54 protein-coding genes (1 of these 54 cut by a window edge) are annotated in these 56,875 nt (G+C 63.7%); 33 read left to right on the forward strand and 21 right to left on the reverse strand.

The genetic code is table 11. From position 1 onward, the window contains the following. A partial coding sequence (locus AC1DK4_RS09235; RefSeq protein WP_477131492.1) for an HlyD family secretion protein occupies positions 1–716 on the reverse strand: 716 nt, incomplete at its 3' end. A 12-nt stretch (positions 717–728) separates the two neighbouring features. Next, the gene (locus AC1DK4_RS09240; RefSeq protein WP_441624391.1) at positions 729–2,354 is read right to left on the reverse strand and encodes an MFS transporter; all 1,626 of its coding nucleotides are present in this window, start codon (positions 2,352–2,354) and stop codon (positions 729–731) included. Positions 2,355–4,287: 1,933 nt separating this feature from the next. Here AC1DK4_RS09240 and AC1DK4_RS09245 point away from each other — a divergent pair. The 4 genes from AC1DK4_RS09245 (at position 4,288) to AC1DK4_RS09260 (ending at position 9,072) form a co-directional block, all read left to right on the forward strand. Then, the gene (locus AC1DK4_RS09245) at positions 4,288–4,983 is read left to right on the forward strand and encodes a GlxA family transcriptional regulator (RefSeq protein WP_441624393.1); all 696 of its coding nucleotides are present in this window, start codon (positions 4,288–4,290) and stop codon (positions 4,981–4,983) included. 302 nt (positions 4,984–5,285) lie between these two features. After that, positions 5,286–7,088, forward strand: a complete 1,803-nt coding sequence (gene ilvB, locus AC1DK4_RS09250) for a biosynthetic-type acetolactate synthase large subunit (RefSeq protein ID WP_477131512.1) — start codon at positions 5,286–5,288, stop codon at positions 7,086–7,088. A gap of 104 nt (positions 7,089–7,192) precedes the next feature. Next, on the forward strand, positions 7,193–7,492 hold the full coding sequence (locus AC1DK4_RS09255) for an ArsR/SmtB family transcription factor (protein ID WP_441613828.1): 300 nt from the start codon (positions 7,193–7,195) through the stop codon (positions 7,490–7,492). A 503-nt stretch (positions 7,493–7,995) separates the two neighbouring features. Further along, complete coding sequence (locus AC1DK4_RS09260; protein WP_441613829.1) at positions 7,996–9,072, forward strand: GlxA family transcriptional regulator; 1,077 nt, start codon at positions 7,996–7,998, stop codon at positions 9,070–9,072. Positions 9,073–9,115: 43 nt separating this feature from the next. On the opposite strand, the gene AC1DK4_RS09265 is transcribed toward AC1DK4_RS09260, so the two are convergent. From AC1DK4_RS09265 to mug, 3 genes are all read right to left on the reverse strand, one after another. Then, positions 9,116–10,111 (reverse strand): SLAC1 anion channel family protein, encoded by a 996-nt coding sequence (locus AC1DK4_RS09265; RefSeq protein WP_441649748.1) that lies wholly within the window; start codon positions 10,109–10,111, stop codon positions 9,116–9,118. Between the two features lie 215 nt (positions 10,112–10,326). Then, positions 10,327–10,905: a hypothetical protein gene (locus AC1DK4_RS09270; RefSeq protein WP_441649749.1), complete on the reverse strand. Its 579-nt coding sequence runs from the start codon at positions 10,903–10,905 to the stop codon at positions 10,327–10,329. A 72-nt stretch (positions 10,906–10,977) separates the two neighbouring features. Continuing rightward, on the reverse strand, positions 10,978–11,520 hold the full coding sequence (mug, locus tag AC1DK4_RS09275; protein WP_441613832.1) for a G/U mismatch-specific DNA glycosylase: 543 nt from the start codon (positions 11,518–11,520) through the stop codon (positions 10,978–10,980). Between the two features lie 743 nt (positions 11,521–12,263). On the opposite strand from mug, the gene AC1DK4_RS09280 reads away from it, so the two are divergent. Continuing rightward, complete coding sequence (locus AC1DK4_RS09280) at positions 12,264–13,913, forward strand: methyl-accepting chemotaxis protein (protein ID WP_441649750.1); 1,650 nt, start codon at positions 12,264–12,266, stop codon at positions 13,911–13,913. 39 nt (positions 13,914–13,952) lie between these two features. Here AC1DK4_RS09280 and AC1DK4_RS09285 read toward each other — a convergent pair whose 3' ends face one another. After that, positions 13,953–15,404, reverse strand: a complete 1,452-nt coding sequence (locus AC1DK4_RS09285; RefSeq protein ID WP_441649751.1) for a heavy metal sensor histidine kinase — start codon at positions 15,402–15,404, stop codon at positions 13,953–13,955. Beyond that, the gene (locus AC1DK4_RS09290; protein WP_441613835.1) at positions 15,404–16,078 is read right to left on the reverse strand and encodes a heavy metal response regulator transcription factor; all 675 of its coding nucleotides are present in this window, start codon (positions 16,076–16,078) and stop codon (positions 15,404–15,406) included. The genes AC1DK4_RS09285 and AC1DK4_RS09290 overlap by 1 nt, the downstream gene beginning before the upstream one ends. Before the next feature lie 849 nt (positions 16,079–16,927). Here AC1DK4_RS09290 and AC1DK4_RS09295 point away from each other — a divergent pair. The 3 genes from AC1DK4_RS09295 (at position 16,928) to AC1DK4_RS09305 (ending at position 20,779) form a co-directional block, all read left to right on the forward strand. Next, positions 16,928–17,725, forward strand: a complete 798-nt coding sequence (locus AC1DK4_RS09295) for a transcriptional regulator (protein ID WP_441649752.1) — start codon at positions 16,928–16,930, stop codon at positions 17,723–17,725. A gap of 701 nt (positions 17,726–18,426) precedes the next feature. Then, a complete protein-coding gene (locus AC1DK4_RS09300; protein WP_441649753.1) occupies positions 18,427–19,698 on the forward strand; it encodes an MFS transporter in 1,272 nt (423 codons plus the stop codon). Positions 19,699–20,122: 424 nt separating this feature from the next. Beyond that, positions 20,123–20,779, forward strand: a complete 657-nt coding sequence (locus AC1DK4_RS09305; protein ID WP_441649754.1) for an LLM class oxidoreductase — start codon at positions 20,123–20,125, stop codon at positions 20,777–20,779. Positions 20,780–20,958: 179 nt separating this feature from the next. Here AC1DK4_RS09305 and AC1DK4_RS09310 read toward each other — a convergent pair whose 3' ends face one another. Next, on the reverse strand, positions 20,959–21,420 hold the full coding sequence (locus AC1DK4_RS09310) for a MarR family winged helix-turn-helix transcriptional regulator (protein ID WP_441649755.1): 462 nt from the start codon (positions 21,418–21,420) through the stop codon (positions 20,959–20,961). A 201-nt stretch (positions 21,421–21,621) separates the two neighbouring features. Here AC1DK4_RS09310 and AC1DK4_RS09315 point away from each other — a divergent pair, with 201 nt between their 5' ends. From AC1DK4_RS09315 to AC1DK4_RS09345, 7 genes are all read left to right on the forward strand, one after another. Continuing rightward, on the forward strand, positions 21,622–21,897 hold the full coding sequence (locus AC1DK4_RS09315; RefSeq protein WP_441613841.1) for a BufA1 family periplasmic bufferin-type metallophore: 276 nt from the start codon (positions 21,622–21,624) through the stop codon (positions 21,895–21,897). 20 nt (positions 21,898–21,917) lie between these two features. Beyond that, complete coding sequence (locus tag AC1DK4_RS09320; protein WP_441613842.1) at positions 21,918–22,400, forward strand: DoxX family protein; 483 nt, start codon at positions 21,918–21,920, stop codon at positions 22,398–22,400. A 73-nt stretch (positions 22,401–22,473) separates the two neighbouring features. Beyond that, complete coding sequence (locus tag AC1DK4_RS09325) at positions 22,474–23,235, forward strand: alpha/beta hydrolase (RefSeq protein ID WP_441613843.1); 762 nt, start codon at positions 22,474–22,476, stop codon at positions 23,233–23,235. A gap of 81 nt (positions 23,236–23,316) precedes the next feature. Then, positions 23,317–23,586, forward strand: coding sequence for a BufA2 family periplasmic bufferin-type metallophore (gene bufA2 / locus AC1DK4_RS09330; RefSeq protein ID WP_441613844.1), 270 nt, complete (start codon positions 23,317–23,319; stop codon positions 23,584–23,586). A gap of 74 nt (positions 23,587–23,660) precedes the next feature. Beyond that, positions 23,661–24,512, forward strand: coding sequence for an MNIO family bufferin maturase (gene bufB, locus AC1DK4_RS09335; RefSeq protein WP_477131493.1), 852 nt, complete (start codon positions 23,661–23,663; stop codon positions 24,510–24,512). Further along, positions 24,509–25,261, forward strand: coding sequence for an HvfC/BufC family peptide modification chaperone (locus AC1DK4_RS09340; protein WP_441649757.1), 753 nt, complete (start codon positions 24,509–24,511; stop codon positions 25,259–25,261). The genes bufB and AC1DK4_RS09340 overlap by 4 nt, the downstream gene beginning before the upstream one ends. 51 nt (positions 25,262–25,312) lie before the next feature. Beyond that, positions 25,313–26,338 (forward strand): alpha/beta fold hydrolase, encoded by a 1,026-nt coding sequence (locus tag AC1DK4_RS09345; protein ID WP_441649809.1) that lies wholly within the window; start codon positions 25,313–25,315, stop codon positions 26,336–26,338. A gap of 3 nt (positions 26,339–26,341) precedes the next feature. On the opposite strand, the gene AC1DK4_RS09350 is transcribed toward AC1DK4_RS09345, so the two are convergent. Next, entirely contained in the window at positions 26,342–26,737 is a 396-nt protein-coding gene (locus AC1DK4_RS09350; protein ID WP_441613847.1) for a nuclear transport factor 2 family protein, read from the reverse strand. A 230-nt stretch (positions 26,738–26,967) separates the two neighbouring features. On the opposite strand from AC1DK4_RS09350, the gene AC1DK4_RS09355 reads away from it, so the two are divergent. The 3 genes from AC1DK4_RS09355 to AC1DK4_RS09365 all read left to right on the forward strand — a co-directional run bounded on the left by AC1DK4_RS09355 (position 26,968) and on the right by AC1DK4_RS09365 (position 29,593). Further along, positions 26,968–27,174: a hypothetical protein gene (locus AC1DK4_RS09355; protein ID WP_441649758.1), complete on the forward strand. Its 207-nt coding sequence runs from the start codon at positions 26,968–26,970 to the stop codon at positions 27,172–27,174. Between the two features lie 37 nt (positions 27,175–27,211). Beyond that, positions 27,212–28,099, forward strand: coding sequence for a LysR family transcriptional regulator (locus AC1DK4_RS09360; protein WP_441649810.1), 888 nt, complete (start codon positions 27,212–27,214; stop codon positions 28,097–28,099). 531 nt (positions 28,100–28,630) lie between these two features. Further along, entirely contained in the window at positions 28,631–29,593 is a 963-nt protein-coding gene (locus AC1DK4_RS09365; protein ID WP_441649759.1) for a LysR family transcriptional regulator, read from the forward strand. Between the two features lie 68 nt (positions 29,594–29,661). Here AC1DK4_RS09365 and AC1DK4_RS09370 read toward each other — a convergent pair whose 3' ends face one another. From AC1DK4_RS09370 to AC1DK4_RS09385, 4 genes are all read right to left on the reverse strand, one after another. After that, positions 29,662–29,898, reverse strand: a complete 237-nt coding sequence (locus AC1DK4_RS09370; RefSeq protein WP_441613850.1) for a tautomerase family protein — start codon at positions 29,896–29,898, stop codon at positions 29,662–29,664. A 71-nt stretch (positions 29,899–29,969) separates the two neighbouring features. After that, positions 29,970–30,680, reverse strand: coding sequence for an SDR family NAD(P)-dependent oxidoreductase (locus tag AC1DK4_RS09375; RefSeq protein WP_441613851.1), 711 nt, complete (start codon positions 30,678–30,680; stop codon positions 29,970–29,972). 271 nt (positions 30,681–30,951) lie between these two features. Then, a complete protein-coding gene (locus AC1DK4_RS09380) occupies positions 30,952–31,794 on the reverse strand; it encodes an oxidoreductase (protein WP_441613852.1) in 843 nt (280 codons plus the stop codon). Between the two features lie 176 nt (positions 31,795–31,970). Next, positions 31,971–32,915, reverse strand: coding sequence for a LysR family transcriptional regulator (locus AC1DK4_RS09385; RefSeq protein ID WP_441614067.1), 945 nt, complete (start codon positions 32,913–32,915; stop codon positions 31,971–31,973). Between the two features lie 107 nt (positions 32,916–33,022). On the opposite strand from AC1DK4_RS09385, the gene AC1DK4_RS09390 reads away from it, so the two are divergent. From AC1DK4_RS09390 to AC1DK4_RS09415, 6 genes are all read left to right on the forward strand, one after another. Continuing rightward, positions 33,023–34,534 carry a CoA-acylating methylmalonate-semialdehyde dehydrogenase gene (locus tag AC1DK4_RS09390; protein WP_441649760.1) on the forward strand — a complete coding sequence of 504 codons (1,512 nt, stop codon included), beginning with the start codon at positions 33,023–33,025 and terminating at the stop codon, positions 34,532–34,534. A gap of 294 nt (positions 34,535–34,828) precedes the next feature. Beyond that, the gene (locus AC1DK4_RS09395) at positions 34,829–35,479 is read left to right on the forward strand and encodes a DsbA family protein (protein ID WP_441649761.1); all 651 of its coding nucleotides are present in this window, start codon (positions 34,829–34,831) and stop codon (positions 35,477–35,479) included. Positions 35,480–35,793: 314 nt separating this feature from the next. Continuing rightward, entirely contained in the window at positions 35,794–37,209 is a 1,416-nt protein-coding gene (locus AC1DK4_RS09400; protein ID WP_441649762.1) for an MmgE/PrpD family protein, read from the forward strand. A 25-nt stretch (positions 37,210–37,234) separates the two neighbouring features. Then, complete coding sequence (locus AC1DK4_RS09405; RefSeq protein ID WP_441649763.1) at positions 37,235–37,465, forward strand: tautomerase family protein; 231 nt, start codon at positions 37,235–37,237, stop codon at positions 37,463–37,465. A gap of 20 nt (positions 37,466–37,485) precedes the next feature. Next, a complete protein-coding gene (locus AC1DK4_RS09410; RefSeq protein WP_441613857.1) occupies positions 37,486–37,692 on the forward strand; it encodes a tautomerase family protein in 207 nt (68 codons plus the stop codon). A gap of 426 nt (positions 37,693–38,118) precedes the next feature. Then, positions 38,119–38,619 carry a cupin domain-containing protein gene (locus AC1DK4_RS09415; protein WP_441613858.1) on the forward strand — a complete coding sequence of 167 codons (501 nt, stop codon included), beginning with the start codon at positions 38,119–38,121 and terminating at the stop codon, positions 38,617–38,619. Between the two features lie 80 nt (positions 38,620–38,699). Here AC1DK4_RS09415 and AC1DK4_RS09420 read toward each other — a convergent pair whose 3' ends face one another. Then, the gene (locus AC1DK4_RS09420; RefSeq protein ID WP_441649764.1) at positions 38,700–39,383 is read right to left on the reverse strand and encodes an MOSC domain-containing protein; all 684 of its coding nucleotides are present in this window, start codon (positions 39,381–39,383) and stop codon (positions 38,700–38,702) included. 421 nt (positions 39,384–39,804) lie between these two features. Between AC1DK4_RS09420 and AC1DK4_RS09425 the strand changes: the two genes are divergently transcribed. Next, the gene (locus AC1DK4_RS09425; protein WP_441649765.1) at positions 39,805–40,689 is read left to right on the forward strand and encodes a LysR family transcriptional regulator; all 885 of its coding nucleotides are present in this window, start codon (positions 39,805–39,807) and stop codon (positions 40,687–40,689) included. 99 nt (positions 40,690–40,788) lie between these two features. Here AC1DK4_RS09425 and AC1DK4_RS09430 read toward each other — a convergent pair whose 3' ends face one another. The 4 genes from AC1DK4_RS09430 to AC1DK4_RS09445 all read right to left on the reverse strand — a co-directional run bounded on the left by AC1DK4_RS09430 (position 40,789) and on the right by AC1DK4_RS09445 (position 44,437). After that, positions 40,789–41,772, reverse strand: a complete 984-nt coding sequence (locus AC1DK4_RS09430; protein ID WP_441649766.1) for an NAD(P)H-dependent flavin oxidoreductase — start codon at positions 41,770–41,772, stop codon at positions 40,789–40,791. 2 nt (positions 41,773–41,774) lie between these two features. Next, positions 41,775–42,329: a cytochrome b gene (locus tag AC1DK4_RS09435; protein ID WP_441649767.1), complete on the reverse strand. Its 555-nt coding sequence runs from the start codon at positions 42,327–42,329 to the stop codon at positions 41,775–41,777. 123 nt (positions 42,330–42,452) lie between these two features. Continuing rightward, the gene (locus AC1DK4_RS09440) at positions 42,453–44,126 is read right to left on the reverse strand and encodes a cation acetate symporter (RefSeq protein ID WP_477131494.1); all 1,674 of its coding nucleotides are present in this window, start codon (positions 44,124–44,126) and stop codon (positions 42,453–42,455) included. Continuing rightward, positions 44,123–44,437: a DUF485 domain-containing protein gene (locus AC1DK4_RS09445; RefSeq protein WP_441649769.1), complete on the reverse strand. Its 315-nt coding sequence runs from the start codon at positions 44,435–44,437 to the stop codon at positions 44,123–44,125. The genes AC1DK4_RS09440 and AC1DK4_RS09445 overlap by 4 nt, the downstream gene beginning before the upstream one ends. 501 nt (positions 44,438–44,938) lie before the next feature. Here AC1DK4_RS09445 and AC1DK4_RS09450 point away from each other — a divergent pair. Genes AC1DK4_RS09450 through AC1DK4_RS09465 form a run of 4 tightly spaced genes read left to right on the forward strand, consistent with a single transcriptional unit; the run spans position 44,939 to position 49,215 of the window. Next, the gene (locus tag AC1DK4_RS09450) at positions 44,939–46,144 is read left to right on the forward strand and encodes an efflux RND transporter periplasmic adaptor subunit (protein WP_441649811.1); all 1,206 of its coding nucleotides are present in this window, start codon (positions 44,939–44,941) and stop codon (positions 46,142–46,144) included. A gap of 1 nt (position 46,145) precedes the next feature. Then, the gene (locus AC1DK4_RS09455) at positions 46,146–46,838 is read left to right on the forward strand and encodes an ABC transporter ATP-binding protein (RefSeq protein ID WP_441649770.1); all 693 of its coding nucleotides are present in this window, start codon (positions 46,146–46,148) and stop codon (positions 46,836–46,838) included. Positions 46,839–46,877: 39 nt separating this feature from the next. After that, positions 46,878–48,032, forward strand: a complete 1,155-nt coding sequence (locus tag AC1DK4_RS09460; protein WP_441643201.1) for an ABC transporter permease — start codon at positions 46,878–46,880, stop codon at positions 48,030–48,032. Between the two features lie 16 nt (positions 48,033–48,048). Then, positions 48,049–49,215: an ABC transporter permease gene (locus AC1DK4_RS09465; RefSeq protein WP_441643202.1), complete on the forward strand. Its 1,167-nt coding sequence runs from the start codon at positions 48,049–48,051 to the stop codon at positions 49,213–49,215. A 53-nt stretch (positions 49,216–49,268) separates the two neighbouring features. Here AC1DK4_RS09465 and AC1DK4_RS09470 read toward each other — a convergent pair whose 3' ends face one another. Then, positions 49,269–50,132, reverse strand: coding sequence for a LysR family transcriptional regulator (locus AC1DK4_RS09470; RefSeq protein ID WP_441649771.1), 864 nt, complete (start codon positions 50,130–50,132; stop codon positions 49,269–49,271). 192 nt (positions 50,133–50,324) lie between these two features. On the opposite strand from AC1DK4_RS09470, the gene AC1DK4_RS09475 reads away from it, so the two are divergent. After that, complete coding sequence (locus tag AC1DK4_RS09475; RefSeq protein ID WP_441649772.1) at positions 50,325–51,245, forward strand: DMT family transporter; 921 nt, start codon at positions 50,325–50,327, stop codon at positions 51,243–51,245. 54 nt (positions 51,246–51,299) lie between these two features. On the opposite strand, the gene AC1DK4_RS09480 is transcribed toward AC1DK4_RS09475, so the two are convergent. Together AC1DK4_RS09480 and AC1DK4_RS09485 are read right to left on the reverse strand one after the other, a co-directional pair. Next, entirely contained in the window at positions 51,300–52,340 is a 1,041-nt protein-coding gene (locus AC1DK4_RS09480) for an alpha/beta fold hydrolase (RefSeq protein WP_441613871.1), read from the reverse strand. Between the two features lie 95 nt (positions 52,341–52,435). After that, positions 52,436–53,770: an acetamidase/formamidase family protein gene (locus AC1DK4_RS09485; protein WP_441613872.1), complete on the reverse strand. Its 1,335-nt coding sequence runs from the start codon at positions 53,768–53,770 to the stop codon at positions 52,436–52,438. Between the two features lie 608 nt (positions 53,771–54,378). Between AC1DK4_RS09485 and AC1DK4_RS09490 the strand changes: the two genes are divergently transcribed. The 3 genes from AC1DK4_RS09490 to AC1DK4_RS09500 form a co-directional block, all read left to right on the forward strand. Beyond that, positions 54,379–55,638 carry an MFS transporter gene (locus tag AC1DK4_RS09490; RefSeq protein ID WP_441649773.1) on the forward strand — a complete coding sequence of 420 codons (1,260 nt, stop codon included), beginning with the start codon at positions 54,379–54,381 and terminating at the stop codon, positions 55,636–55,638. A gap of 122 nt (positions 55,639–55,760) precedes the next feature. After that, on the forward strand, positions 55,761–56,609 hold the full coding sequence (locus AC1DK4_RS09495) for a dihydroorotate dehydrogenase electron transfer subunit (RefSeq protein WP_441613874.1): 849 nt from the start codon (positions 55,761–55,763) through the stop codon (positions 56,607–56,609). Next, positions 56,602–56,875 carry the start of a dihydroorotate dehydrogenase gene (locus AC1DK4_RS09500; RefSeq protein WP_441649774.1) on the forward strand. The gene runs 677 nt beyond the window's last position, so the window shows 274 of its 951 coding nt (coding positions 1–274); its start codon is at positions 56,602–56,604; its stop codon lies beyond the right edge, outside the window. Before AC1DK4_RS09495 ends, AC1DK4_RS09500 begins: the two co-directional genes overlap by 8 nt.

Genomic DNA, 56,875 nt, shown 5'->3' on the forward strand with positions numbered 1-56,875 from the left:
GCGCCGGGCGTCACAAATGCGCCGACCCGCGCCGAGCGCCTGCCAACCTTGCCGTCCACCGGTGCATGGATTTCCGTATAGGACAGATTGAGATTCGCCAATTCCTGAGCCGCCTCGGCGCGCATCAACGTGCTGGCCGCCTTGTCGCGCTGAGTGCGCAGCACGTCGAGGTTCTGCTCAGTCGTGCTCAACGCGGCGCGGTCATGGGACTGCCGCGCAAGCTGCTCGGCGAGCGCGCTTGAAGCGTGTTGTTGTTCCTGCGTGGTTCCCGCTCCCGCTTCGGAGAGATTCTGGTAGCGCGAGGCGTTCGCTCGCGCAAAGTCGAGCGACGCCTGGTCGGAGCGAAGCGTGGCGCGCGCCTGCTCGACGAGCGAGGGGTGCCGCGCAATCTCGGCGTCGTAGTTTGCTATGGATGCCTTGGCTGCCGCCACGTCAGCCTGCGCACTCGACAATGCGGCCCGGAAATCGCGGTCATCGATACGTACCATCAATTGCCCGGCCTTGACCCACTGATTGTCGTTGACCAGTACCTCGGAAACCTGGCCAGCGATACGCGGCGCCACGAGCGTGAAGTCGGCCGAGACGTAGGCATCATTTGTGGATTCGGTATCCGAGCCGCCAAGAAACCGAATGCAGGCCCATACAGCGATGGCGACGGCAATGACAAGCGCGGCAATGCTAACAATTTTGAGAGGAGATCGTGTGGCGGATGACATGAAAATCGTCCCTTAGTGAGAAGAGGGCGGCGTAGTGCACCATGGGGGATAGATACGCACGGGTAGTATCGGAACAAGAACAAGAAGGGCGACGGCGACGCCTGCCATCACACGATAGAGATCGGCCGAGGTCAGTACCACGGCCTGCTCGTGGATCCGGTGTGCGAGTTGACCGAGACTATGGGTCGCATCGATGCTATAGCTCGTCACCAGCGCGTTGTTGCCCAACTGGTCCACGAGCATGTTCGAATGAAAACGTTCGCGATCTGTACCCAATCCTTCGATAAGACCCGTCGCCACAGCAGCGAAGAAAGTCTTGACCGAGTTGAACATAGCCGAAGCGAACGGGCCTTCCGCTGGCGGCAAGCCCGTCGTGACGCCCATCAGGATCGCCATGATCACCATCGGTTGCGCAACGATCTGTAGTGACTGAAGCAGGTAGAAGTTCTCGCGAACCCACTCGGAGGTCATGAAGCTCCCCATCAGGCACGTCGCGACCATGAGAGAAAGCCCGACGGCCATGACCCATCTATGGTCAACGCGCCGAAGATTCATGAAGGCGGCAGTCAGAGGAAGCGCAACCAATAGCGGGATCGCGACCAGCAACGACAGGGGTGCCGTTTGCAGTGGCCTGTACGCGTGGATGGTGGCGAGATACTGGCCCGGTATGGCGGCGACACCGATCAGCAGTATCACCGCGCCCGCGAGTGTCGTGAGTCCGTGCGCGAAGTTCCTTCGTGAAAGCAGCTGGAGCTTGAAAAAAGGAAGCGGGTGAAACCACTCGTTGACGAGGAAGGCCACAAGCAAGAACGTCCCGCCAAAAAACATCACGCGAATGAACTCGGAATTCAGCCAGTCAAGACGATCACCTTGCAGGAGACCGATCACGAGCATGGCGACCGCCGGGAGTCCCGTGAGGAATCCGGTCCAGTTGAATGAACGGAGTCGTTCGAGTTTGAGCGGATCCGGCGGAAGCCCCTGCTGGATCGCCAGGCAGCACGCTACGCCAAGCGGCACGATTTGCCAGAAGACCATTTGCCAGCCGACATACTCTGTCCACAATGCCGCGAGCGGTGCGCCGAGCGCCGGCCCGAAGGTCGCAGTGAGTGCATACCCGGCGAGCCCGTACAGCTTGACCTTCGGGGGAAGATAGCGCAGCGCCACAATAATCAGCATGGGCGGGAGGCATCCGCCGGCGATCCCCTGGAGGACACGCAGCACATATAGCGTAAGGAGGTTCGGTGCGAAGGGGCAAAGGATCCCGAACAGCATCGTGGCGAGCACGGCGCCGATCGTGAACCGCTTCAGCGTGAAGGTGATCCCGAACCACGGAGCAAACACCATGGTGGCGACGTTAGCCGCCTCGAACAACGTGGTCAGCCAGGTCCCGTCGTCACGTCCGATCGAGAACGCTCCCCGGATATCGGCCAACGCTACCGCGGTGACCTGTTCGTTGAGGATCGCCAGTAGGGACGCGAGCAGCATCCCGATCAGGCCGACGGCGAGACGAAGCGATAGCGAGGCTTGTGCGGGCGTTGGCTGGACAGGAGGGGCCACCTCTTGCTCGGGAACCGGTGCGGGCGGTTCTACGATCGTCAGCTCTTCCGTTCCAGTTGTTGAAGGGTCGGCGGTGGTCATAAGGGTCCTACTAGCTACTCGTGTTCAAGAGGTCATCACATTTGGAAACCACAGCCAGACGCCACGCGCTCACAAGGTTCCAAGATCCGTTCTGGAATAAATCGAGGCAATGACCCCAGCTTTTTGTTAAGTCATTTCGCTCAACGTGTTTTCGCTTTTTGCCGTCGCGTAACCAGTCAACGAATTCTACGAGGCGGGCCAGACCTCTGATAGCGTAAACAGGCGATGTTCTGGGCCATTCTGTTCGTGAATCTTGCCAACATATCCGTCCGGGGCGCGACGAGGTTGAAATAGGGAACCCGCGCCCCGTTTCGAAGCCGGATAAACGCTGCAATTTGCGAAACAGTCAGTTCATCTCCTGCGCAATTAAGCGCGAATTCAAGCTTGCACGACGACGAACCACGAAGATCGATATCGGGTCGCAACCGGCTCAGGCTTCAGGCTGCACCTCGTCAAGAAATTGCGATGCCTCCCGGCGAACAAACCTTCCGTACTCCTCGGAGCACCCCGGTGTCCGCAGGCGGGTCTTCCGGCAGCTTCGCGCCTCGTTCGGACAGTGCCGCGGCTGCCTGGTGTTTGGCCAGCCAAACGATGTGATGTAAAGAAGCCGCATCCCGGCGCTGCTGGCAAGCTTCGTTGCCGTGTCGTAGTCAAGCGGTGCATTCACTGTAGGGGATAGACGGTGCTTCCCGAAGCCCGGCAGGTCGGGTATCGGGCCAATGTGTTTGCGTATCCCGCCTCGGTAACTGTGGATGCCTGGGTGGCGCATTCGCGCCGCGCTATGCGAGCGTCTGCGTCAATATCATGCCGAAGTGCTCGACGGAAGACTCCAGTCCGTTCTGACGGCATTCGAACCCGAATCAACGCGTGTGAACTTGCCTGACGTGGGGGGCGTGGCCCCTGCGCGCGCCGCCGGGTGCCTATTGTTGTAAGTGGATGCTTCGTATTGCGGAAGGCGCCAGCTTTCCAGGAAAAGCAATTAGCCGGCCAGATAAACGACGCGTCGGGATTCGATAGCTTCTATCCGCAAGGTCGCGCTATCGTCGATGCCGCACGGATACCCGGTTTGATTCCAGGTAGCTTCACCGGGAATCCCGGTGCGGGGATCTCCATAACGGGGATCTCCATAAGATTGAAGCGAATCGGCGCGATTCGCGAACGCACGAGACGTTGCGAAGCGACTGGCTTGTCGGCCCTGCCATAGATCCACGGCCACATCCAGCAGTGTGAAAGCACCGTGGTCGATATTGACGAGCGACGAATGCAGCTTAGCGCAGCAACCGCATGGCAAGGATGTCGTAGCCGGCAAATGACTTTTGCGTCCGTGTAAGAAGACGAAGCGCATACGGCAAAGCCCAAGTGGCGCTCGATGGCCAATGCGATGGACACGGTAGGACGCATGGCGGTTCCGTCGATACGACGTGGCCCAAATCTCACATCGATTGGCCAGCCATGGCGCCATGTGCGTGTTTCCGCTGCCGTGTCGACTCACTAGACTTGCCTTGGGGAATGCGGCTGGGAACCTGACCCAGGCGTGGCAGGAAACCGCAGAAGCCCTGGTTGCGCCTCGGGCTAGCCAGGATGGGGCGATCGCCGCCTCGCCATATGTCGCGGTCGAAGTCTGGGCCGGATCCCAAGCAAGGACGGATTCATCATGTTGATTCGGGAACGCCAGGCCTCTTTCTTGTCCGGGGGAAGCGCCCTTGATGTCGAGGGGCAAGCTGAGTTTTATTTGGCCGACCCTGCGCCGGTCACGGGTGCGTGGCGTGCATGGAGCCTCATCGGGCCGCAGCTGCGCGAGATCGTGCGTTCCGGTGCAGGGCTGCTGCATGCGGGGCCGCCCGCATCCGCCGCGACCGTACCCGGCTACCACGCTGCGTACGTGGCGAGGCGGGGCGCGTTTGCTTCGAACGCATTCGCGGAGTAACGGCGCATGCGTGTCGCGATGATGCTGTATGCCGGATTTCGCTTGTTCGAGGTGGCCGGCCCGATGGATGTGTTTCACGAGGCAAACCGGGTGTGGGGCGGAAAATTCTACGAGCAGCATCTCGTCGGGGCGTCGCCCGGGCCTGTCGTATGCTCAAACGGCATGGCGGTGCGCACGACAGAGTGCCTGTTGGATGTGCACACGCCGTTCGACCTTATCGTGGTACCTGGTTCCCCGCTCGCCGGCCTGGGGCATGAGCATCGGGACTTGGTGGATTGGCTCAGCGATGCCGGGCGCAAGGCGGGAAGGCTCGCATCCGTGTGCAACGGCGCCTTCTTGCTCGCGCGTGCCGGTCTTGCCGACCACCGCTGGTTGACCACGCATTGGCGCGACGCGCAACGCCTCGCAACCGAGCATCCCCTGGTACACGTCATGACCGATCTAAGCTGCCTGAAGGACGGTAACCTGTATTCGTCGGGCGGCGTGGGCGCCGCCATTCATCTGGCCCTGGCCCTGGTCAGGGAGGACCTTGGCGAAATCGTAGCGGGAAGCGTCGACAAAGCGTTGTTGACGCCGTCGGGCTGGAGCGCGAAGCGAGCCCATCCGATGCCGCATTCCCTCCCGCGCGGATGCGACGGCGATGGCCCGGATGGCGACGTCACGGTCAGTCATGGCCCAAATGCGATCCATTTTGGCCCGTGAACGGGCTTCTTGGCTGAGCGCGCGGCTCCGATCGTTGGCAGAATGGTTGCCACGATCCTCACAATTCTTCCAGAAGCACATCAAGAAAGTGCTGGGTGGACTGGGCCAGGACGGAGAACCCGTCGAAGCAATCGTCCATGAGCTGGTGCCGAACATACGCTGTTCTCGAGTTGGATGGGAAATCGCCCTTTGATCTTGGTCGCTGATATTGTCAGCGCCGGTTTCCATGCGAGCCAGCCGTGACCCGAACCCCGCACGTTGTTTCACCCATCTCCCTGAAGCCAGCGCACGCAAGCGAATCGATGTCGGGTGCCGACATCATCCTGCGTGTCCTCAGCGAGCAGGGCGTCGATACCGTATTTGGATATAGCGGCGGCGCCATCTTGCCGACCTACGACGCTGTTTTCCGTTTCAACGAAATGCACGAGGGARACCCCGAGCGTCAGATCAAGCTCGTGGTACCCGCCAATGAACAGGCCGCGGGCTTCATGGCCGCCGGTTACGCGCGCGCCAGCGGAAAAGTCGGCGTATTCATGGTGACCTCCGGCCCGGGCGCGACGAACGCGGTGACGCCGATCGCCGACTGCAACGGGGATTCGGTCCCGGTCGTSCTGATATGCGGGCAGGTGCCGCGTGCCGCGATCGGCACCGATGCCTTCCAGGAAGCGCCCGTCTTCAACATCATGTCGGCGTGCGCCAAGCAGGTCTTCCTGGTGACCGATCCGGCGAAACTGGAATACACACTGCGGACCGCGTTCGAAGTGGCGCGCACCGGTCGTCCGGGCCCGGTTGTGGTGGATGTGCCGAAGGACATCCAGAACTGGACGGGGCCCTATCATGGGCAAGGTACCTTRCMGTTCCGCGGCTACTCCGATCGTCTTCGCATGGTCGCAAAAGGCGCTCGTCTGGACGAGAAAAAGCGCACCGAATTCTTCGATCTCCTGGGGCAGAGCAAGCGGCCGCTGCTGTATGTCGGTGGCGGCGTGATCACGGCCGGCGCAACGGCKGAACTGCGTCGATTCTCCGAGCGCTACGGGATCCCCGTCGTAACGACGCTCATGGGCCTTGGCGCGATACCGGCGAAACACGAGCTGTGTCTTGGCATGCTCGGKATGCACGGTGCCGCCTGTGCGAACTACGCGGTGGAGGATTGCGATTTCCTGATTGCGGTGGGTGCGCGATTCGATGACCGGGTCGCCGGCGGGCGCCCGGATGCCTTTGCTCCCGGTGCGCGGCATGTCGCGCATATCGATATCGACGAGGCGGAGATCAACAAGGTCAAGCGGACSCACTGGAGTCACATCGGCGATGCGAAGAGCGCRCTGCTGTCATTGATGGAACACGCGCCGGCCGCGCGATCGCCCTCGGACTGGCTCAGCCAGGTGATCGAGCTGAAGCGGACCTATGGCATGAATTACGACAGAAACAGCGCCGCGATTCAGCCGCAGTTCGTGATCGAAAAGCTCAGCGARATMACGGCCGGCCAAGCCATCATCAGCACGGGTGTCGGCCAGCACCAGATGTGGGCCGCGCAGTTCTTCGAGTTCGTCGAGCCTCGCAGCCTTCTGACGTCGGGCAGCATGGGAACGATGGGCTTTGGGCTGCCGGCGGCGATCGGTGCCCAGCTGGCGCGCCCGGACGCGCTGGTGATCGATATCGATGGCGATGGCAGCATCCGGATGAATATTGGCGAGCTGGAGACCGCGAGCACGTACGGGGTTCCGGTCAAGGTGCTGCTGCTCAACAATCGCGGCGACGGGATGATCCGGCAGTGGCAGCGTCTCTATTTCGAGGGGCGATTTTGCGTAAGCGACAAGGCGCTGCATCGCAAGGATTTCGTGATGGCGGCACAGGCCGACGGGTTCGAATTTGCGCGTCGCGTGGAAACGATAGGCGAGATCGAAGRCAGCCTCAGGGCGTTCGTGGAGTTTGACGGACCCGCCTTGCTCGAAGTGATGATCGACGAGAACGCCGACGTGTTTCCGATGGTGGGACCGGGCCAGAGCTACGCGAGCATGCTCACGGGACCGTTCATTCCGTCCCGCTCCGGGCAGGAAACGGGMAATCAGGGGGCGGGGCGCCAGGATGCTGCGGATATGTTCTGACGACGCTGCGCTCCGGCGCGGCACAAGCCGATACGGGCGCTGCGTCCSGCARGCTGCGCWCGCGGCGCCATTTCGCTACTKTCTCCCCGTCCTGGCTGAACTCCATGATTGACGCGAACCTGATTCATAAAGCCCTCGCGAACCGCTTCCGGCGTCAGATCCTGGCGTGGCTGAAGACGCCGAACGAGGTCTTCGTACAGGGCTACATCGATCTTGGTCATGGCGTGCCGTCGACTGTGATTCACGCRCGYAGTGGCCTGTCGCAGTCGACCGTATCGGCGCATGTCGCAACGTTGGTCGAGGCCGGCCTTCTTGTTCAGACCCGGGTGGGGCAGTGGATCCTCCTCTCTCGGAATGAAGAAGTGATACGCGCCTTTGCCAGGCAGATCAGCTTGCATCTGTAGGCGCCGGCCTTGTCGATCGGAGGGGCGGACGTACTGCCCTCGCGAGTCACCGGGCCTTGTTCATAGGCGACCGGTAGGAGCGTTTGCCCGTCTTCCTGAGCGAAGCCGTATTGCAATCGCATCTGTTCAGCCTCATCTACCTGTAACTGTGCGTCGGCGGCTGCAGGCTCCGACCGGAATGGCGAGAATGAACGGAGCGGTCATACGACCCCGTTGACTGCCGGGATTCCGGTGTCCAGATCGACGTGGGCCTGCTTGTATGTAAATACGCTTTTCAATGACAATTAATCCGGTCCAGTCACGGCCCCAGGGGGCACGCCGTCGGACGAACATCTGATATTCTGAGCAAACTTGCATAGATTTGAGCGCGTCGGCGGCCATGCATTCCATAGTGCACTTGGCAAAGCCACCGGTTGGTTGACTTTGTTCGAACAACCCTTACAGCAGCGCCCAGGATGGCGTAGCCGTTACGCCGGTATAGAAGTGAACGAACAGATCCATTGATGAAACTCGCTGTTGTCGTGTTTGATGGAGTACAAGCGCTAGACATTGCTGGCCCGATGGATGTATTCGCGGAGGCCAACGCACTATTGCCACCCCATAAGCGGTACGAGATTTCATTGGTGGGCGTGCGCCCCGATAGCGTCACCTGTTCGAACGGCATGGAAATTAGTGTGCCGGTGGACTATCGCAACTATTCCGACGATTGCGATCTCCTGTTGGTGGCAGGGGGGCCGCGTGCTCCGGAGATGCGTCCCGACCCGGATTTCCTGTCGTGGCTTCACGATAAAGCGCTGACCACGCAGCGGTTCGGAGCGGTTTGCAACGGCGTATTTCTGCTTGCGCACGCCGGGCTCCTTGATGGACGGGAAGTCACTACGCATTGGTCCGAGACCAAGCGACTCCAGGAGCATTTTCCGCGTGCCTTCGTGCGGCCAGACAAGATCTTTGTCCGTGACGGCAGCTTGTTCACGTGTGGTGGCGTCACCGCCGGCATCGACCTGTGCCTCGCATTGGTCGCCGAAGACCTGGGTCACGCGCTCGCGGTGAAGGTTGCGAAGCGCCTGATTGTCTATATTCGCCGGGACGGCGGACAATCTCAGTACAGTCCATACCTCGCTGTCGGCCCGGAGGAAGACTCCATCGTCAGCAAGGCGCTGCGGTACGTCAACGACCATATCGCAGATGCCTTCTCGATCGAGGAATTGGCGGACGCGGTAGGCGTGAGCCGGCGCACGTTCAGCCGCACCTTTGCGAAGCACGCCAAGGTTGCCCCTTCTGTCTTTGTCGAGCAGGTACGCGTCGACTTCGCCAGGAAGTTGCTCGAGCAGACGGATGTGCCTCTCAAGACGATTGCGTTCAGGAGTGGATTCCATAGCTCCACGCACATGCGGATGATCTTTTCGCGACGCCTCGACATCACACCCAAGCAGTATCGCCAGCGCTTCCAGGAGAACGAGGGTGGGTCAGGCGATATTGCGGACCAAAGCAGCCACAACAAGCATCCGCTGCCGGGCAAGCTGCGTCGGGACGATATTCGGATCACGTCATCGCGCGAAGTTGCTATCGCTAAACGCTGAATTGCGCGGCCCCGCTTCCTGAACCTCGTCTGCCATAGCCGGATCATCCGCCGGATAGCAAGTCACCGCTGAACACAATCCGCATGGTCCGCACGAAGAGCACGACGATCACCACGGACAAGAACGCGAGCAGAAGAATCGCCAGCACGGTAATCGGCCAGACACGAACCGTGTCCGCGTATTTCAATGCGGCGCTCGTCAATGCCGCAACCGGAAAGCTGACGCCCCACCAGCCCGCGGCAAACGGAATGCTCCGACGGAACACCTTGAAGACCAAGGTAAAGAAAAGGAACAATCCGAAATAGAACAGGACCGCCGCGAACACATCAACTCTTTGCGTGAAATTCGTGTAGGCCAGGAACCCCACTTCGAACGGAGCGATGAGGATCATGAGCGAGGGAATCATGCCGCTCGCCAACTTCTCATGATGAATCAGCCGGGACACAATCATGGTGAAGAACACAAGAGCAAGAATGGTCCCGACGGCCAGGGAGAAGATATTGAACTCGTGCGCCCACGGCATGGACATCGTTCCCCCCGCCACGGCGATATCGAGCGTCGCGACGCCGGGGATCAGCCACGCCGGCAGTGCATGCCCGGAATCGATCTTTCCGCGGAAAAGCCGGCTGACAATAGTGAACGCGAGGGCGATGGTGCCGATGGCGCCAATGGTCCAGACGACTTCCGCCGTTGCCTGACTGGCCTGGCCGATGATCGAAGAGATCAGCAAGACCGCGATAGGCACCGTACCGAAGAAGTTTCCGGCAATTGGATGCCGAAACTCATGCATCACGGCATCCGGATACTTTGCGATCTTCACCGCGTACGAGACTGCCAGAATCAGAAACGCGATCACCGCCAAGAGTCCGATCACACCAGAGATGATCGGGCTGACGCCATACTGATTGGCGGCCAGTCGCCAGGCAAGCGAAAGCCCGGAAATACCCATGACCGAGGCAAAGAGATTCACCGGAAGATGCTTCACCGACATCTCACGTTTCTCAATTGCGTGCTTGGCGGGTGGTTGTAAAGCCTGCATCGATTCTCCTCAGTAAATGGCCGTACCACGGAATCGCAGCGACGTAGCGATTTGGGGAGTATAAGTTCGGATGCAGAGCGGAGTTCCTCCCGCGCAAGGCTGTTTGGGGCCAAATTATTCTAGTTTCTGGCCACCATGAACCACGGAAGTAAGCCAGGCACATCGGCCCGATCGGCGTGGATGCTCAGGCCTTCCGTGACGGGGTGGTACGAATGTCATGCAAATCGAAGCGAGGTCAGTGTCTCGATGTCAGCACGCGTTGCGCCGGCCATGGCTTCGACGAATGTCACGCCTTCGCCGGTGACATCGATGACAACCGAGTCGGAGATGATTCTGTAGGGGACACCATCGTTCTCGCCGTCCATCAGGGAACCGGCCATGTCCTTGATCCCGCGAGCCGATCCAAGCAGGAGTACAACCCGCTTGGCCCCGCTGCCGATCGCCCAGCGGGCAATCGCAACACCATCTCCATGCTTGCCGCTTGCGTCGATGATCGCCATGTCCATGGACGGGCTGGTCATTTCGGCGAATGAATCGGTGGAGTGATATACCTCCCTCTGCCGGGCATCGCCGTGCCGTTGCCGACTGCCAGCGATGAAGCCCGCATCCATGAAATCGTCCGTCGGATACGACATCATGCCTGGCACGCCGTCATGAACATGCAACCAGACTTCGGTATCCGTCGGAACCCGACTTGCTACCGCCGCCGGCAAACCGGGGCCCAGGTAGACAAATTCTCCATCCTTGAGATGCGTTGCTGCGCGCTCAAGCATCTGCTCGGTCGTCCATACCATCTTGCACTACCTCCTGTTCATCTTGAACTGCCGCTGTTTGCCGGACACCGCAAGGAAATCCTCATCGCCGGCCTAACTCTCCGCGGCGAGGCGGAACTCGCCGTAGGCGTCAACCAGGTCGGCGAGACTGAAGCCACGGTTTCGGCCGCTTGGGTTCGGCAATACCCATACCTTCGAACTGCTTATTGGCTGCCGCTGTGGCCCCCAACTGACCACCCGCTGCCCGGTCATGGCCGCATAGGCGGCCTTACCCAGGAATGCGATATAGGCCGGACTGAAGCGTTCGAGCTTCGCTGCCAGCTGCGGCGAACCACCGACATACTCCTCGTGCGAGAGTTCGCTCGCACTGGCTGTTGGGCGGCTCACCGCGGTTGCCAGACCGTATCCATACGAAAGCAACAGATGACAATCCGCGGGCCTGAGCTCGCGGTCGGTGAACCCTGCGAGATGGATCGCCTGCCAGAAGCGGTTCCCGTGGCCGGCAAAGTGAAAGCCGGTCATCGCTGCCTGCAACCCGGGATTCAATCCGCAGAACACGCCCGAAAGCCCCGGCCTCATCATGTCCTGCAGGGGCCCGGAAGGTTCTTGCGCCGGGACCAGGTGGGGATGCGTCATTTCTCTGTCCTTCGCCCTCGCCGCGGGCAACCTGAACATGCAGGAATCCGACTGGCCTTCCCGCCCGCCGCATCGGCGACAGGGCGCGGCGGGTTTTTCAACTATAGAGAAGGCCCGTAGCCCGGGGCGTTGAAGATAGGCCAGAAGCTGGCCATAGTTTGTCGCTTGTCGGCCATTGGGGTTTCTCGCTCACATGGCCTCCCGGCCTGGGACGGCGCCCGGCGACTGGCTCATAGCCGCTGCTGCGCGACATGTCTAGTCCTACTAAGGTTGGGGGAAATTCGTTTCGGCTTGCGTCGATATCCCATACAGACACGGCCGCCCCGATCTTCTGCTGTCTTTTTCCCCGCGGCAACAAGCTTCCGACGGGCGGCTTCCAAACGCGCCGATGGAGAGCATCCGGGGCAGTTTGCAGAAGTGAAGCGGTGCACCACCACCGGTACGCAACGCGCACCCGGCCACTGCTTCCATTCGAAGGTATATCGAGATCCTCTACAAGCGGCGGCGGCAAGCGAAACTCGAATGCCGAACCACGGGGGAAGTCGCCGCTAAATACCGTAGCCAGCAGGTTGCGGCATATATCGGGCATGAATCGGATCGCGCATATATCGGCTGTGTCGGGAAGGAGACGCCCGCCATGCGGATTCCTGCGGGACGTCTGGCCGTGAATTTAACAGCATCGTCTCCCGGCCAAAGGTCGAGAGACGGTCCGAATTGCCGATACCGTATTTCAAGAAGCAACCATGAACGAAAATCGAAAACTCACCCTCAATCAACGGCTCTGGATCCCTTTCGGGCTGATATGGCTGGCGATGATTGGCATCGTTACTTACGAGGCATCAGTCACTCGCGCGGAGCAGTTTGCCGGTCGTCAGCGCGAAATGCAGAGCATTGCTGAAGCCGCGGCCAGCATTCTCGTGGCAATCGAGAAACAGGCCGCGAGCGGTAGCATGTCGATGGAGGAAGCCCGGAAGCAGGCGAAGGAGAGGCTTAGGCCAATCCGCTTCGGTGTGGATGGCTATGTTTCGATTACGGACTTTTCCGGTCGGTCGATCATGCATCCGTTCAAGCCGGAGAACGAGGGCCAGGACATGAGCGGGCTAAAGGACCCGACCGGCAAGGCCATCTACGTCGAGATTGCCAAGGTTGCCCGCGACCAGGGCGGCGGCTTCGTGAGCTATATGTGGGCCAAGCCGGGAGCAAGCGAGCCGGTGCGTAAGCTCAGCTACGTAAAGCCGTTCAATGCATGGAAGTGGACTGTCACTACAGGCGCCTACATAGACGATATCGAGGCGACTTTTCGCGAGGAGCTTCTTCACTCCATCGTGCTGCTGGTCTTCCTGGGGGGCGCCGCGACCTTGCTTGCCGGTTGGCTATTGCGTAGCGTTCACCGTGAGCTGGGCGGAGAGCCGGCCTATGCCGCCTCGATAACGAGCAGCATTGCGGCTGGTGACTTCACCCGCCACGTAGCGCTTCGCGGGAACGACACCTCCAGCTTGCTCTACGCCATGCAACGCATGCAGGGCAAGCTCGCCGGCACGGTGGCGCAGATTCGTGAGTCGGTGGACTCGGTAGCTACTGCGACCGCCGAAATTGCCGCGGGCAATGCCGATTTGTCCTCGCGTACCGAGCAGCAGGCCGCCTCGCTCGAGGAGACGGCCGCGAGCATGGAAGAACTGACCACCACCGTCCAGCACAATGCGCAGAGCGCTCGCCAGGCGAGCGGGCTGGCAAACAATGCGTCAGAGATCGCGAACCAGGGCGGCGAGGCAGTAGGTGCGGTGGTCAGCACCATGGCACAGATTGCCGAGAGCTCGGGTCAGATCGCCGACATTATCGGTGTAATCGAAAGCATCGCCTTCCAGACCAACATTCTCGCGCTCAACGCTGCGGTCGAGGCGGCGAGGGCCGGGGAACAGGGCCGCGGCTTTGCCGTCGTAGCAGAGGAAGTGCGCAGCCTTGCCCGGCGTTCGGCGACCGCCGCCAAGGAAATCCGCACCCTGATCGGCACTTCCGTCGAGCGCGTCCGGAGCGGATCCGAACTTGTCACACGAGCTGGCTCGACCATGACGGAGATCACGCAATCGATCCGTCGCGTCACTGACATCATGGGTGAGATTGCCGCGGCATCGGAGGAGCAGCGCAGCGGCATCGAACAGGTCAATCGGGCGGTGACACAGATGGACCAGGTCACGCAGCAGAATGCGGCGCTGGTGGAGGAGGCTTCCGCGGCGGCACATTCGCTCGAAGAACAGGCGGCCACGTTGCGGCATGCGGTTTCGGCGTTCCGTATTGCGGAGCAAGCGGACGCTGCCACATTCCCGCGGCAGGCTGATTCCGCATATGCAAGCCATGCGTCCAGTGCGCCAACCCTGAATCGATCGATGCGATAAAGCATCGTCGCCACGAAGGCGGATCATGGTTCGATCGCCTCAGGTACGGTGTTGAGCCGATGCGGAATCCGCCGTGCCTGCCGGGAAGAACAGCCTGAATGCCGTTGTCCCCCCGACTTTGGACTCCACCTCGACGCGCCCGTGATGCAAGTCCATGATGGACTTCACGATGGCCAGACCGATGCCTGCCGACTCTCCCGAGTTGGCGCGGGCCGGATCGCCACGGAAGAAGCGGTCGAATAGCCTGGGCAGGTGTTCTGGCGTGATGCCGGCGCCGGGGTTGCGTACTTCAATGCTGCCGCCTGCCGGCCCCGAGCGCGCCGTCATCACCACCGTCTGCCCGGGGGGTGTGTAGCGGATGGCATTGGCCACCAGGTTGCTGACAGCGCGCCGCAGCAGCAGAGGATCTGCCTGCACCGCGCCACTGCCATCCACCGCGATCGCCACGCCGCGCGCCTCGGCCAGTCCTTCGAAGTAATCGGACAGCGCGCCAAGCTCGCGCGCCAGGTCCAGCCGCGCGGGCTTGACGGCCACGCGGGCGTTCTCCGCCCGCGCGAGAAACAGCATGTTCTCGATCATGCGGGCCAGCCGCTCGTACTCTTCGATATTGGACGCCAGCAGGGCCTGGTATTCGTCGGCGCTGCGTTCGCTCGCCAGTGCGACCTGGCTCTGTCCCAGCAGGTTGCCGATGGGCGTGCGGAAGTCATGCGCAAGATCGGCGGAGAACTGGGAAAGCCGCTCGAAGCCGTCGCGCAGCCGGTCCATCATCTGCTGCAGGGCCGTGGCCAGTTCCTCCAGTTCGGGCGGCAACTGGGCCGGGTCTACCGGCAACTCCAGCCGCCGCACCGTGACCGACGAGGCGCCGGCAGCGATGCGCCGCAGCGGCGCCATGCCGGTGCGCAGCGCCAGATAGCCAAGCGCGGCCACCGCCAGCGTGCCGAGCAGACCGGCCAGCAGCAGCTTGGCGCGGTAGGCGTACAGCATCGTGCTGCGTGCAATGGCGGTCTGGTAGAGCGTGAAGGTCAGCGCTGGCTGTGCTGCGGCGGTTCCGGTACCAGCACCCGCATCCGCGCCCGGCCGTACGAGTGCTCTCACGCCGTGCGCGGGATAGCCTTGCTGCGTGGTCCAGCTGCGTATCGACCCGGGGCCGATCGGCGCATCGGGAGCAAGCGGCGCCAAGGCGGGCGGTGCGTCCGTCCCGGTATTGGCGGCCACCAGCACCCTGCCGTCGGCGCCGTGCACGAGCAGTGTGAATTCGTCGTTGCCGGACACCACGCTGCCGACCTCCTTCCACTCGGCAGCGGCCTGGGTGCTTCGCTCCGCCAGTTCATTGCGCACGCGCGCCGCCTTGCGCAGCAACTCCGCGTCGTCGCGCTCGATCACTTGCGTGGCCAGCGCGCGATAGAGGTAGGCGCCAACGCCGCCGAACACGAGCGCGGCGACCAGGCCAAAGGCGAGCGCCAGGCGGGAGGTGAGCGAAAGCCTGCGCATCAGGACTGCCGGCGCTCCAGCACATAGCCCATGCCGCGCACGGTATGGATCAGCTTGGGCTGGAAATCGTCGTCCATCTTGGCGCGCAGGCGGCGCACGGCCACATCCACCACGTTGGTATCGCTGTCGAAGTTCATATCCCAGACATGGGAAGCGATCTGGGTGCGGCTGAGCACCTCGCTGTGCCGGCGTGCGAGGAAATGCAGCAGGGAGAACTCGCGCGGGGTGAGTTCGATGCGCTGTCCGGCACGCGTGACGCGGTGGCGGATCAGGTCGATCTCGAGGTCTTCGATCTCGATGCGGTCAGCCTCGCGCACCGGGCCGCGCCGCAGCAGCGTGCGCACGCGCGCCAGCAACTCGACGAAGGCGAAGGGCTTGGCGAGATAATCGTCGCCGCCGAGCTCCAGGCCGCGCACGCGATCCTCCACCTCGTCGCGCGCCGTCAGGAACAGCACCGGCGTGTCCTTGCGCTCGCGTAGCTGCTTGAGCACTTCCCAGCCGTTCATGCCCGGCAGCATCACGTCCAGGATGACCAGGTCGTAGCTGACTTCCAGGGCCTGGTGCAGGCCGTCGGTGCCGGTCACGGCCAGGTCGACCACGAAGGCAGACTCGGTGAGTCCCTTGCGCAGGTATTCGCCGGTCTTGGGCTCGTCCTCCACCACCAGAAGTCTCATGCTCGTCCTCGTCTAGCCAATGCCGGCAGGCGTGCAAACGGCGCCTGCATGCCCGGATGATAGTCGCTGGCGAGATAGCCCTGAATGACAAATCTGTAATCGATTCGAAAGCATCCTCCGCCCCGGGCGACACCGGATCCAGGCCGTTGAACGGCTCACGGCAGCCGGCGCGCCTTTGGTCCGGGGGAACGGCGGATGTGGATCACCAGGCTCGCGCCGGGCCATGGCAGTCCGCGGATGGGATGAAAACAGATTCCCCCATCAGGGGGGACAAGAACCTGTGAACTTCTGAAATTCGTCTATTTCTCAGAGATTTTTATGTCAGAAATTAAAACTACAATATATGTATTAAAAATGTCTTGGGTTATAGTTTGCGCGAATCGCCGCATGGTTGTGGCTTCCAGGGCTGTCGCGACCGGATATGCGATTCGCATGGCCGCGACCCGGCCGGGCGCAAAAGGCAATAACTCGCAAGGAGGGGTAGGGCGCCGTCATATATGTCGGTCGTATATGTCAGTCTCATGTGTCAGGCGTATATGTCAGGCGTATATGCCGGTCGTATGTAGTTGGTATTAAATCGGTATCAGGAAAGTACATTCACGTCCTTGGCGGTGTCCAGCACCCATAGCGATCAAGGATCAAGCCGTCCGGAGAAGACAGAACTCGCCGAAGGTACGCCGGGCGCGAGGAGTGCCGTGCAGAGCGGGTTCGAGCCCGCCGCGCGGCATGCACTGGCACGCGCTGCATTCGGGAAATGACCATGGCGGTACGCGAGAGCCGGGAGGCATCTGCGCGGCACGTTTTGGCACGGGTAAATGGGGTCCAAAATCTCAACGGTGAGGGGCATGGATGCAGTACCCAGGGGTATTCACGAGCCAAGAGCTGGACAACTATTTTTCATCCTTCGTCGGCATGGAGGGCGGTAACCCGCGCGCGTCCGTCTGGATCTGCGATCGCAGCCCGCATCCATGGTCCGAGCCGCTGGTGCGGCCGCTGCGGCCACGCACCGAGCCTCCCGCATGGGATGCGGCGTTCCGCCTGCGGCACCGGGATGACATGGAGCGCTGGCTGCATCATCAGCGCATCGCGCGCATCATGGCGGCCGCCCGCGCGCAGGCGCTGGGCGAGCGGCTGGGCGACGATGACTGGAAGCACTATTACCGGGACCGCCTGTACGCGCCCGGCGGCAGCGAGTTCAAGCTGAACCTGTTCCCGTTGCCGGCGCAACTCGACGGCCTGACGCCGTGGTCCAAGGTGTTCCGCGGCCAGTCGGAACTGGTGCCCAAGGACCGCTACCTGAACTTGTGCCGGCAGGGCGGGCGCTTCCGCTTCCTGCAGCAGGCATGCGCGCGCTGGCGGCCCAAGCTGGTGGTCTGCCTCGGCTATCGCCATGCCGAGGACTACCTGCACGCCTTCGGGCTGGAGCACGCGGCCGGCCAGGACCTGCCACTGCAGCCGGCGGACCTGGTGAGGATCCTGCGGGTGTTCGACAAGGACGGCACGACGTGGATCAACTGTCCGGCCCTGGCGGGCAGCGCCGGATTGACCTCCGATGTACTGCTCAACGCATTCGGCCGGCTGTTGGGCACGTGGCTCGCGCCCGCCGACTTCGGCGTGCCGGCCGAGGCGGCCCTGGAGTGCGCCTAGCGCCCTGATCGGTACTGGCATCGAGGCGGTCCGCCGACAAGATGCGGACGCGCCATTCCGTCGGGACATGTGCGCGGCAAGGCGGCCGCCTTGCCGCGCATCGTTCCCCGGCACGCCAGCCAGGGGGCACGGCCCGACCGATTCCCTCTTCCATCCCGCCGGCAAGCCGCACAGGCTCCCGCAATAGCGCCCATCCCCGCCCCGGGCCCCCGCCCCTGATTGCCGGGCGCGGAACGCACTCCTGGCGCCAATCCTCCCAACTTGTCCCGACATGTCCTGGCGGCAGGCCTCGCGCCGGAGCGGCGCCACGCCCGGTTCCCCCGTTTGCCGAATCCGGACGATGACGTCCGGCCGTACTCCGCCCAAGTGCCGAGGTCGCGCGGGTGACGCCGGCTGCGCGGCACGGAACGGAATATCACCCGGGCGGCGCGCTCGCCATATATCGTGAAAAACGAATGTAATTTGCTTTGTATTCTCTTTGAGAGATACTATGCTATGACTATTCACTTTCCTCTCAGAGGGCGGCCGTGATGCATCCGGCAGTGCAATGGGTCAGGCAATGTGGGTCGCTTGCAACTTCGTTGCCCGCGTGCGAACTGGCCAAACGGCTCGCGCGTGAAATGAGCGACGCGTCCGCGGCGTAGCGCGTGTTGCAACACCGAAAGTGACTCCAAGTCAATCTTCAGAACGGCGATGACAATATGAATCCCCCGGAAAACCCACCCACATCGGCGGCGAGACCGCTCGCCAGCACCAGCTACTCAGAGCGCAATGCGCCGTACTGGCGGCGCAATCTCGCCATCTGCGTATTCGGCTCCTTCACCACGCTGGTGAGCCTGAGCATGCTGCTGCCTTTCCTTCCGCTATATGTGCAGCAGCTCGGCGTCGTATCGCCTTCTGCCGTCGTGCAGTGGTCGGGAGTGGCCTTCGGCGCGACCTTTTTCGGTACCGCGATCACCGCGCCGCTCTGGGGGCGTCTCGCCGACCGCTACGGGCGCAAGCCGATGCTGGTGCGCGCAGCGATCGGCATGGCGATCGTGATGTCGCTGATCGGGCTCGCCCACAGCGTCTTCGTGCTCGTCTTGCTGCGCCTGGTCGCGGGCCTGATCGGTGGCTTCGCATCGGCCTCGATTGTCATGATCGGCACCCAGGCGCCGCGCGAGCGTGCCGGCTGGGCGCTCGGCATCCTCTCTACGGGTGCGCTTGCGGGCAATCTGATCGGTCCGCTCGTGGGTGGCTTCCTGCCGGACTGGGTTGGCATCCGTGGCACGTTCTTCGTCGGCGGCGCAATGATCGCGGTGACGGCTCTCCTGGTCATCCTGCTGGTGAAAGAAGATTTTCGCCGCGAGTCCGATGTGAAGAAGCCCTCGGCGTCGGCGGGGCTCTCACCGGCGCCGAACCGCTCTGTCACTGTCACTCTGCTGCTGACCGCAATGATGGTGCTTCTCGCCAATATGTCCATCGAGCCGATCATCACGGTGTATATCGGCAGCCTTGGCGTGCCCACCGACCATCTCGCGCGCGTGGCCGGCATTGTCATGGCGTCCTCCGCGTTAGGCAGCATGCTGACCGCCGCGCGGCTTGGTGCGCTTGCCGATCGCATCGGTGGCTGGAACGTCATCATCGGCTGTCTTCTGGCAACGGGACTGGTCATGGTGCCGCAGGCCTTCGTGACGCAATGGTGGCAACTGGCTATCTTGCGCGGCTTGATGGGAATGACGCTGGCCGGCTTGCTTCCTGCGATTGCCAAGTTGGTGCGGCAATCGGTCGACGAACGGGAATCCGGGAAGATGCTGGGCTATCTGCAATCCGCCCAGTTCACCGGGCAGGTAGTGGGGCCATTGATCGGCGGACAGATCGGCGCGCATGTCGGATTGCATGCGGTGTTCTACGTGACCGGCTTGCTATTGGTTGCGTGTGCCGGCATCAACCAATGGGGCCGGTCTTTCAAGCTGCGGGTCTCCAACGCCTGACAATGCACTGCCGGCGCCTGGCGAGCATCGGGCCCCGCGTTGCACTTCGCGGGGCGATTTGCCGATAGACAGGCAGCATCCCGGTTTCGACGCGAAGCTCCGTGCCCGTGCCTGGCAGCAAGCCGACGATCGCCGGTAGGCATATTGTCCGGCGACGACAGGCCGGCACTGCGCCTCGAACCGCGCGCCTCCAGCACCGGCTGGCGCCTTGCGCCGCACCAGTCAATGGTCCGCCACGCAGCACTTCCTGCCACCGGCAGCGGTGGATCCAATGTCCCGGTTACCGCGATGGAACAACTGAATTGCGGTCGGGGCGGATTATCTTTCCGCGGGAAAAGACAAGAATTCCGGTACCGAGGCGCGCAGCCTCGTCGGCGTGACAGGCACTTGCCGCCCATGAGCCGCGCCCAAACCGGAGTCCATCATGCAAGCAGCACAGTTCTCTCAGCAACCGATCGAGCAGCAGGGCGATATCCCTCACTGGGCCGATGAGCTCCCGGCGGGGACGTGGCTGGAAAGGGCCGCTTTCGAAGAGCTTCCCTATACCTTCGAGCGATTCGCGAATCCTGCGCATTCCGGATACCTCGACACGGTGTGGGGCAGCGCGTATCCGGCCCTGGATAGTGGCTATGGCTACCTCGGCGGCGCGGATGTCATTCCCAAGCCGGTAGCGCGCCGGGTCCCGCTGATTGTCACCGGTCACAGCCAGCAAAGCATCGAATGGATCGCCGAGCATGGAGATGGCTGGATTACCTATCCCCGCAGGCTCGATCTGCAGGCCCAGCTGGTGAAGAACTGGCATGACACGGTGGCGGAAATCGATCCGGCGGCATTCAAGCCCTTTTCCCAGCCTTACCACATCGATCTGGATGCGGACCCCGATCTTGCGCCGGTGCCGATCCATGGCGGGCACAAGCTGGGACGAAAGGCGCTGCTGCGCCACCTGGAGTTCCTCGAGTTCGCCGGCGTGAACCATGTCCTGCTCAACCTCAAGTACGGAAGCCGGCCCGCCGCCGACGTGATGGATGAGCTCGCTACGCACATCGTCCCCCGCTTTCCGGCGCACGAGACGTATCGCTGATGCGTGATTCCACCTGGACCTGACCGCAGTTCAGTGACGGGCGTCATCGCAAATACTCGCTTCTGGCGAATGCGACCTGTCCATGGAACGCACGGGAGGATGAGACGCCGTGGTTCGCGACAGGACTCCGGTCGCGAACCATCGGCGGCAGATGGGCGCCAGTGGCTGACGGGCGCTTGCTAGCCCTTGTCCGGCGTGGCGCTGATGAGATTGTCGCGCAGCGTCGTGACCGCCTTCTGGATATTCCGGAATTCGTCGGGCGCGAGGCCGCAAGCCTCCACGAGGTCCATGCTCAAGCCTGTCTCGCGCAAGCGTCGGCCTGAATCGGTCAGGCTCAGCACAACCTGGCGCTCATCGGCGGCATCGCGTTGCCGGCGGATGTAGCCCATGGCTTCGAGCTTCTTCAGGATCGGTGTCAATGTGTTGGATTCCAGGAAGAGCTTCTCGCCAAGCCCGCTGACGGTCTGGTGGTCCTCTTCCCACAAGGCAATGATGACGATGTATTGCGTATAGGTAAGTCCGAGTGCCTGAAGAATGGGCTTGTAGGCTTTGCCGAAGGCGAGATTGGCCGAATAGATGGCGAAGCAGAGGAAGTCTGCCAGCCTGGGATTGCTGCGCGCGGGTTTGGTCTTGGGTTTCATCGGTGGTTTGTTTGTGTCGCTCTGTATCTGACTGTATCTGGACACATTATATATACATCGTATCCGATCTAATCGGGTTGACTAAATCCGGAAGACCTTCAATAATGCATCGGACGCGATTGAAACGGAACCGACTAAAGTGGCCGGCGCCGTCGAAGCGGTAGTCCCATGCCACCAAACGCCTTTGCCAAGGAGATCACCATGAAAAGCACACACGCCGTCCTTGCGGCCACCCTCGCCATTTCACTCAACGCCCTCGCGGGTGTCGCCCATGCCGCGGAGCCGGCCAAGGCCACGGAGAAGTGTTATGGCGTGTCACTCGCCGGCAAGAACGATTGCGCCGCCGGTGCGGGTACCAGCTGCGCGGGAACGTCCAAGGTCGACTACCAGGGCGATGCCTGGACCCTGGTGGACAAGGGTAGCTGCACGCAGATCAAGACGCCCAAGGGTCACGGTTCGCTGAAGGCGACAAAATGATTTCGCGCGCTGGCCAAAGAATGGCATCACCGGTGGGTCAGAGCGCCCCGGCGGCAAGCGGGACAGTGGGCGCCGCGCTGCAGCGTCTGCTTCCGCCAGCCTTGCTGCTGCTGCTTGCACGAGCCGGCATCGCTTCGGTCTTCTTCCTCTCGGGGCGAACCAAGGTGGACGGCTTCCTGGCGATCAAGGCGACGACCTACAGCCTGTTCGCATCGGAATATGCGTTGCCACTGGTGCCGCCCGAGCTGGCCGCGCAGCTGGCAACATGGTCTGAACACCTGTTCCCGATCCTGCTGGTCCTGGGTTTGCTCACGCGAACGGCGGCCGCCGCGCTGCTGGGCATGACGGCGGTCATCGAGATCTTCGTCTACCCCGACGCATGGCCGACGCACCTCAGCTGGGCGGGCTTGCTCCTGCCGCTGATCGCGCAGGGCGGGGGCGCCTGGTCGCTCGACCACGTCTTGCGACGCGCTCGCCCGCTCTCCCGCGCGCGTGCGGCCTAGCGTCACTGCCCGTTCCAATACCCATTGTTCATTCACGTAAAAAAAGGCAGGCCTGGCCTGCTGGAGAACTTCAATGCGATTCATCCCGACACTCGCCATCGCCCTGGCCGCGGCAATCCCGTCGCTCGCCCCGGCGGCGACGCCGCCCGCGCCTCAGGGTGCGAAAAACATCGTCCTCGTCCACGGCGCCTTCGTCGATGGATCGGGCTGGCGCGTGGTCCACGACATCCTGATCCACAAGGGCTACAAGGTCAGTGTGGTGCAGCTTCCCCACACCACGCTCAGTGAAGACGTCGCTGCCACGCGCGATATCGTCGACGAGCAGGAGGGGCCCGTCGTGCTGGTCGGCCACAGCTACGGCGGCTCGGTCATCACGATCGCCGGCGCGCGCTCGAAGGTGAAGGCCCTGGTCTATGTCGCCGCCCTGGAACCGGACGTCGGCGAAAGCGTGGCCCAGCTCGCGGCATCCATGCCGGCAGCGAGCGCCAGTGTCCGCCCGACCCGCGATGGGCACCTGTTCTTCGATCCCGCCAGGTTCGGCACCGATTTCGCCGGCGACCTGACGTCGAACCGGACCGATTTCATGGCCGCCTCGCAAGTGCCGGTGACGACCGCGGCCTTTGCCGCCGGCGCATGGACGGCAGCATGGCACGACAAGCCCAGCTACGGCATCGTGGCCACGGAAGACCGCGCGCTGAACCCGGACCTCCAGCGCTGGATGTACAAGCGCGCCGGCGCGAAGGTGACCGAGATCAAGGCTAGCCATGCTGTCTACATCTCGCAGCCCGAGGCTGTCGCGCAGGTGATCGAGGAAGCTGCGCGCGACGTCAAGTAAGCGAGCGGGCGGCACGCAGCGCCCCTCCGCATTTCCATCCCGACCAAAACCTTTTTCCTACCCCAACCCCGGAGAAACACCATGAACATCACCAAGAAATCCTGTGCCAGCATCGCCACCGCCGCAGCGCTGGTCGCGCTCGCGTCCTTCTCGATCGCCAGCCCGGCGCATGCCGCCGGCAAGGAGGAGCCCGGCCGCTGCTACGGGGTCAATACCTGCAAGGGAACCAGCCTGTGCGCGACGGCCAAGAACGATTGCAAGGGCCTGAACGATTGCAAGGGCAAGGGCGTCCTGGTGAAGCCCAAGTCGGAATGCCTCAAGGCAGGCGGCACGCTGACCGAGCCGAAGTGATCGCCCGGCCGGCCCGGTACGGGATGTGCCCGCCGGGCCGGCCGCGTCTTACCCACGTCATCTGAGTACGCGCCATGCTCGCTCCAAGTCCGACCTTCCCAGGCTATGGCCTCGGCCTGCGCAAGGAACACTACCGTGAATTCCTCGAAACGGATGTCCCGGTCGATTTCGTCGAGGTCATCTCCGAGAACTTCATGGTCGCCGGGGGCCAGCCCCGGCATATCCTGCGCGAGATACGCGCGCGATATCACGTCGCGATGCACGGCGTCTCCATGTCTGTCGGCTCCGCGGACGGGCTTGACCGCGACTATCTCCTGCGCCTGAAGGCACTGGTCGACGAGATCGAGCCGCTCTACGTATCCGATCACCTGAGCTGGTCGCGCATCGGCCGCTTCAATTCGCATGACTTGCTGCYGGTTCCTTACACGGAGGAAGCACTGGACATCGTCTGCGCCAACATCGGCATGGCGCAGGACGTGCTCGGTCGCGCCATGTTGTTCGAGAATCCGTCCAGCTACCTTGCCTTCCAGGGCGCTGCCATGACCGAGTGGGAATTCCTCGCTGCCATGTGCAAGCGGACCGGCTGCGATCTGCTGCTGGACGTCAACAATGTCTTTGTCAGCGCGTCGAATCATGGATTCGATGCCCACGCCTTCCTCGACGGCATTCCCGCCGGGCGCGTGCGCCAGGTTCACCTTGCCGGGCACAGCCAGGGCCGCGACATGCTGATCGATACCCATGACAGCCCCGTGTGCGAGCCGGTATGGCAACTCTACGCCAGGGCAATGTCGCGTCTCGGGCCCGTCGCGACCATGATCGAGCGGGACGACGACATTCCGCCGCTCTCCGAATTGCTGGGCGAACTAGCGTTCGCACGCGCCATCGGCGCCGGCGAGACAAGTGCCATCGCGCGGGAGGCCGCATGAACCTGGCCGAACTGCAGCGCGATTTCCGCGCGTGGCTGGTGACGGCATCGCCCGATGCGGCACGCCGGCTGGAACCCGGCGGCGAGGCGGGTGTGGCCGTCTACCAGAACAACTACCGCGCCCAGCTCGTGGGCTGCCTCGAATCGTCGTTCCCGCTGGTGCATGAATGGATGGGAGAGGATTTGTTCCTGGCCGCTGCCATCGCCCATATCGACCTTCATCCCCCGCACGCCTGGACGCTCGACGCCTATGCCGACGGCTTTGGCCAGACGCTGGCCGCACAGTATCCGGACAACCCCGATCTCCATGAACTCGCATGGATCGAGCATGCCTTGTCCCAGGCCTTTGTCTCACGCGACGCGGCGCCGCTGGCGATGGCGTCCATGGCGGATGTCGACTGGGACACCGCGCATCTGCGTCTTGCGCCGTCCCTCGCGGTCCGCGTCGCCACGACCAACGCGGAGCGGATCTGGACCGCGCTGAGCGAGGGCGAGTCGCCGCCCGAGGGCGAGATGCTGGCGGCGCCAGCAGGGCTGATCGTCTGGCGTCGGCAATTCACTTGCTACCTGCGCCAGGTCGATGCCATAGAGCGCGACGCACTGATCAGCTTGCAGGCCAGCGGCAGCTTTGCCGCGCTCTGCACCCACCTGGTCGAGCGCCTCGGCGACAGCGAAGGCATCGCCAGGGCTGGCGCGCTGCTCGCCGGCTGGCTCGGCAGCGATCTCATCGCCAGCATTGAAGCGGACTGAGTCGTTCGCTCGCCATCCAACCCTGAGGAATCACACATCGTGTCGAAGAATATCTTGTCCCGCCGGCAGTTCTTGCTGTCGGGCGCTGCCGGCGTCGCGGGCGCCACGCTGCTTGCCGGCAAGCCGGCGCTGGCCGCACCCGCCGCCGCGCGGGGCGCTTCCCTGCGCAGCCTGCCCGTTCGCCAGGTGCGCACGGAGTGGCTTGATATCGGCTATCACGAGGCAGGCCCCGCAGGCGGCCGCCCCGTGGTCCTGCTTCATGGCTTCCCGTATGACATCCACAGCTACGTGGAGGTGGCGCCGATGCTGGCGGCGCGCGGCTATCGCGTGATCGTCCCCCATCTGCGGGGCCATGGCACGACGCGCTTCCTGGACCCCGCCACGCCGCGCGCGGGCCAGCAAGCCGCCATCGGCCAGGACGTAATCGCCCTGATGGACGCGCTGCACATTCCGGAAGCGGTGCTCGCGGGTTACGACTGGGGTGGCCGTGCTGCCTGTGTCGCGGCGGCGCTGCGGCCGTCGCGCTGCGTCGGGCTGGTTTCGGTCAACAGCTATCTTATCCAGGATATCGCCAAGGCGGCCGTGCCATTGCCCGCGCAGGTCGAACGGGGGCTCTGGTACCAGTATTACTTCCAGACCGAACGCGGGCGCGCGGGTCTCGAGGCGAACCGTCGCGATATCGCCCGCATCCTGTGGAAGAACAACTCGCCGACATGGCACTTCGACGAAGCCACGTTCCAGCGGGCGGCCCGGGCTTTCGACAATCCGGACTACGTCGAGGTCGTGATCCACTCCTACCGGCACCGGCTCGGTCTTGCTCCTGGCTATCCGCTATACGACGAAGCGGAGAAAAAGCTCGCGGCGACACCGCCGATCTCCGTGCCGGCCATTACGCTGGACGGCACGGCGGATGGCGTCGTGCCGGCGACCGACGGTCAGGCAACGGCGGCCCGCTTCACGGGCCCGCGCATCCACCGCCAGATTCCCGCGGTTGGCCACAATCTGCCGCAAGAGGCGCCCGACGCGTTCGCGGATGCGGTCAGCGAACTCGTGCGGAGTGGCAAATGGCGTACGTGATCATCAACCTTCTTCGTGGTGCGTGTACAGCTTGTTGGCGATCAGCCAGTTGCCGTCGACCTTCAGCAGCGAAAGGAAGTTGTAGTAGTCGAATCCGAACATCCTGACGCGAACCTTGGCGCTGGCCATGGCGCCGAGCACGTCGATGGAGAGGATCGACATGCGGTATGGCTCGCCTTGCGAGGCCGGGCTTGCTCGTCCTGCTACCGCGGCCAGGTAGGCGGCCACGGTCCTGTGGGTGGCCTCGCCATTCACATGGCCGAACACCGCGGCCGCGGGGTGGAAGGTCGAGCCAAGGCATGTCGCATTGCCGTCGTAGATGGCGTCAAGATACACGTACAGCAGTTTCAGGATAGCCTGGTGATCCCCGTCTATCTCTGGAAAATCGTATTTGCTCATGGTAGTTGCTCCGCTGACCGTTTGCGCAACGGAGCACCGTGCCCGGCAAGCTCATGCCGCGGTATCCGGTGCTTCCGTACTGGATCGCAATGTAGGGGCTTTTGGCCACGCGATAAACCACCACGGGGAAACATCAGTTAGTACATGATGTAATGGCTCCGACGGCGTGGCCCCGCGCGAAGACGCAAGCAGTGCCCGGCGTTCCCGCGAGACCGCAAGGAACAGGGAACATGGAACAAGGCGGCACGGTATTGATTCCGCTTGCGCAACGCCGTTTTTCCACGACATCGGTTGACTATCTCACCCCCGGCGATGAAGACTTGATGCGCGTGCATCCTGAATTGGTGCGAGGCGACCGCGGACTATCCTTCGCCATCGATCGCATGCGTCGGCAAGCCCGGATGTGGCCAGGCCTTCCTGGCAGCGGCGATTCATGAGGCGGCGGCCCGCCGTCCGAATTGGAAAGGTATGAAGATGGATGTGACCGATCTCAGGGTATTCGAAGCCGTCGCCCGCCTCGGCAGCATGAACCAGGCGGCCGCCGAGCTGCACACCGTCCAGTCCAACGTGACGGCACGCATCAGGGCGCTGGAGCGGGAGCTTGGCGTGCCGCTGTTCAGCCGGCATGTGCGCGGCGTGAGCCTCACTCCTGCGGGGCAAAGAATGCTCCCGTATGCCGGGCGCATCGCCAGGCTCGTCGCAGATGCGAGGCTGGCCGCGACTGACGAGGGCGCCCCGGGAGGGGACCTGGTGCTCGGGACGCTCGAGACGACGGCGGCGCTGCGCCTTTCCCCCATTCTCACCAGCTTCGCGCGTATGTACCCGCAGGTGCGGATGTCGCTCACGACCGGCACCAGTTGCAGCCTGGCCACCGATGTCGCCGACTGCAAGCTCGACGGCGCCTTTATCGCCGGCCCGCTCGATCATCCCGATCTGCACGGTGAGGCGATCTTCCATGAGGAACTGGTCGTCGTGACGGCGCGCACCGTTTCCTCGCTCGGCGCCCTGGCGGCCATCCCGAGCCTCAAGACCATCGTCTTCCGGCAGGGATGCTCGTACCGCCAGCGGCTCGACGCACTGCTCGCCGAGATGGGGATCCTGGTAGCGACGCCCCTGGAGTTCGGGTCGCTGGATGCCATCATCGCGTGCGTCGGGGCCGGCATTGGCATCACCCTGCTGCCGAGGAGCGTCGTCGCGGGCGCGGCGCGCCAGGCGCTGGTCGCGCTCCACGAGGTCGCCCCGGAGCACAGGGATGTCGAGACCCTGTTCATTCGCCGGCACGACGCCTATGTCTCCAACGCCATGCGGGCCTTCGTCGAGGTGTCCCGGGGCGAGTTCCAGTCCCTGAAGGCGGCGGCATGAAGACAGCCGCGGCTTAGTGCGTGCCGGCCCGGGCAGAGGACCGGCACGCGCGAGGTGCATTCTGGCTTGTGACGAGCAACTCTCCCGGTGCCGTTGCGGAGTTGCGCCAGCTCGCCCRGGGCGTCGCCATGCGCTGCAAGGCGCATCTTGCCGAGGGCGGAGTCCCGTTGTCCGTGTGCCCGAGCCGGATCGCGCCCGACACTGGCAGGTGTGAGCGGGCCGGCGCCGGGGCGGCCGGTCGCAGGGATGGGTATCTGTTTTCCCGATACCCCTATCGCTACAAACCGCGCGTGTGACCCGGAAACACGGCTAAGCTTGTTTCCACGCACGACAGAAACGGTGTCCTTGCGAAGCCAATCCGAAAAAGAAGACGATCCGAGCAAGACGGCCATGCCGTGTGTGCCCTGAGCCTTGCTTCGGGTCCGGTCTTCCGCTCCGGCTCCCATGCCCCCGTTGTTCTGTTGTTCTGTTGTTCCGTTGCTGCCAGGCAGCGCACCAATTTCGTCTGGAGTCACCATGGATCAGCTGTATATGCTGCGCGCATTCGTTGCCGCCGCGCAGCATCAGAGTTTCAGCAAGGCGGCGGAGTCGCTTGGCGTCACGACTGGTACGATTTCAAAGGCGATTGCGAAGCTCGAAGCCAGCATCCAGACCAGGTTGCTCCACAGGACGACCCGGTCGGTGAAGCTGGCCGACGTCGCGCAGCCCTACTACCTCAGCTGCGTGCGGCTGCTGGAGGAATTCGATGAGGCGAACCGGCGCATCAGCCAGGAGCGCGAGGTCGATAGTGGCAGGATCCGGCTGGTGATCCATCCGATGTTTGCCGGCTGCACGCTTGCGCGCCTCCTGTCCGGCTACCGGGCGACCGCGCCTGACGTCAACCTGATGATTTCCGTGCAGGACAGGCCGGTGAACCTGTACGACGGCCATTTCGACATAGCCGTGCTGCCGGCGCGGCTGGTGGATCAACCGGCCGTGATCAGGCGCACACTGTGGAGTACGTCGCGGGTCTTGGTGGCGGCGCCGGCCTACCTGAGCCAGAACGGTGTGCCGCGGCAGGCATCGGACCTGGCGAGTCACTTTCTCCTGGTGGAGCCCGGTTCCAGGCAGAAGAACACGAGTTTTCTCGAATTGCTGGAGGACGGGCGGCGCGTGAGCGTGCTGCCGCGATCCTCCATGGACGGCGACGACGTGTTCCTGCGCTTCGCCGCGCTGGGCGGCACCGGCATCGCCACCTTGCCCGAAGCGATGGTCGCGGAGGACGTCGCCACGGGGCGGCTTGAGCGCGTGCTGCCGGGGTGCTCTGGCCCGGATGCCACCGAGGAGCTCTGTCTCTTCTATGCGCACCGCGAACTGATGCCGCTGCGCCTGCGCACGTTTATCGATTTCTGCACGCAGTTCGTCCATGCTGACCGGCCTTCGGCGCTTGCCGACGAGGGCTCGCCGCGCCGGCCCGTTTCAGGCGCCGACGCTGGCTTGCGTGTCGCTGCCTGAGCGTCGCCTGCCGCCCATGCGGATTCGTGACGCGGTCAGAGGCACGGCGCAGAGCGAAGCGTGGCGCTTTATGAGGATGGCTTTGCGTGCTGGCGACGATAGGCGTCGACCGGCAGCCCTCCCCAGCCCCAGTTTTCGGTTTCGACTTCCTGGATGACGACGAAAGTCGCGTCGAGCGGCTTGTTCAGGACGTCGCGCAGCAGTTCGCTGACGCCTTTGATCAGCAGCGCCTTCTCATCGGCGGTCACGGCTTGCGCGCCCGGCTTCGTTCCTTCACGCGTTACCTGGATCGTAACGATCGGCATTGTGTACTCCCGGTTTCGTGGGCAAGTCAGGGGTAAGGCAGGGCGCCGCCAGGCGGCGCCCGCGTGTCCTATCAGTGACCGGCGCTTTGGCCGCCGTCGACGTGGAGGATCTCGCCCGTCACAAACTTGGCCGACTCCAGGTACAGGATGGCCTGCACGATGTCTGCCGTCTCACCCATGTGTCCGACGGGGTGCAGGCTACCCAGCGCCGCGTGGGTTTCCGGCGCGTGCATGGGCGTCTTGATGATGCCGGGGGATACGGCGTTCACGCGGATGCCGGTCTTTGCATACTCGATGGCGAGCGACTTGGTGGCGGAGTTCAGGCCACCCTTGGTCAGGGATGCCAGCACCGAGGGCACGCCGCTGATGGCGTGGTCCACGAGGCTCGTGGTGATGCTCACGACGTGGCCGCCGCCGACCTTCTCCATCTCGGCGATGGCAAGCTGGGTGATGAAGAAGAAGCCGTTGAGGTTGACGCCGAGTGCCGCTGCGTAGTCCTCGGCGGTATAGCTGGTGAACGGCTTGGCCAGGAAGATGCCCGCATTGTTGACCAGCGAGTCGATGCGGCCGAAGCGGGCCACGCCTTCCGCGATCACGCGCTTGGCGGTCGCCGGGTCRCTGATGTCGCCGGCGACTGCGAGGATGCCCTCGTCGCTCGTCGGCTTGATCGAACGCGCAGTGGCGACCACGAGATAGCCTTGCTCGCGGAATGCCTTGACCACTTCAGCGCCGATACCTTGGGATGCACCGGTGACAACGACGACTTTCTGTTGATTGCTCATGATGATGATCTCGAAAAGGTTAGCTCGGTTGTCCCCGCCGAAATTGGCGGTACCGATAGGTAGTAAATTTAGGCGACCGGGCTGCGGATGCGAAGGCACACGGTGGACAAACAGTCTTGCGCAGCGTGAACAAGTGAAGGGTGCCTCGCCGCGGCCGGGCGCACGCCAAGGAATGCGCATCCGGCTTCACGCGAGGGGAGTGTGTGCACCGCGCCGCCGCCGCCGGTCAAGGCGGGATCCGGGTCGCCGCCATGCTCCGAACGGCTGTCGACTACGAGAAATCCGTGGAATTCGACACGGATTCCCAGGTGTCGATTTCTTCGGCCAGCGCTGCCAGCTTGCCCCGCACGAGGCTGAGTGCATCGGCGCCCAGCAACAGATGAACGGGCGCGTCGTCCCGGCCCACCAGGTCGAGCAGGATGCGCGCGGCCCTTGCGGGATCGCCGGCCTGCTTCCCGCTCTTCTGCCGGCGGGCGCGGCGAATGGGCTCGAATACCGCGTCATAGTCGGCAATGCTCCGGTCGGTCCGTACCATTGAGCGGCCTGCCCAATCCGTCCGGAATGAACCAGGAGCGACCGACGTCACCTTGATGCCAAGGCCGGCGACTTCCCTGGCCAGCGATTCGGAGATGCCTTCGAGCGCGAACTTGCTTCCGCAGTAGTACGGAACGCCGGGAAGCCCGGCAAAGCCCGCCATCGAGGTGATATTGAAGATGTGGCCGGTCCGCCTGGCCCGCATGGACGGCAGGATGGCCTTGATCATTGCCACCGCGCCGAAGACGTTGACCTCGAACTGGCGCACCAGCGCTTCGAGGGACGATTCTTCCAGCGTGCCTTCATGACCGTAGCCAGCGTTGTTCACCAGGACGTCCACCGGCCCGACACGCTCGACAGCGCCCTGGATCGCCGGGCCGATGGCATCGAGATCGGTGAGATCGAGGACAAGCGCATCGGCATGCCCCGGAGCCAGCTTCCTGAACGCCACTCTATCGGCCTCATTCCTGACGGTGCCGATGACAGTGCTGCCGTCGGCGAGCGCGGCCTGYGATATCGCGCGGCCGAAGCCTGAACTCACGCCGGTGACAAGGAATACTCGAGTGGCAGACCTGCTCATGCTTTTCCAGCTTCGCGATCGTTAGACCGGAGCCCGTACAGAACGAGTAAACGGTGGACTGTACCGCTGGCCGCGTTGGCGAGGCGCGAGCGAATCGGAAAATATCCTTTGCGTGGCGGGAAACAATAATGCAGGCGCGAATGGACGAGGCGGGCGCCGCAAGATGCCAATGCAGCTTACTGGACGGGAAACCCGTCAGCGAACGTCTCGCGAAGATACGTGACGAACAGTGCGACCGCGCGCGGCACGTGGGGCGTGTAAGGTCGCACGACATAGAGCTGGTCGGCAAAGGCACCGACCGGACGCCAGTCCGGCAGTATGACCACGAGCTTGCCGGCCCGGATTGCCGCCTGTGCAGTGAAGTCAGGCAGGAGGGCAATGCCCATGTCGTCGAGCGCGGCGTCGCGCAGCGCTTCGCTGTTATTGGCCGAGAACGGTCCGTTCACCGTGACCGTGACCGGCCCGGGGCTCGGCTTGCGCGCCGCCTTTCGCTCGAAAGACCAGATCCCGGCGCCGAGGGCGCGGGGGTAGAACAGGCAGTCGTGCGAGGAGAGGTCCGCCGGCGCCTTCGGCAGGCCCCGCAGCTTGATGTACGCGCGCGTCGCGGCGATCACGGAGCGCGTTTCACACAGCTTCCATGCGACATGCGTTTCAGGCGCTTGCGCACTGTGCCGGATGGCCAGATCGAATCCTTCGGTGGCGATCGAGCTGAGCCGGTCGGACACTTCGAGTTGCACGCGGACTTCGGGATTGGCACGCAGGAAAGCCGACATCCGCGGCACCAGCTGTTGTCGGACGAACGCCACCGGTGCCGTCACGCGGATCAATCCGCGCGCCACGCCCGCCATTTCCCTGACCGTGGCGAAGCTCGTCGCAATGTGCTCGTATTCCCCGCGCGTGTCTTCGACAAGCCGCTGCCCGGCTTCGGTGAAGCGCACGCTGCGTGTGGTGCGCTGAACCAGCGCGACGCCCGCCGCCCGTTCCAGTTCGGCGATGCGCTGGCTCATTGCCGCCTTGCTGACGCCGAGGCGTGCCGCGGCTGCGGTGTAGCTGCCCTGTTCGGCAAGGACCGTCAACCAGTGCAAATGGGTCCAGAGGCTTTCGACCGTTCGGGTATCCATGTTTTTATTGTTCATTAATGAAAACAATCAATTCAATGTTAGCACCTTTGCACACGTGCGGCACCTTCCTAAACTCCGTCCATACCAACCAATGTTGAGGAGTCGAGATGCAAGCGTTTAACGACACGGCCGATGTGACACATTTCATACACGGTGAGCCGGCTCGCGGTTCGGGTGCGCGTACCCAGGCCATCTTCAATCCGGCGACAGGCGAGCGTCCGCGCAAGCTGCTGCTGGGCGAGACTGCCGATGTCGACGCTGCGGTGGCAAGTGCGAAGGCGGCCTTTCCGAAGTGGAGCAATACGCCGCCGATCCGCCGTGCCCGCATCATGCTGCGTTTCCTCGAACTGATGAACAAGCACCGCGATGAACTCGCCGCGATCATCACGGCAGAACATGGCAAGGTTTTCTCCGATGCGCAAGGCGAGGTCGCGCGCGGTATCGATGTCATCGAGTTCGCCTGCGGCATTCCGCAATTGCTCAAGGGCGACTACACCGAGCAGGTCTCGACGGGAATGGACAACTGGACGGTGCGCCAGGCACTGGGTGTCGTGGCAGGCATCACGCCGTTCAACTTCCCGTGCATGGTGCCTTGCTGGATGTTCCCGGTTGCGATCGCCGCCGGCAATGCGTTCATCCTGAAGCCGAGCGAACGCGACCCGTCCGCGTCGTTGTTCATGGCGAGGTTGCTGAAGGAAGCGGGCCTGCCCGATGGCATTTTCAATGTGGTGCAGGGCGACAAGGTGGTCGTCGATGCGCTGCTGGCCCATCCCGACGTGAAGGCGGTCAGCTTCGTCGGCTCGACGCCCATTGCCAACTATATCTACGAGACCGGCGCGAGGCACGGCAAGCGCGTGCAGGCACTCGGCGGCGCGAAGAACCATATGGTCGTCATGCCGGATGCGGACATCGAACAGGCTGTCGACGCGCTGGTCGGGGCTGGATACGGCTCCGCCGGCGAACGTTGCATGGCGATCTCGGTCGCTGTCCTGGTGGGCGATATCGCCGACAAGATCATCCCGCGGCTGGCCGAGCGCGCGCGCAACCTGGTCGTGAAGAACGGCATGGAGGCCGACGCCGAAATGGGCCCGATCGTCACGCGGCAGGCGCTCGAGCGCATCGAGGGATATATTGCCCTGGGCGTCGACGAAGGCGCGACGCTGGTGGTGGACGGTCGCGGTCTCCAGGTCAAGGGACACGAGGATGGCTTCTTCACCGGCGGCACGCTGTTCGACAACGTCACGCCGGAGATGCGCATCTACAAGGAAGAGATCTTCGGGCCGGTCCTCGCGTGCGTGCGCGTCAAGGACTTCACCGAAGCCGTGGACCTGGTCAATGCGCACGAGTTCGGCAACGGCGTCGCATGCTATACGCGGGATGGCCATGTGGCACGTGAATTCGGCCGTCGCATCGAGGTGGGCATGGTCGGCATCAACGTACCCATTCCGGTCCCGATGGCCTGGCATGGCTTCGGCGGCTGGAAGCGCAGCCTGTTCGGCGACACGCACGCATACGGCGAAGAAGGCGTTCGCTTCTATACGAAGCAGAAGTCCATCATGCAGCGCTGGCCGGAAAGCACCGACAAGGGTGCCGAATTCGCGATGCCGACGGCCAAGTAAGCGGTCCCGGCCGCCTGTCTGCAGTCAGGGGCAGCGAGGCGCCGCGCGCGGAGCATGCGCGCACGGCGCCTCTTTTGCGTTGCCTGGGACGCCCCGCCATGGTCGGGTCGCTGCGGAACATCGGGCCGGCCTCGCTCTGGTTACGCAGCGTAACAACTGAATTGCGGCTGGCGCTGTTGGTGCCGGTGTGGTTCGGTCCTATATTCAGTTCCGGTGCCGCAGCCCCGGGGCGTTGCGGCCGATGGGCCGCGAAGTGCCCATCCCCGTTCAAACGCGATCCACTGGAAACAGACCATGAAACTGATATTTGTTGGCGACCCGATGTGCTCCTGGTGCTACGGCTTTGGCAAGGAGATGACCACCATCGTCGAAAGCATGCCCGACCTTGACGTGCATATTGTCCTGGGCGCCATGGGGGCCGGATCGACGCAGGTGCTCGATGACGCCGGCAAGCAGTTCCGCCTGTCGCACTGGGCACGCGTGGAACAGATGAGCGGCGCCGAGTTCAACCGCGAGGCGCTGCTCGCGCGCAAGGACTTCGTCTACGACACCGAGCCGGTCTGCCGCGCCGTGGCCACCGCTCGCCTGGTCGAACCTTCGGTGGACCTGCTGACGGTCTTCCAGGCATTTCAGCGTGCGTTCTATGTCGACGGGCTCGACACCACGGACGGCAATGTCCTGGCAGAGATCGGCGCACGCGCACTGACGGCCGCCGGCTACCCGACGAGCGCCGATGCCTTCCATAGCGCCTGGGCGTCGGAGGAGGCAGTGCAGGCGGCGCGGGCGGATTTCGCGCTGACACGCAGGTGGGGGGTCTCGGGATTCCCGACGCTGCTCGTTGAAGCCGACGGAAAGTTGCGCCAGCTCAGCTCGGGCTACCTCCCCGCGGCCAAAGTCCAGCAAGCGCTGCTGAGCCTCGCGAACGGCGGGAGCCGCTTGCACTGATCGGGGTGCGGCCGGCTTGTCGTCAGGAAACGCCGCACCGGCTCCCTGCCGCACTGGCATGGACGCCAGCATTGATCCGCGGAGCGGGCATTGTGGAAATCGCGGCGCTTTCCTGGCGCCTGAGGGCGGTGGCTATCTGCTTCGATGATTGCCGCTATCAAAACAATTCGTTTCGGGCGCCGCAATCGATCACCTAATATCAGTTGCAATGCAACTGCGCGAAGCGAGATGAAATATCGGGAGCGCAAGACGTTGCGGAAGTAGCGGATGGAAATTCGCATGAATTGAAATCATCCAACAGGCAACTGTCAAGAATGACCGCACCGACCACCGTCCAGCGCATTGCGACGTTCGCTTCGAACGCGCGAGCAAGTCATCTCACCCCGCAGGCCCGCCAGCTGTTCAAGCGGAACATCCTTGACAGCCTCGGCTGTGCGATTGCGGCACTGCCTGGCACGCCGTTCACGGCCTTGCGAGAGCAGTTCGAGGAATACCGCGGCCCGGCGGCGGGGTCCTGCTCGCTGATCGGCGGCGGAACCACGTCGCCCGACCAGGCAGCGCTATACAACTCGGGCCTGGTTCGTTACGTCGATCTGCTGGACAGCTATATGTCTCCCGGCGGGCTCTGTCATCCAAGCGATAATTTCGGCGCGGTGCTCGCGGCGGCCGAGCATGCGCGCGCAAGTGGCGAGGCGTTCATGCTCGCGCTGGCGGTAGCGTATGAAATCCAGTGCCGCATCACGGCGATCGTCCCCGTGATGGCGAAGGGCTTCAACCATGCCATTCAGCTCGCGGTTTCGGCGGCGGCCGCGTCCGGCAGGTTGTTCGGCCTCGACGCGGACCAGCTCGCCCATGCGATAGCGATCGCCACGGTAGACAACATCTCGCTGACCTGCGTTCACTCCGAACCGGTCTCGCAATGGAAGGGATTTTCGCCGGGCATCACCGGGATGCGCGCGGTGTACGCGGCGTCGCTTGCGAAGCGCGGCTTCACCGGCCCGCTGCGGTTGTTCGAAGGGCCGAACGGACTGGTCCGCATGTTCGACCAGCCAATCGATGTCGAATGGGAGGATCAGCGGCTGGAGATCATTTTCCAGACGGTGATGAAGAAGTACTGCTCGCTGATTCACGGGCAACCGGTGCTTGAGGTGACGCTCGCCCTCAAGCGCGCGAACGATGTGAAAAGCGAGGAGGTCGAGGAAGTGGTGTGCGACATCTTCCAGACCGGCTTCGACATCGCGGGTGGTGGCGGCTTCGGCCCGAAGGATGATCCGCGGACCAAGGAGCAGGCGGACTACAACCTCAAGTATCTTATCGCGGCCGCTATGCTCGATGACCAGGTCGGACCTGCCCAGCTGGAGCCGGGCCGAGTGCAGGCGGACGATGCGCAGGCCCTGCTGAAGCGGGTCGTCGTGCGTCCCGACCCCGCATTCACCGCCCGTTACCCCAGTGCCTTGAACACCAGGGTCACGATCCGGTGCAAGGACGGAAGGGTGTTCTCCGCCGAGCACGTCGGCTTTGAAGGCGGGCTCGACAACCCGCTCAGCTGGGACCGCACGGTCGAGAAATTCCATTGGCTCAGCGAGCAATACGCTGATGAAACGCTTCGAGGCCGGATCATCGATCTGGTCTCTGCACTGGATGCGCACTCGGTTGCTGAGCTGATGCAGCTCATGACGAGGGTAAGTCCGGTACCGAAGTTCCCGGCGAAGCACCCGGGAATCCAGTGACGACAGAGGCCTATAGGAGACCCGGATGGCCCTCATTTCTTGTGACATGCGATTTGGCAGAACCGATGAGCAGAAGCGGCAGCTCGCGGCCGGACTGCTGCGGGTGGTCAGCGAAGCGACCGGCGAGACGAAGGACGACATCTTCTTCGTGATCCGGGAAGGCCGCGGGATCAATTTCGTCGAGCATGGCGAGCACCTGCCGGACTATGTCGAAGGCGCGGCCAACGACAAGGACCTGGTCAGCCGCCTGAAATAACATCATTCCCGGAGATAACCGTGCCATTTATCGAATGCCACATCAATGCCGGCCTGACGCAGGAGCGTCGTGCGAGGCTGATCAGAGACATCATCCAGGTGACGCATGACTCGATCGGCTCGGATCCGAAGATCATCAACGTGATCTTGCACGAGCATCGGGCCGAGAACATCAGCATCTCGAGCCGGATCAACGGCGAGGATTTTACAGCTCGGACCAGGGATTGACACTTTCCCGCCTGCTGGATTGCCAGCCAGGTCGAGACGACTAACGCCCGGGGGAGTGTGGCCGGGCGTTTTCAATTGCCGGGAGTCACGCAGCCGTTCCTCCACGCATGCGTGATCGCGCTTTGGATCGCGCTCGCGATGGCCGCGGCGGGTGCGGCGGCTTTGCAACGCTGCCCGGCGGCGAAGCCCGGCAGGCCGCGCGGGCCGGCGCGATGACGCGATGACGGATGGCATCTTTTACACGGTGTACCAACTCTTGTTAGCGCCCTGATGTGTACCGGAATCCATGCAGGAAATATATTGGTCACGTCGATCGGCGCGATCCCGGCGAGAACGAACCCGAAGGCGGGCGGTTCCGGGGCCTTCACGTCGAGGCAGTCGCGGCCCATTGCCGAGCGGCCGCTCACGGAGAAAGGAGTATCTGGTATGCGAAAGATTCTGACCAATGTCGCGGGCATCGTCTGTGCCGTGTCGTGCCTGATCACCGGGCACGCCGCCTTTGCCGGGGGGCTTTCGCCGAAGCAGGTCGGCTCCATTCAGCAGGAAGACATCCAGTGGTCGTCCTTCGCCGCTTTCCCGCGGCGTGCGCAGCTGTCCGTGCTGGTCGGCGATCCGGGCAAGCCCGGTCCCTACGTGGTTCGCGTAAAGGTGCCGGGCGGCGTGAAGCTCATGCCGCATGTTCATCCCGAGGACCGGGTCTATACCGTGATCGCGGGGGTGTTCTACATTGGCATCGGTAATGAGTTCGACCCGCAGAAACTGACGGCCTATCCGCCCGGCAGTGTCGTGGTGCTGCCAGGGGGCACGCCGCACTTCCATTGGGCGAGGTCGGGAGAGTACATCACCCAGGTCAGCGGCACCGGGCCGCTCGGGCTGGAATACCTCGATCCGAACGACGATCCCCGGCACAAGCCGGAGGCGCCTTGAGATCCGCATGCGGCTGCCGGGCGCCAGTCGGGCGGAGGGGCATGGCGTAGTCCATCAGGACGGTGCGCCCGGCCGGCACCTCACAATCCGGGGTGTCGTTGGCGGATCCACCGTACCCGGTCGTTCAGGCGCACCTTCCAGCTATTGGCGAGTCCCGGAACGGCGATGAGGGCCAGCATGTCGTCGATGCCAGGCCGGCTGGACGACTGGACGCGCCAGAATTCATCTATCGAGAACCGTTCTGTTTCGCGCTCGATCAGCTCTAACTTGTCGCCCGGTCCAATGATCCCACTGCCGATCACTCGGTAATACCAACCGGTCATGCGCTCCTGCGCGACCACGAGAGACATGCCGTCCGCATTGAAGCGGTGATTTATCTTCCAGCATGGGCTTCGCGGCTGGGACACTTGCAGGACCGTTCCGCCCATCCTGAAGACATCACCGATATGTACGTTCCGCTCCGTGAGCCCGTTCGTTGATATGTTCTCGCCGAGGCTGCCGGGGACAAGGATGCCCGCACAATCGGGAAAGCATTCCGCCAGGCGCCGGTAGTTCTCGGCGGCGAAATGATGGACGGCCTTTTCGGGGCCACCGTGAACCCTCGGATCCGCATGTTCGTCACCTTCGATGCCATCGACGGACACCTTGGCCTCGCCGCGGATCCGTCTCTTGAAGATTCCGCTTCGATGGCCCTCTTCGCCAAGGATGCCAATGCCGCCGGCAAAAATCCCTTCGACTTCGGCGCTAATACCCGGATCTTGCATCAACTTCACCTTTGCAGAAATGTGTGAACTCGCCGGCTAACGGGGCAAGTGGCGCGACAAGCGGCGACTAGCGGCGACCGGCGGCGGGGCAGGAGGATCTTGCGCGCGCCGTAGTGAAATGACCGCGGTGAAATAGAAGAGGGAGCTTATTTCCGTTCATGAAAAAATGCTTCATTCCTTTCATGTGAACCAGGGACGGGAATTTATAAGGACTGCATTCCATTTGCCTTTGGTAACAGCCCGATCACTTGTCTGAAATGGCATTGACGTGACGTTGTAAAAGACATCCGCACCGGGAAAAACGAATAATTTCACTTAAGCTTCGCGGTGGATAGCTGAAGTATAATTTAGGCGCTGCATCGCTACATCTGATTTCCAAGAATTCTAGCCATCATAAAATGTAATATCTGGAGTCGATAACATGGAGCTGCGCCAGCTAAGGATGTTTTGCGCGGCAGCGGAAGAAGGTAGCTTCACTGCTGCTGCGGAGAAAGTGCATTGCGTCCAGTCGAATGTGACAATGCGGGTGAAGGATCTCGAACAGGAACTCAGGCAGCCTCTGTTCATTCGCCAGAAGAGCGGCATCACGCTCACTTCGGCGGGAGAGACCTTCCTCGGATACGCGCAGCGCATTCTTCAGCTGGCCGACGAGAGCCGGAGTGTCTTGCTGGATACGTCGACGCCGACCGGGATATTGCGGCTGGGATCGATGGAGACCACCGCGGCGGTCAGGCTGCCAAAGGTACTGGCCGGCTATCGGGAAAAGTATCCGCAGGTCCAGCTCTCGCTCATCACCGGCACGACCGTGGAGCTCATCAAGGCAGTGGAGAGTCACCGGCTTGACGGGGCGTTCGTCGGTGGGTTCCACCAGAACGCGGTATTGCACCAGGAGGGAATCTTCAAGGAGGAGCTCGTCCTCGTCAGCAGCAGGAAGTATCGGACGCTGGCAAGCCTTACGAAGGACATGGCTCAGCAGACGGTCCTCGTTTTCCGCACGGGTTGCTTCTATCGTTCCACCCTGGAGCAATGGCTTTATCAGGCCGGACTCATTCCGGGACAGATACTGGAACTGGGCACGCTCGACGGGATCATCTCGTGCGTGACGGCAGGGATGGGTGTGACGATACTTCCCCGCGCCGTCGTGGAAAATCAAGGCTCGCGGGAGCTGATCCGCTGTCACAAGCTTCCGTCCGAATTCTCGCGCGTGGCGACCGTGTTCGTCCGCAGGAAGGATACCTTCGAGACGTCGGCCGTCCGTGCCATGGTCGATATGGCGCACGAGCAATTCGAATCCATCGGGGAGTAGTCCGTGTGGACTTCCCGTGTCCGGCCCCGGGCCCCGATCGGGGGGCCTGGACATCTCAAGGCCGGATATCCAGGCCCCCCGGAACTGCCCGGCGCCGGCTCAGGCCGTCTCGTGAGTGCCGTGGAGCGCCGGCAGGGCGTCTGCGGGCAACCAGGGGGAGAAGCCCTCGACCAGCTCGGCAACGCGTTGGCGGGCGGGGACGATGCCATCGATCTTCCCGACGCCCTGGCCTGCGTATAGCGACAGCTTTTCCGCCATTTCGGGCTTGTCGATGACGCGCGCTCCGCCACCTACATATTTCACGAGGTTCCATTTCTTGCGGTTGGGAATCACCCTGTGCGGGGTGCCGAATTTCCAGCCGAACGAGTATCCGGTCCGATATTCGGTATCGTCCACCGTGGCCGCCACGATCTTCTGCTTGTAGAGGTCATGCGCAAGGGATTCATCGCTTGCCACGAAAGCGGTGCCAACCCAGACTCCCGAAGCGCCAACTTCAATCACGGCCCGCACGTCGGCACGGTTCGTAATGCCGCCCGCGGCCAGGACGGGGCGTCCCTTCGAGATGGCGACGATGGCAGGGACCAGCGACATCACGCCGATCGTTCCCTGGTTGAGGTGTCCGCCACCCTCGGCCCCCTGGGCGACGATGATGTCCGCCCCCTGCGCGATCGCCTCCCTGGCAAGACTCAGCGTTCCGACCTGGACGATGACCGTGATTCCCGCATTCTTCGCCCGTGGAATCATCTCGTGGAAGCTGCCGTAGAAGAGCGAAAGTACCCGCGGTCTTTCTTCCAGCACAACGCGGAACTGCGCTTCGAATACATCCGGGCCACCGAAGGACGGGACGAGATTCACGCCGAATGGCTTGTCTGTCAGTTCCCGCGTCTCGCGAATCCACTTTCTCAGGGCCAGGGGTGGCAGGCGCAGCCCGCCGAGGTGTCCCAGGCCGCCGGCATTGGACACCGCCGCCGTCAGCGCCGGCCCGGAAATGCCGGCCATGCCTGCCTGGAATACCGGATATTCGATGCCGCACAATGTTGTTGCTGGATTCTTCGACATGATGATTTGGCTTTCGTGCTTCATGATCAGAGCTCCACGTTCTTGCCCAGCATTCGCTTCAGCGTGTCGTTCCTGAGAACGAAGTGATGTTTGACGGCGCCAAAGATATGAAGGGCCAGTCCGGCGAGAAACGCGTACACGCCAACCTTGTGAAGCAGCTTCGCGACGTACGCCACCTCGGCATTCGGTCCCATCAGGGCGGGGAGCACGATGCCGCCGGGCAGCGTGATGACTTCGCCTGCCGCAGACATGGCCAGCCATCCGTCCAATGGCAAGAGAACGGTCGCGAGAGCCAGGCCAACCGCCACGGACCTGCCGATGATGACTTCGATCGGATTCGGCGACCCGAGCGGGAGGGGGTGATAGGAAGTGAGTCTCGCCCACAGGCGATAGATGGAAACGACGAGGACGAGCACCCCTACGCCGCCATGCACCCGGAGGATTTCGGCCTTCTCCGGGCCGTTCTCCAGCTGGCTGGCGGAAAGGCCAAGCCAGACCATCAGCGCGACGGCGGCCGCGATCAGCCAATGAATGAAAATCGTAATGCGGGAAAACCTTAGGCCGGTGTCTTTGTACTGCATTTTCAGCTCCAGAAATTCCTAGGCGTGGGCCTGCATGAAAGGGAAACTGATTCCGCCTTCAATGATCGTGAAATGGCCAGGCAGGTGGACCTGGCCGATACCTTGCCGAGCGGAGGAGCGTGGCTAGTGGCTGACGGCCCGGGACGCCCCGATTCCGGTCTGGGCCCGGACGAACTGACCTTCGTAGTCCTTGCGCTCCTGGCGGCCGCGGGCGCTCCGGTCCGTGACGGATCCGAGCCAGGTGACGAGGAAGGCCACGTTCGTCGAAATGATCGCGGGATAGTCGTAGGGGAAGATCGCCGTCTTGTACCCAAGTACCTTCACCCAGRCCGCCGGCGACAGGATCACGAGCCCCACTGAACAGAGGATCCCCGCCACGCTGCCGATCAATGCGCCGCGCGTGGTCAGGCCTTTCCAGTAGATGGAGAGCACCAGGATCGGGAAATTCACGGATGCGGCAACGCCGAAGGTCAGGGCGACGAGAAAGGCGATGTTCTGGTCCTTGAAGAGAATTCCCAGGCCAACGGCGACGACACCGATGCACACCGAGGCAACCCTGGACACCCGCATCTCGCGCGCCGGGTCCGCCCGGTTCTTCATGATTACCCTGGCGTACAGATCATGGGAGATAGTGGACGATCCGGCCATGGTGAGACCGGCGACAACGGCCAGGATGGTCGCGAAGGCTACCGCTGACAGGAATCCGAGGAACACGTCGCCGCCGAGGGCCTTGGCCAGATGCATGACGGGCATGTTTCCGCCGCCGATGAGCTTGCCGCCGATGTCCCCTCCGACGAAGAAGGCAGGGTCTTTGCCGACGATGACGATGGCGGATAGTCCAAGGACGGCGACGACAAGGAAGAAGAATCCAATGAACCCGGTTGCCACGAATACCGACTTGCGCGCCTCCTTGGCGTTCGGAACCGTGAAAAACCGCATCAGGATGTGAGGCAGCCCTGCAGTACCGAACACCAGCCCGATCGCCAGTGAAAACATGGAGACCGGGTCTGACACCAGGGCGCCGGGTGCCATGATCTTCGCGCCGGCCTTGTGGCTTTCGACGGCTTTGGCCAGCAGGAAATCAATCGAGAAATTGAATTTCCACAATGCAAGGATTGCCAGAAGCGTTCCGCCGGCCAGGAGAAGGACTGCCTTGATGATCTGTACCCAGGTGGTCGCGACCATGCCCCCGAACGTGACGTAGATCATCATCAGCAGGCCCACGCCGATGACGACATAGTTGTAGTCCAGGCCAAAGAGAAGTTGGATGAGTTGTCCGGCGCCGACCATTTGCACGACCAGGTAGAAGCAAACGACGGTGAGGGACCCGATCGACATGGATATTCGTATCGTGTTCTGGTCCAGCCGGTACGCTGCGATGTCGGATATGGTGACCTTGCCAAGGTTCCTGATTTTCTCCGCGAACAGGAACAGAAGCAGTGGCCAGGCGACGAAGAAGCTGATGGAGTAGATAAAGCCATCGTAGCCGCTGGAAAAGATCATGCTGCTGATCCCGAGCAGGGCGGCCGCCGACATATAGTCGCCCGCCAGGGCCAGTCCGTTCTGGAATCCGGAGATGCCGCCGCCAGCGGTGTAGAAGGTGTCCAGCGATTTCGTCTTGGATGCGGCCCAGTACGTTATTCCGAGGGTGGCGACCACGAATGCCAGGAACATGAGAATGGCGACGGTATTGATCGGCTGCGCCTCTATGTTTTGCAGCGCTCCCGGGGCCGCGTAGGATGGCATTGCGAGCGGGCAAGACAAGAAAATGAACGCTGCCTTTAGCTTCGGTTTCATTTTTCAGCCCCGAGTGCCAGTCTTTCCGTGAGTCGGTCAAAGTCGACGTTGGCCTGCCGGACATAGAATCCCGTCAGTAGCCAGCTTCCCAGGATAAGCATCGCGCCAACGACCCAGCCGATCGTGATATTGCTTTGCCCGGAAAGCCGCGATGCAAGCGAACCCGGGCTTAGTGCGGCAACCAGGATAAAGATGCAGTAAGGGACGATCGTCACCGCGGAAAGAAGAATTGTGAGCCGCCTGCGTCTGCTGACGAGCTCCTTGAACACGGGATTGCTTTGAATCCCGGCATAGCCGATCCGTTCTGTCATGTCTCCTCCAATTATTTGAATTTCTTTATTGGCCGGTGCCGCTCGACGCCTGCCTGATCGATCAAGTCGATCGCCGGGCAAGCGGCCTGGCTGTCCGCTCAAATGGCCTGGGGAATGGACCCGAGAGCGTGTGCACTAAAGTTATGCGCCGGGTCGAATCATGTACAACGATAATTTTTGATGGTATCCATCACTATCAGTGAGGCATCAGGCGGCGTGCATGAATGGCGAGCCTCGACCTGGCGGCCCTGCGTCGTCGGGGATACCTGACGCCGGCATCTCCGCGGGCGCGTGGAAGGACGATGCCGGCCGCCCGCCAGGTCCGGGCCGCCGTATCTCCGTCGTGTCGCTGCCGATGTGGCATTGCAAGCACTGTCCGGGCGCGGCACTATACTGGGGACCTGTCTGCCGCAGCACATGCGGGCGGGGCGCTTCGCCGGGGCGTGCGCCTTGCAAGGCGCTCCGGAACACGCTCTGGTTTTCTGGGAAAGGTCCGAAAAATTGGCTGATCACGATCTGGCAAGGCTGAAAATCGACCGCGGCTCGCTCGCGCCGGCGCCGCGGCGCCGGCGCTGGGTGCCTTACGCTGCCATTGCGCTGGTCATCGCCGCCGTGGCCGGCATTGCCGTCCGGCTGACTGCCCCGCAGGCCGTGGAAACGGCGACCGTCACTTCGGCCTACCCGTCGCAGAACTACACCATGCTCAACGCGACGGGCTATGTGGTGCCGCAGCGCAAGGCGGCGGTCGGCTCGAAGGCGCAAGGCCGGCTCGAATGGCTCGGCGTGCTGGAAGGCTCCCGGGTGAAGCAGGACGAGATCATTGCCCGGATCGAGAGCAGGGACGTCGAGGCCTCCCTGGCCCAGGCGTCGGCCCAGGTGGGCGTGGCGCAGGCCAATTTCGAGCTGCAGGTCGCCGAGTTGAAGGATGCGGAAACCAGCTTGCGCCGTTCCGAGACCCTGCTCGTGCCACAGGCGATTTCCACGGCGCAGTACGAGGCCGACCTGGCGCGCTACAACAAGGCCAGGGCATCGGTCGGCAGCGCCCGCGCCGCCATTGCCTCGGCGCAGGCCAATGCCCGTGTCGCCCAGGTCGCGGTGAACCAGACCGTGATCCGCGCGCCCTTCGATGGCGTGGTTCTGATCAAGCATGCCAATGTCGGGGACAACATCACACCGTTCTCGTCCGCGTCCGACACCAAGGGTGCCGTCGTGACCATCGCCGACATGGAGACCCTTGAAGTCGAAGCGGACGTGGCGGAGTCCAATATCGGCAAGATCAGCGTGGACCAGCCCTGCGAACTCCAGCTCGACGCGCTGCCCGCGCTGAGGATGGAGGGCCGGGTCTCGCGCATCGTGCCCACCGTGGACCGGTCGAAGGCGACCGTGCTGGTCAAGGTGCGTTTCGTTGACCGCGACGCGCGCGTGCTGCCCGACATGAGCGCCAAGATCGCGTTCCTGTCGAAGCCGGTATCGCCGCAGGACCGGCAGCCCCTGGTTGCGGTGCAACCGGGCGCGATCGTCGAGCGTGGCGGCAGGAAGGTGGCCTTCGTGGTGAAGGACGGCATGGTGCGCGAAGTCGCGGTCACCACGGGCGCCAGGCTGGGGGATCTCGTCGCGGTCGGCGGCGTGGCTCCGGGCGACGTGCTGGTGCTGGCTCCCGGGGACAAGATCCGGGACGGCGCCAAGGTCACCGTGGCGAAGAAGTAACGTGAACACCGCGCCGCTCGTCGCCATCCGCCACGTCGCCAAATCGTACCGGCGCGGCGCGCAGACCGTACCGGTCCTGACCGACATCACCCTCGACATCGGCGAGGGCGAATTCATCGCATTGATGGGGCCGTCCGGCTCGGGCAAGAGCACGTTGCTGAACCTGATTGCCGGCATCGACCGGCCGGACAGCGGCGAGCTGCTGGTCGCCGGGCTCGACATCACGCGGCTTGCGGAAGCAACGCTGGCCGACTGGCGCGCGGCCAACGTGGGTTTCATCTTCCAGTTCTATAACCTGATGCCCGTGCTCACCGCCTACGAGAACGTGGAGTTGCCGCTGATGCTGACGCGCCTCACGCGCGCGGAGCGGCGCGCGCGGGTCGGGCTGGTGCTCGAGATGGTCAACCTGGCCGACCGCATGAGCCACTATCCTTCCGAACTGTCCGGGGGCCAGCAGCAGCGCGTCGCCATCGCCCGCGCGCTGATCACCGACCCGATGCTGATCGTGGCCGACGAGCCTACCGGCGACCTGGACCGCGCCTCCGCCGCGGAGATCCTGTCGATGATGCAGCGGCTCAACGCGGAGCTCGGCAAGACCATCATCATGGTCACGCACGATGCGCACGCCGCCGGCGCGGCGAAGTCGCTGGTGCACCTGGAGAAGGGGGAACTCAGCCATGGGAAGGCTGCTTGAACGGCGTTGCGGGCATTGCGGGCATTGCGGACGTATGCCATGTACGTGCTGAAGCTGATCGTCAGGAACGCGCTGCGGCACAAGCTGCGCACCACGCTGACCGTGGTGGGGCTGGTGGTGGCGGTGCTGGCCTTCGGGCTGTTGCGCACGGTGGTCGACGCCTGGTACGCGGGCGCCGCGGCGGCATCCAATGCGCGGCTGGTGACCCGCAACGCCATCTCGCTGGTGTTCGCCTTGCCACTGAGCTATGAGAACCGTATCCGTGGTGTCGACGGGGTCACGCTGGTGGCCCGTTCCAACTGGTTCGGGGGCGTCTACCGCGATCCCAAGAACTTCTTTGCGCAGTTCGCGGTTTCCGACAACTATCTCGACCTGTACCCGGAGTTCGTCGTGCCGCCGCAGCAGCGCGCCGACTACCAGCGCGACCGCAAGGGCGCCCTGGTCGGGCGCCAGCTCGCGGACCAGTTCGGGTTCAAGGTGGGCGACGTCATCCCGATCAAAGGCACCATCTATCCCGGCACCTGGGAGTTCGTCGTGCGCGGCATCCTCGACGGCCGCGACGAGAGCACCATCACGCGCCAGATGGTGTTCCACTGGGAATACCTGAACGAGACCGTGCGCAAGCGCTCGCCCCGGCAGGCGGACCAGGTCGGCGTCTTTGTCATCGGCGTGGCGAACCCGGACAATGCCGCGGCGATCTCGCGCGGCGTGGATGGCGTCTTCAAGAACTCCCTTGCCGAGACGCTCACCGAGACCGAGCAGGCATTCCAGCTCGGCTTCGTGGCCATGTCCAACCAGATCATCGCGGCGATCCGCGTCGTCTCCTACGTGGTGATCGTGATCATCATGGCGGTGATGGCCAACTCCATGGCCATGAGCGCGCGCGAGCGCACCGTCGAGTACGCAACGCTCAAGGCGCTCGGTTTCGGGCCCGGGTTCCTGGCGCTGCTCGTGTTCGGTGAATCGATCGCCATCGGGATCGTGGGCGGCGGCATTGGCATGCTCGCCACGTCGCCCGTCGCGAGCCTGTTCAAGCAGGCAGTGGGCGGTGTGTTTCCCGTCTTCAGCGTGTCGGGCGAGACGTTCCGGCTGCAGGCGGCATGCGCGCTGGTGATCGGGGTCGCCGCCGGCATCGTGCCGGCCGTGCAGGCGGCGCGCGTGCGCATCGTCGAAGGCCTGCGGGCCATCGGCTAGCGGATCCGGGGCAGCCATGGCGATTCCGCTTTCCTATATCGCGCGCAACCTGTGGGCACGCCGGCTCACCACGTCGCTCACGGCCGGCGGGCTGGCGCTGGTGGTGTTCGTATTCGCCACCATGCTGATGCTCGACGCGGGCCTCAAGAAGACACTCGTGACCACCGGCGAGCAAGACAACGTGGTGGTGATCCGCAAGGGCGCCGAAACCGAGGTGCAAAGCGGCATCTCGCGCGACCAGGCCAGCATCATGGAGATGCATCCGGCGGTGGCGATGGGCGGTGGCGGACGGCCCCTGGTGTCCAAGGAAGCCGTGGTGCTCATCTCGCTCACCAAGACCAGTTCGGAGCGGCCGTCTAACGTGGTGATTCGCGGCGTGTCGCCAGCGGGCCTGGATCTGCGCCCGCAGGTAAGACTGGTGGCGGGGCGCATGTTCCGGTCCGGCTCGTCCGAGATCATCGTCGGCAGCGGCATCGCCAAGGGATTCAGCGGCGTGCAGATCGGCGAACACCTGCGCTTTGCCCAGCGCGACTGGACGGTCGTGGGGCACTTCGATGCAGGGGGCAGCGGCTTCGACTCGGAGATCTGGGGCGATGTCGACCAGCTCATGCAATCGTTCCGGCGGACCAGTTATTCGGCGATGGTGTTCCGCCTGGCGCAGACAGGCAGCTTCGAGCGCTTCAAGGCCGACATCGATGTCGACCCGCGGCTTGCCAACGAGGCGAAGCGCGAACAGGCCTTCTACAGCGACCAGTCGAAGGCGCTCTCCACCTTCATCAACATCCTTGGCTTCACGCTGTCGACGATCTTCTCGATCGCGGCGATGATCGGCGCCATGATCACCATGTACGCATCGGTCGCCAATCGCGTCGCGGAAATCGGCACGCTGCGCGCGCTCGGCTTCAAGCGCGTCAACGTGCTCACCGCTTTCCTGGTCGAGGCCCTGCTGCTGGGCCTGGCAGGCGGCATCTTCGGCCTGGGCTGCGCGGCATTGATGCAGCTGGCTTCGTTTTCCACGACCAACTTCCAGACCTTTGCCGACCTCTCGTTCCGCTTTATCCTCACGCCTTCCGTGGTGGTGAAGACGCTTGCATTCTCGATGGCGATGGGCCTGATCGGCGGCTTCCTCCCGGCGCTGCGCGCGGCACGCATGAACATCGTCGATGCGCTGCGGGCGCATTGATGGCAGGCGGCGCCCGCCACCGAATGCCGCGCGACACCGCCAGGGGGCGTGCCTCAGGACAGCCCGCCATGCTCCGCGAAACATAGCCCCAGGAATTGCATGACGGCCTGGATCCGTGGCGCGCGGCGGATGTCGGCGTGCACGACCAGCCAGATCTCGCGCGTCAGGCGCTTTCCCTTGCATTTCACGCGCCGCAGGGCGCCGTCGCGCTCGCCCAGGAAATGGGGCAGCGCCGCGATGCCCACGCCGGCACGGGCGGCCGAAGCCTGGATGTCCAGCTCGTTGCTGACCATCACGATGGGCCGGCCTAGCGCCTGCTGTTTCAGCCATTCCTGCTGCGGCGACCCTTCCATGCTGTCGTCATAGGCGATATAGCCGTAGTCGGACGGCGCGGTGGCGTCCAGGTAGGCAGCGCAGGCATAGAGGGAGAACGCCACGGTGCCGAGCTTGCGCACCACCAGCTCGCCTTCTGCCGGACGGCTCAGGCGCACCGCCAGGTCGGCCTCCCGCCGGGTCAGCGAGGCCACGCGCGTGGCCCCGGTCAGGCATACGCGCAAGGCCGGATGCCGCGCGCGCAACTGGCCCAGCCGGGGCGCGATCACCGCGGCGGCCATCGATGGAGGCGCGCTGATGGTGACCTCCCCGCTGACGCCGGTCTGGCCGGCCGCCGCCGTACGCTCCACGGCATATGACTCGTGCTCCATGCGCGTGGCCAGGGCGGCGATGCGTTCGCCCTCGGCGGTCAGCAGATAGCTGCGCGGGCGCCGGTCCACCAGCTTGAGTCCCAGCGAGCTTTCCAGCGCGGCGATGCGCCGCGCCACCGTCGCATGGTCGACCTTGAGCCGCCGCGCGGCGCCGGACAGCGAACTCTCCTGCGCGAAGACACCGAAATGGCGCAGATCCTCCCAGTCGAACATGGGTGATTTCTCACATGCGATGTGAATATTTGGGGAATTTTACACAGGCGGAGAAGCTTGCAGAATGGCAGCCATGCCGTCGCGACGCAAGCAACAGCGGTCCTTGCGGATTGCCCGGCGACTTTCCACACGCATGCGCGGCACGGCCAGGGCTTGCCAGGCGCATGCAACTCAACTGACAAGGAGTCAGCCATGCGCAAGCCAGAAAGCCTCGCCTATCTCGGCATCGTCGTCTCGACCTTCTTCTGGGGGACGAACTTCAACGCCGGTGCGTTGATCATCCGGCATATGACACCGATCAGCGCCTCGATCGAGCGCTTCGTCATCTCGACCGTCCTGCTGCTGCTGATCTTTGGCCTGCAGGGCAAGCTGCGCCTGAGCGTGCTGCGCAAGAACCTGTGGGCATACATCGGCCTGGGCCTGCTGGGGTTCACCGCATTCAACCTCGCCACGTTTTTCGGCCTGCAGACCACCACCCCGATCAACGGCGCGCTGATCCTTGCCACCACGCCGTTGTGGACCATGCTCCTCGCGGTGGTCTTCGAGGGCGAACGTATCGATCCCGGGCGCGCGCTCGGCCTGGTCTTCGGCCTGCTCGGCGTAGGCCTGGTGATCACGCGCGGCGACATCCACATGCTGCTCGCGCTCAAGGTGGCGCGCGGCGATGCCATCATTCTCGCGGGCAGCCTGGCCTGGGCCGCCAACATGGTCGGCACGCGGCGCTTCGTCAAGGACGCCACGGCGCTGGAGAACACGGGCTTCTCGATGTTGTTCGGCGCCATCGGCCTGATCATCCTCGGCTTCGTCTTCGAACGGCCGCTGGCGAGCATCGCCGCCGCGCCCGCGAGCATCCATGCCGCCGTCCTGTATCTCGCCGCGGGCGGTTCGCTGCTGGCCTACCTGCTGTGGTTCCGCGGCATCCACCACATCGGCGCGGCGCGCACTTCGATCTTCTTCAACCTGGCGCCGGTGTTCACCATGCTGGTTTCCACCGTGCTCGGCGTGCCCCCCAACGCATGGCAGGTGGTGGGAGCGGGCGGGGTGATCCTGGGCGTGGTGTTCGCCTCAGGCCTGGTCGCCATGCCGGCCAGCACCAGGGCGGCGCAAGGCTGACGCGGGGCGCCGCATGCCGGGCGCATGCGGCGCCCCGCGGCCCCCTTGCCGGGCTCAGCGGGCAATGCCGGCAAGCTCCAGCGCCGCGGCAGCATACGCTTGGGGCGCTTCCTCCGGAAGGTTGTGCCCTGCGTTGTCCACCACGCGATGCGAGCGCGGCCCGCTGAACCTCGCGGCGGACGATTTGCCATCGGTCGCGGGGAAATTCCCGTCGGCCTTTCCGTCCAGCGTAATGGCCGGGACCGTGATGACGGGCTGGGCGGCAAGTCGCTTCTCCGTCGCTTCGTATGCCGGGAATCCCGGGGCAAGACCCAGGCGGTGACGGTAGGAATGAATCACCACGTCGACGTAGTCCGGGTTGTCGAACACGCTCGCCGCACGATCCAGCGTGGCGTCGTCGAACTGCCAGCTCGGCGAGTTCCGCTTCCAGATGACCCTGGCGATTTCACGCCTGTTGGCCGCCAGGCCCGCCCTTCCCCTTTCGGTCTGGAAGTAGTACTGGTACCACAGCCCGGATTCGATCTGCGGGGGGATGGGCAATGTCGATCTGGCGATGTCTTGTATCAGGTAGCTGTTGACCGAAACCAGCCCGGCGCATCGCTCGGGCCAGAGCGCGGCGGCGACGCATGCCGCGCGGCCGCCCCAGTCGAAGCCGGCAAGGACCGCGCGCGGCATGCGCAATGCGTCCATCAGCGCGATCACGTCGGTGCCGATCGCGCCCTGCTGGCCCGACCGGGGCGTGGCGGCATCGAGGAACCGGGTCGGTCCATGTCCGCGCAGATGCGGCACGATCACCCGGCATCCACGGCTGGCAAGCATCGGTGCGACCTCGATGAAGCTGTAGACGCTGTACGGGTAGCCATGCAGCAGCACGACGGGCGGTCCGTCGGCCGGCCCGGATTCGTGGTAGCCGATGTTGAGGACCCCGGCGTCGATGTGCTTGAGCGGTCCAAGCTGCTGCATCGCCGCGGCGTTTCCGGGATCGGCCTGGGCCTTGGCGGCAAATGCCAGTTGCGGCAGGGCGACGCTTGCGGCAGCGCTTGCGGCGGCGCCCTTCAAGAGCAGGCGACGCCGTTCGTTGACAGTGGTAGGCATGAAAATCCTTTCCCTGACGGGCAAGTAGGTGGCTGGGAGCRATGCCGGCCGGCAAGGTTCGCGCGCCGGCCGGTCTTCCTGGCGCGGCTTGCGCCTTATGGCAGCTGGTACTTTTCGCGCACCAGGTGGCCGATCCCCATGCGGTCCAGGGTGTCCAGCGGGCACAGGAACGTGACGCGGACGGTGCCGGGCAGGCGGCTGATCTCGATGGAGCCGTTGATGGTGGCGCGGTTGAGTACCTCTTCATAGGGTAGGCCCGTAACGGCCGCGGCGCGGCGCAGACCGTTCTCGGTGGCGGCGTTGAGGTTCACGCCGCTGCCGATAAAGGTGATCGGGCCGTTTTGTTCGATTTCGCCTTGTCCCCAGCGCGCGCCAAGTTCACGCACCCGCTGGCGCTGCTCGGCGCTCATCGGCCGGGCCATGGGGGGCAGGTCGTCGATGTTCTGCAGCAGGATCGGCCCGTCGAGCGTGAGGTGCTTGATGACCTCCACCGTCAGTTCCGTTTCGCCGGACACGTCGGTGGCGTGGCCGGCGATCTCGCCGTTGCCCTGCTGGGCATGCATGTCGCCCATGTACACGCCGGCTCCCGGCACCTTGACCGGGCAGATCAGGATGCAGCCCTCGCGCACCGAATTGGTGTCCATGTGGCCGTCAGTCTTGGCCGCGTGCAACTCCTCCTGGGTCATGCCGTACCGGTGCGGCGCACCCACCAGGTACTGGCCGAAATCGGCGCAATTGTGCGAGTCCGGCAAGTCGCGTGCCGGCGTGGTGCCGATATTGCCGAGGAACGGGCGCATATGCGCCGCCACGCCAGGGATGTCGGCGCGTGCCAGCGACAGGATCGAGTGCTGGGCTGCCAGCGAGGGCAGTGCGGACATCTCCGCCGCATTGCCCGCCAGGCGGTTGGCCACTTCCTGGCTGACGGTGAGGCTGACCTGATTTTCCTGGTCCAGCACGATCACGTAGCCATGGCTGAACCGGAAGGCGCTCACCTCGGCCCCGCAGTGATTGCAGCGGATCGCCTCCTCGCCAATGCCCTCGACGTGGCTGGCCGGGTGTTCGGTACCGCATGCGGCGCAGAATTTGGCAACGAAGGGGTCACCGTGATAGCGGCCTTCGACAAAGCGCATGACGCCCGAGGAGGTGGCCACCGAGGTGACGCGCATGCGTTGAATCTTCAGCGCGACGGCGTCGCCGATCTCGGCGCCGGCGATCGCGACCGGTTGCGTCACTTCGTGCCCGCCCTGGAACGACGGCGTGATCATCGGCCCCCAGCAGCCTGGCGGGGTACCGGTAACCAGGGTGCCGCCATCGGCCAGCGGCCCCAGCATTGGCTGGCTGGGTCCGATCAGTCCGCTGGTGTAGGTCTCGACGCGAAGCCACTGCTGGGCCGGCTGTGCGGCGTGCGCGTCATGCTGGGTGGTCGTCATTTTCTCTCTCCATGTCCGCATCGCGTGCGGCGTTCTGAAACCCGGGGGGCCGTCACGGCATTTCAGCGTCCGCGTGTATCCGGCCTGTTTCAGCAAGGAGCCGGAAATGCGGTGTTTCTTGTCGGCGGGCGGCCTGGATACACAGCGGTACAAAGCAATGTGCAGCCGCACGCTGGCGCGCGGGGTGCTTCCGGGACGGCCCGTGCACCCGGCAGGCCCGGAGCGCGCGGGTGCCCCGGCCCCTGCTTCGTGACGGTGGGGCATGCCCAAGTGACCTTGCTGGTGTTTGTCTCAGTAATTGGACGGACAGCAACCATCATGTGGCCGACGTCCTGCGGGGTGTCAGTTTCCCCCATCTCCGGAGATACCCTAGGCACGCAAAAACCCCTTGCAAAGCCAAAGTCCGAGTCGTAATCTAAAAAAAGAGATAGGCATGCAGATGCGGCCCGATAGCAGTCACTCCGATGCTTCGGGCAAATTTTCGGCGATATTGTCTAAAAAATGAGATCAACTCAAAGACGGTGACCGGCGCCACACCCGCCGGCCGTCAGACCCAAACCAGGCGGCAGTGTCGCCAGACCAGCATGACAACAGCAGGAGCAACCCACATGGAAGCAAACGCAAAAGCGCCGGCATCGCCCGCCGAGGCGCTCTCCACCCGATCCGCACGGCCCGGGCGCACCTCGTCCTACGCCTGGAAGGCGCTGGCGGGCTCGGCCATCGGCTATGCCATGGACGGGTTCGACCTGCTGATCCTCGGCTTCATGCTGCCGGCCATCAGCGTTGCGCTGAGCCTGAGCACGGGGCAGTCCGGCGCGCTGGTGACATGGACGCTGATCGGCGCGGTGGCGGGCGGGATCATCTTCGGCGCCCTGAGCGACCGCTACGGCCGGGTACGCGTGCTGACCTGGACCATCGTGCTGTTCGCGGTCTTCACCGGGCTGTGCGCGTTCGCGCAGGGTTTCTGGGATTTGCTGGTGTACCGCACGATCGCGGGCATCGGCCTGGGCGGCGAGTTCGGCATCGGCATGGCGCTGGCCGCCGAGGCGTGGCCGGCCAGCAAGCGGGCGCGGGTGTCGTCGTATGTGGCGCTGGGCTGGCAGGCGGGCGTGCTGATGGCTTCGCTGCTCACGCCGTTGCTGCTGCCGCATATCGGCTGGCGCGGCATGTTCCTGCTGGGCGTGGTGCCGGCGCTGGTGGCCTGGTTCGTGCGCAACCGGCTGCATGAGCCCGAGGTGTTCGTGCGCAGCGCGGAGAAGAAGAAGGTCAACGCCTTCCGGCTGCTGGTGGCCGATGCGCGCACCACGCGCACCAGCCTCGGCATCGTGATCCTCTGCGCCGTGCAGAACTTCGGCTACTACGGGATCATGATCTGGCTGCCCACCTACCTGTCGCGGGCGCTGGGCTTCTCGCTGACCAAGTCGGCAATGTGGACCTCGGTGACGATCGTGGGAATGATGGTGGGTGTCTATGTCTTCGGGCACCTGGCGGACCGCATCGGCCGCAAGCCCACCTTCCTGATCTTCCAGGCCGGCGCGGTGGCGATGGTGCTGGCCTATGCGCGCATGTCGGACCCGGTGACGATGCTGTGGGCCGGCGCCGTGATGGGCATGTTCGTCAACGGCATGATCGGCGGCTACGGCGCGCTGATCTCCGAAGCCTATCCCACCGCGGCGCGCGCCACCGCGCAGAACGTGCTCTTCAATATCGGCCGGGCCGTGGGTGGATTCGGGCCCATCGTGGTGGGCGCGCTCGCCGCGACGTACTCCTTCCAGGTCGCCATCGCGCTGCTGGCCAGCATCTATGTGCTGGACATGATCGCCACCTTCTTCCTTATTCCCGAGCTCAAGGGCGTGGAGCTGGAATAGCCGGGACCGCATCGCCCGAACCGAATCGCCCGAGCCACATCGCCCGAGCCACATCGCCCGAACCACATCGCCGGACCGGATCACGGCCGCCGCCGGCAGGCATCAAACAGACAGGAGTCACCATGTCACCATCCCTGTGCGGCGCGGACAGCGCCGCGACGGTCGCGTCGTACCGCTGCCGCGTCGTCGAGCATTACTGGGTCAACCGGCGCTACAAGTACATCCGGCTCGAAGCCGATGCGCCGATCGCCCGCATCACGCGCCCCGGACAGTTCTACCAGCTCAAGTGCCCGGTCAGCGACGAAGCGCAGCCCTTCCTGCTGCGGCCGATGAGCGTGTACGGCGCCGGCCCGGAAGACGGCCGCATCGAGTTCCTCTACAACGTCACCGGGCTGGGCACGCGGGCCATGGCAAGCCTGCCGGCCGACGGCCATATGGATATCGTCGGCCCGCTCGGCAATACCTTCGCCTTCGAGCCCGCGTACCGGCGCATCCTGGTGGTGGCGCGCGGCGTGGGCCTGGCCACCATGGCGCCGCTGGTGCGGCAGGCCGCCGAGGCGGGCGTGGCGATCACCGCGGTGATGTCCGCGCGCACCCGCGACGACCTGATGGACAGTGAGTTCCTGCGCGGCGCCGACGCACAGGTGCACGGCGTGTTCGACGAGGACGGTTCGTCCGCGGTGGAGGCGGTTGAGGGTTTGCTGCGCCGCCTGATCGACGAGCAGCGGCCCGATGCGCTCTACACCTGCGGCTCGCACCGCCTGCTGATGCTGCTGCAGCGCGTGCTGGCGGACTACCCGCAGGTGCGCGGCGAGGTCGCCATGGAGCAGCGCATGGCCTGCGGCATGGGCGTTTGCCTGTCCTGCGTGCGGATGTTCGACTGCGACGGCGACAAGCAATTCCTGCGGGTTTGCCGCGAAGGCCCCGTATTTTCCATTCGCGAAGTGGTAGGGGAGGTGGAGTTTGGCTGATCTATCCGTCCGGGTTGGCGATCTGACGCTGCGCAACCCCATCATGCCCGCCTCCGGCTGCTTCGCGATCGAGTACCGCGAGGCGCTGGACTTCAACCAGCTCGGCGCACTGGTGATCAAGAGCGTCTCGCCCAAGGCGCGCGCCGGCAATCCCACGCCGCGCGTGGCCGAAACCCACGGCGGCATGCTGAACTCCATCGGCATCCCGAGCAAGGGGCTGGACTACTACCGCGCGCACGTGCTGCCGCCCTACACGCGGTACGACA

The organism is Cupriavidus sp. 05N38 (genome assembly GCF_056397345.1).

Coding starts and splice junctions, on each gene's coding strand:
- AC1DK4_RS09465 (WP_441643202.1), top strand. CDS start 48,049: ATGGCGATTCCGCTTTCCTATATCGCGCGCAACCTGTGGGCACGCCGG.
- AC1DK4_RS09400 (WP_441649762.1), top strand. CDS start 35,794: ATGACCGCACCGACCACCGTCCAGCGCATTGCGACGTTCGCTTCGAAC.
- AC1DK4_RS09350 (WP_441613847.1), bottom strand. CDS start 26,737: ATGAGCAAATACGATTTTCCAGAGATAGACGGGGATCACCAGGCTATC.
- AC1DK4_RS09295 (WP_441649752.1), top strand. CDS start 16,928: ATGCAGTACCCAGGGGTATTCACGAGCCAAGAGCTGGACAACTATTTT.
- AC1DK4_RS09445 (WP_441649769.1), bottom strand. CDS start 44,437: ATGACAGAACGGATCGGCTATGCCGGGATTCAAAGCAATCCCGTGTTC.
- AC1DK4_RS09320 (WP_441613842.1), top strand. CDS start 21,918: ATGGCATCACCGGTGGGTCAGAGCGCCCCGGCGGCAAGCGGGACAGTG.
- AC1DK4_RS09415 (WP_441613858.1), top strand. CDS start 38,119: ATGCGAAAGATTCTGACCAATGTCGCGGGCATCGTCTGTGCCGTGTCG.
- AC1DK4_RS09495 (WP_441613874.1), top strand. CDS start 55,761: ATGTCACCATCCCTGTGCGGCGCGGACAGCGCCGCGACGGTCGCGTCG.
- AC1DK4_RS09395 (WP_441649761.1), top strand. CDS start 34,829: ATGAAACTGATATTTGTTGGCGACCCGATGTGCTCCTGGTGCTACGGC.
- AC1DK4_RS09245 (WP_441624393.1), top strand. CDS start 4,288: ATGCGTGTCGCGATGATGCTGTATGCCGGATTTCGCTTGTTCGAGGTG.
- AC1DK4_RS09365 (WP_441649759.1), top strand. CDS start 28,631: ATGCTGCGCGCATTCGTTGCCGCCGCGCAGCATCAGAGTTTCAGCAAG.
- AC1DK4_RS09490 (WP_441649773.1), top strand. CDS start 54,379: ATGGAAGCAAACGCAAAAGCGCCGGCATCGCCCGCCGAGGCGCTCTCC.
- AC1DK4_RS09355 (WP_441649758.1), top strand. CDS start 26,968: ATGGAACAAGGCGGCACGGTATTGATTCCGCTTGCGCAACGCCGTTTT.
- AC1DK4_RS09270 (WP_441649749.1), bottom strand. CDS start 10,905: ATGGTATGGACGACCGAGCAGATGCTTGAGCGCGCAGCAACGCATCTC.
- AC1DK4_RS09240 (WP_441624391.1), bottom strand. CDS start 2,354: ATGACCACCGCCGACCCTTCAACAACTGGAACGGAAGAGCTGACGATC.
- AC1DK4_RS09260 (WP_441613829.1), top strand. CDS start 7,996: ATGAAACTCGCTGTTGTCGTGTTTGATGGAGTACAAGCGCTAGACATT.
- AC1DK4_RS09325 (WP_441613843.1), top strand. CDS start 22,474: ATGCGATTCATCCCGACACTCGCCATCGCCCTGGCCGCGGCAATCCCG.
- mug (WP_441613832.1), bottom strand. CDS start 11,520: ATGACGCATCCCCACCTGGTCCCGGCGCAAGAACCTTCCGGGCCCCTG.
- AC1DK4_RS09390 (WP_441649760.1), top strand. CDS start 33,023: ATGCAAGCGTTTAACGACACGGCCGATGTGACACATTTCATACACGGT.
- AC1DK4_RS09290 (WP_441613835.1), bottom strand. CDS start 16,078: ATGAGACTTCTGGTGGTGGAGGACGAGCCCAAGACCGGCGAATACCTG.
- AC1DK4_RS09340 (WP_441649757.1), top strand. CDS start 24,509: ATGAACCTGGCCGAACTGCAGCGCGATTTCCGCGCGTGGCTGGTGACG.
- AC1DK4_RS09385 (WP_441614067.1), bottom strand. CDS start 32,915: ATGGATACCCGAACGGTCGAAAGCCTCTGGACCCATTTGCACTGGTTG.
- AC1DK4_RS09420 (WP_441649764.1), bottom strand. CDS start 39,383: ATGCAAGATCCGGGTATTAGCGCCGAAGTCGAAGGGATTTTTGCCGGC.
- AC1DK4_RS09280 (WP_441649750.1), top strand. CDS start 12,264: ATGAACGAAAATCGAAAACTCACCCTCAATCAACGGCTCTGGATCCCT.
- bufA2 (WP_441613844.1), top strand. CDS start 23,317: ATGAACATCACCAAGAAATCCTGTGCCAGCATCGCCACCGCCGCAGCG.
- AC1DK4_RS09315 (WP_441613841.1), top strand. CDS start 21,622: ATGAAAAGCACACACGCCGTCCTTGCGGCCACCCTCGCCATTTCACTC.
- AC1DK4_RS09310 (WP_441649755.1), bottom strand. CDS start 21,420: ATGAAACCCAAGACCAAACCCGCGCGCAGCAATCCCAGGCTGGCAGAC.
- AC1DK4_RS09460 (WP_441643201.1), top strand. CDS start 46,878: ATGTACGTGCTGAAGCTGATCGTCAGGAACGCGCTGCGGCACAAGCTG.
- AC1DK4_RS09265 (WP_441649748.1), bottom strand. CDS start 10,111: ATGCAGGCTTTACAACCACCCGCCAAGCACGCAATTGAGAAACGTGAG.
- AC1DK4_RS09285 (WP_441649751.1), bottom strand. CDS start 15,404: ATGCGCAGGCTTTCGCTCACCTCCCGCCTGGCGCTCGCCTTTGGCCTG.
- AC1DK4_RS09360 (WP_441649810.1), top strand. CDS start 27,212: ATGGATGTGACCGATCTCAGGGTATTCGAAGCCGTCGCCCGCCTCGGC.
- AC1DK4_RS09430 (WP_441649766.1), bottom strand. CDS start 41,772: ATGAAGCACGAAAGCCAAATCATCATGTCGAAGAATCCAGCAACAACA.
- AC1DK4_RS09305 (WP_441649754.1), top strand. CDS start 20,123: ATGCAAGCAGCACAGTTCTCTCAGCAACCGATCGAGCAGCAGGGCGAT.
- AC1DK4_RS09425 (WP_441649765.1), top strand. CDS start 39,805: ATGGAGCTGCGCCAGCTAAGGATGTTTTGCGCGGCAGCGGAAGAAGGT.
- AC1DK4_RS09470 (WP_441649771.1), bottom strand. CDS start 50,132: ATGTTCGACTGGGAGGATCTGCGCCATTTCGGTGTCTTCGCGCAGGAG.
- AC1DK4_RS09300 (WP_441649753.1), top strand. CDS start 18,427: ATGAATCCCCCGGAAAACCCACCCACATCGGCGGCGAGACCGCTCGCC.
- AC1DK4_RS09435 (WP_441649767.1), bottom strand. CDS start 42,329: ATGCAGTACAAAGACACCGGCCTAAGGTTTTCCCGCATTACGATTTTC.
- AC1DK4_RS09480 (WP_441613871.1), bottom strand. CDS start 52,340: ATGCCTACCACTGTCAACGAACGGCGTCGCCTGCTCTTGAAGGGCGCC.
- AC1DK4_RS09485 (WP_441613872.1), bottom strand. CDS start 53,770: ATGACGACCACCCAGCATGACGCGCACGCCGCACAGCCGGCCCAGCAG.
- AC1DK4_RS09370 (WP_441613850.1), bottom strand. CDS start 29,898: ATGCCGATCGTTACGATCCAGGTAACGCGTGAAGGAACGAAGCCGGGC.
- AC1DK4_RS09475 (WP_441649772.1), top strand. CDS start 50,325: ATGCGCAAGCCAGAAAGCCTCGCCTATCTCGGCATCGTCGTCTCGACC.
- AC1DK4_RS09405 (WP_441649763.1), top strand. CDS start 37,235: ATGGCCCTCATTTCTTGTGACATGCGATTTGGCAGAACCGATGAGCAG.